48 protein-coding genes, 1 pseudogene and 1 other annotated feature (1 of these 50 running past the window's edge) are annotated in these 52,789 nt (G+C 27.3%); of the genes and pseudogenes, 16 read left to right on the top strand and 33 right to left on the bottom strand.

All coding sequences use genetic code 11. The features are described 5' to 3' along the window. Positions 1 to 356 precede the first annotated feature (356 nt). The 5 genes from ACYUEW_RS12275 to ACYUEW_RS12255 form a co-directional block, all read right to left on the bottom strand. Positions 357 to 1,421: a hypothetical protein gene (locus ACYUEW_RS12275; RefSeq protein WP_003487036.1), complete on the bottom strand. Its 1,065-nt coding sequence runs from the start codon at positions 1,419 to 1,421 to the stop codon at positions 357 to 359. A gap of 16 nt (positions 1,422 to 1,437) precedes the next feature. Next, positions 1,438 to 2,457, bottom strand: a complete 1,020-nt coding sequence (locus tag ACYUEW_RS12270; protein ID WP_003487039.1) for a phosphodiester glycosidase family protein — start codon at positions 2,455 to 2,457, stop codon at positions 1,438 to 1,440. A 225-nt stretch (positions 2,458 to 2,682) separates the two neighbouring features. Continuing rightward, positions 2,683 to 3,255 carry a manganese catalase family protein gene (locus tag ACYUEW_RS12265; RefSeq protein WP_003487040.1) on the bottom strand — a complete coding sequence of 191 codons (573 nt, stop codon included), beginning with the start codon at positions 3,253 to 3,255 and terminating at the stop codon, positions 2,683 to 2,685. Positions 3,256 to 3,285: 30 nt separating this feature from the next. Next, positions 3,286 to 3,558 carry a spore coat protein CotJB gene (locus ACYUEW_RS12260; RefSeq protein ID WP_003487041.1) on the bottom strand — a complete coding sequence of 91 codons (273 nt, stop codon included), beginning with the start codon at positions 3,556 to 3,558 and terminating at the stop codon, positions 3,286 to 3,288. 33 nt (positions 3,559 to 3,591) lie between these two features. Next, entirely contained in the window at positions 3,592 to 3,753 is a 162-nt protein-coding gene (locus ACYUEW_RS12255; protein WP_003487042.1) for a spore coat associated protein CotJA, read from the bottom strand. Between the two features lie 290 nt (positions 3,754 to 4,043). Between ACYUEW_RS12255 and ACYUEW_RS12250 the strand changes: the two genes are divergently transcribed. The 8 genes from ACYUEW_RS12250 to ACYUEW_RS12215 all read left to right on the top strand — a co-directional run bounded on the left by ACYUEW_RS12250 (position 4,044) and on the right by ACYUEW_RS12215 (position 12,784). Continuing rightward, positions 4,044 to 5,627 (top strand): ABC transporter substrate-binding protein, encoded by a 1,584-nt coding sequence (locus tag ACYUEW_RS12250; RefSeq protein ID WP_003487043.1) that lies wholly within the window; start codon positions 4,044 to 4,046, stop codon positions 5,625 to 5,627. 198 nt (positions 5,628 to 5,825) lie between these two features. Continuing rightward, positions 5,826 to 6,779, top strand: coding sequence for an ABC transporter permease (locus ACYUEW_RS12245; RefSeq protein ID WP_042385301.1), 954 nt, complete (start codon positions 5,826 to 5,828; stop codon positions 6,777 to 6,779). Positions 6,780 to 6,784: 5 nt separating this feature from the next. After that, positions 6,785 to 7,633, top strand: coding sequence for an ABC transporter permease (locus ACYUEW_RS12240; protein ID WP_042385584.1), 849 nt, complete (start codon positions 6,785 to 6,787; stop codon positions 7,631 to 7,633). A gap of 172 nt (positions 7,634 to 7,805) precedes the next feature. Continuing rightward, complete coding sequence (locus ACYUEW_RS12235; RefSeq protein WP_460276863.1) at positions 7,806 to 8,480, top strand: ABC transporter ATP-binding protein; 675 nt, start codon at positions 7,806 to 7,808, stop codon at positions 8,478 to 8,480. A gap of 36 nt (positions 8,481 to 8,516) precedes the next feature. After that, a complete protein-coding gene (locus ACYUEW_RS12230; protein ID WP_003487048.1) occupies positions 8,517 to 9,332 on the top strand; it encodes a COG1361 S-layer family protein in 816 nt (271 codons plus the stop codon). A 1-nt stretch (position 9,333) separates the two neighbouring features. Continuing rightward, entirely contained in the window at positions 9,334 to 10,617 is a 1,284-nt protein-coding gene (locus ACYUEW_RS12225) for an ABC transporter permease (RefSeq protein WP_042385304.1), read from the top strand. A 106-nt stretch (positions 10,618 to 10,723) separates the two neighbouring features. Beyond that, the gene (locus ACYUEW_RS12220; RefSeq protein WP_003487051.1) at positions 10,724 to 11,416 is read left to right on the top strand and encodes a Yip1 family protein; all 693 of its coding nucleotides are present in this window, start codon (positions 10,724 to 10,726) and stop codon (positions 11,414 to 11,416) included. Between the two features lie 399 nt (positions 11,417 to 11,815). Next, positions 11,816 to 12,784, top strand: coding sequence for a dipeptidase (locus tag ACYUEW_RS12215; protein WP_265204134.1), 969 nt, complete (start codon positions 11,816 to 11,818; stop codon positions 12,782 to 12,784). 21 nt (positions 12,785 to 12,805) lie between these two features. Here the strand turns inward: ACYUEW_RS12215 and ACYUEW_RS12210 are convergent, their stop codons facing one another. After that, positions 12,806 to 13,390 carry a 5' nucleotidase, NT5C type gene (locus tag ACYUEW_RS12210; protein ID WP_043031762.1) on the bottom strand — a complete coding sequence of 195 codons (585 nt, stop codon included), beginning with the start codon at positions 13,388 to 13,390 and terminating at the stop codon, positions 12,806 to 12,808. 269 nt (positions 13,391 to 13,659) lie between these two features. Between ACYUEW_RS12210 and ACYUEW_RS12205 the strand changes: the two genes are divergently transcribed. Continuing rightward, positions 13,660 to 13,803, top strand: coding sequence for a hypothetical protein (locus tag ACYUEW_RS12205; protein WP_003490388.1), 144 nt, complete (start codon positions 13,660 to 13,662; stop codon positions 13,801 to 13,803). Positions 13,804 to 13,955: 152 nt separating this feature from the next. Here ACYUEW_RS12205 and ACYUEW_RS12200 read toward each other — a convergent pair whose 3' ends face one another. After that, positions 13,956 to 14,165 (bottom strand): hypothetical protein, encoded by a 210-nt coding sequence (locus ACYUEW_RS12200; RefSeq protein WP_003487059.1) that lies wholly within the window; start codon positions 14,163 to 14,165, stop codon positions 13,956 to 13,958. Positions 14,166 to 14,392: 227 nt separating this feature from the next. Between ACYUEW_RS12200 and ACYUEW_RS12195 the strand changes: the two genes are divergently transcribed. Further along, positions 14,393 to 15,229, top strand: a complete 837-nt coding sequence (locus tag ACYUEW_RS12195) for a methyl-accepting chemotaxis protein (protein WP_043031761.1) — start codon at positions 14,393 to 14,395, stop codon at positions 15,227 to 15,229. A gap of 264 nt (positions 15,230 to 15,493) precedes the next feature. Here ACYUEW_RS12195 and sdaAA read toward each other — a convergent pair whose 3' ends face one another. The 6 genes from sdaAA to csxC all read right to left on the bottom strand — a co-directional run bounded on the left by sdaAA (position 15,494) and on the right by csxC (position 23,498). Beyond that, a complete protein-coding gene (sdaAA, locus tag ACYUEW_RS12190; RefSeq protein ID WP_003487063.1) occupies positions 15,494 to 16,384 on the bottom strand; it encodes an L-serine ammonia-lyase, iron-sulfur-dependent, subunit alpha in 891 nt (296 codons plus the stop codon). A gap of 12 nt (positions 16,385 to 16,396) precedes the next feature. Beyond that, positions 16,397 to 17,068 carry an L-serine ammonia-lyase, iron-sulfur-dependent subunit beta gene (gene sdaAB / locus ACYUEW_RS12185; RefSeq protein ID WP_003487065.1) on the bottom strand — a complete coding sequence of 224 codons (672 nt, stop codon included), beginning with the start codon at positions 17,066 to 17,068 and terminating at the stop codon, positions 16,397 to 16,399. A gap of 403 nt (positions 17,069 to 17,471) precedes the next feature. After that, on the bottom strand, positions 17,472 to 18,731 hold the full coding sequence (locus tag ACYUEW_RS12180) for a sensor domain-containing protein (RefSeq protein WP_003487067.1): 1,260 nt from the start codon (positions 18,729 to 18,731) through the stop codon (positions 17,472 to 17,474). Between the two features lie 169 nt (positions 18,732 to 18,900). Next, a complete protein-coding gene (locus tag ACYUEW_RS12175) occupies positions 18,901 to 20,415 on the bottom strand; it encodes a LysM peptidoglycan-binding domain-containing protein (protein ID WP_085333225.1) in 1,515 nt (504 codons plus the stop codon). 77 nt (positions 20,416 to 20,492) lie between these two features. Continuing rightward, positions 20,493 to 22,475, bottom strand: a complete 1,983-nt coding sequence (locus tag ACYUEW_RS12170) for a hypothetical protein (RefSeq protein WP_460276862.1) — start codon at positions 22,473 to 22,475, stop codon at positions 20,493 to 20,495. Between the two features lie 201 nt (positions 22,476 to 22,676). Beyond that, positions 22,677 to 23,498: an exosporium protein CsxC gene (gene csxC, locus ACYUEW_RS12165; RefSeq protein ID WP_003487073.1), complete on the bottom strand. Its 822-nt coding sequence runs from the start codon at positions 23,496 to 23,498 to the stop codon at positions 22,677 to 22,679. A gap of 350 nt (positions 23,499 to 23,848) precedes the next feature. Here csxC and ACYUEW_RS12160 point away from each other — a divergent pair, with 350 nt between their 5' ends. Next, positions 23,849 to 24,217: a hypothetical protein gene (locus ACYUEW_RS12160; protein ID WP_042385307.1), complete on the top strand. Its 369-nt coding sequence runs from the start codon at positions 23,849 to 23,851 to the stop codon at positions 24,215 to 24,217. Between the two features lie 246 nt (positions 24,218 to 24,463). Here the strand turns inward: ACYUEW_RS12160 and ACYUEW_RS12155 are convergent, their stop codons facing one another. From ACYUEW_RS12155 to ACYUEW_RS12095, 13 genes and pseudogenes are all read right to left on the bottom strand, one after another. Continuing rightward, complete coding sequence (locus ACYUEW_RS12155; protein WP_003487076.1) at positions 24,464 to 24,919, bottom strand: GNAT family N-acetyltransferase; 456 nt, start codon at positions 24,917 to 24,919, stop codon at positions 24,464 to 24,466. Between the two features lie 257 nt (positions 24,920 to 25,176). After that, complete coding sequence (locus ACYUEW_RS12150) at positions 25,177 to 25,926, bottom strand: hypothetical protein (RefSeq protein ID WP_003487079.1); 750 nt, start codon at positions 25,924 to 25,926, stop codon at positions 25,177 to 25,179. A gap of 3 nt (positions 25,927 to 25,929) precedes the next feature. After that, entirely contained in the window at positions 25,930 to 26,799 is an 870-nt protein-coding gene (locus tag ACYUEW_RS12145; RefSeq protein ID WP_460276861.1) for an ATP-binding cassette domain-containing protein, read from the bottom strand. Further along, positions 26,792 to 27,163, bottom strand: coding sequence for a GntR family transcriptional regulator (locus ACYUEW_RS12140; RefSeq protein ID WP_043031758.1), 372 nt, complete (start codon positions 27,161 to 27,163; stop codon positions 26,792 to 26,794). The genes ACYUEW_RS12145 and ACYUEW_RS12140 overlap by 8 nt, the downstream gene beginning before the upstream one ends. Before the next feature lie 274 nt (positions 27,164 to 27,437). Next, positions 27,438 to 28,451: a sensor histidine kinase gene (locus tag ACYUEW_RS12135; RefSeq protein ID WP_265202620.1), complete on the bottom strand. Its 1,014-nt coding sequence runs from the start codon at positions 28,449 to 28,451 to the stop codon at positions 27,438 to 27,440. Next, on the bottom strand, positions 28,451 to 29,128 hold the full coding sequence (locus tag ACYUEW_RS12130) for a response regulator transcription factor (protein ID WP_043031756.1): 678 nt from the start codon (positions 29,126 to 29,128) through the stop codon (positions 28,451 to 28,453). The genes ACYUEW_RS12135 and ACYUEW_RS12130 overlap by 1 nt, the downstream gene beginning before the upstream one ends. Before the next feature lie 167 nt (positions 29,129 to 29,295). Beyond that, the gene (locus ACYUEW_RS12125; RefSeq protein WP_460276860.1) at positions 29,296 to 31,767 is read right to left on the bottom strand and encodes an ABC transporter permease; all 2,472 of its coding nucleotides are present in this window, start codon (positions 31,765 to 31,767) and stop codon (positions 29,296 to 29,298) included. Beyond that, complete coding sequence (locus tag ACYUEW_RS12120; protein ID WP_042385311.1) at positions 31,751 to 32,440, bottom strand: ABC transporter ATP-binding protein; 690 nt, start codon at positions 32,438 to 32,440, stop codon at positions 31,751 to 31,753. Before ACYUEW_RS12120 ends, ACYUEW_RS12125 begins: the two co-directional genes overlap by 17 nt. 288 nt (positions 32,441 to 32,728) lie before the next feature. After that, positions 32,729 to 33,931 (bottom strand): tyrosine--tRNA ligase, encoded by a 1,203-nt coding sequence (gene tyrS / locus ACYUEW_RS12115; protein WP_265203968.1) that lies wholly within the window; start codon positions 33,929 to 33,931, stop codon positions 32,729 to 32,731. A 237-nt stretch (positions 33,932 to 34,168) separates the two neighbouring features. Continuing rightward, positions 34,169 to 34,440: a binding site (T-box leader), on the bottom strand. 128 nt (positions 34,441 to 34,568) lie between these two features. Further along, positions 34,569 to 36,197, bottom strand: coding sequence for a family 14 glycosylhydrolase (locus tag ACYUEW_RS12110; RefSeq protein ID WP_460276859.1), 1,629 nt, complete (start codon positions 36,195 to 36,197; stop codon positions 34,569 to 34,571). A gap of 487 nt (positions 36,198 to 36,684) precedes the next feature. Beyond that, entirely contained in the window at positions 36,685 to 37,524 is an 840-nt protein-coding gene (locus ACYUEW_RS12105) for a hypothetical protein (protein WP_460276858.1), read from the bottom strand. Positions 37,525 to 37,537: 13 nt separating this feature from the next. Then, positions 37,538 to 38,237 (bottom strand): annotated as a pseudogene (locus ACYUEW_RS12100) (ABC transporter ATP-binding protein). 282 nt (positions 38,238 to 38,519) lie between these two features. After that, positions 38,520 to 39,110: a TetR/AcrR family transcriptional regulator gene (locus ACYUEW_RS12095; RefSeq protein ID WP_460276857.1), complete on the bottom strand. Its 591-nt coding sequence runs from the start codon at positions 39,108 to 39,110 to the stop codon at positions 38,520 to 38,522. Positions 39,111 to 39,436: 326 nt separating this feature from the next. Here ACYUEW_RS12095 and ACYUEW_RS12090 point away from each other — a divergent pair, with 326 nt between their 5' ends. The 3 genes from ACYUEW_RS12090 to ACYUEW_RS12080 are packed head-to-tail and all read left to right on the top strand — an operon-like array spanning position 39,437 to position 42,177. Then, a complete protein-coding gene (locus tag ACYUEW_RS12090) occupies positions 39,437 to 40,144 on the top strand; it encodes a LytR/AlgR family response regulator transcription factor (RefSeq protein ID WP_043031752.1) in 708 nt (235 codons plus the stop codon). Position 40,145: 1 nt separating this feature from the next. After that, positions 40,146 to 41,522, top strand: a complete 1,377-nt coding sequence (locus ACYUEW_RS12085) for a sensor histidine kinase (RefSeq protein WP_257413107.1) — start codon at positions 40,146 to 40,148, stop codon at positions 41,520 to 41,522. Positions 41,523 to 41,562: 40 nt separating this feature from the next. Continuing rightward, on the top strand, positions 41,563 to 42,177 hold the full coding sequence (locus ACYUEW_RS12080) for a FlxA-like family protein (protein ID WP_460276856.1): 615 nt from the start codon (positions 41,563 to 41,565) through the stop codon (positions 42,175 to 42,177). Positions 42,178 to 42,349: 172 nt separating this feature from the next. On the opposite strand, the gene ACYUEW_RS12075 is transcribed toward ACYUEW_RS12080, so the two are convergent. Further along, on the bottom strand, positions 42,350 to 42,937 hold the full coding sequence (locus tag ACYUEW_RS12075; RefSeq protein WP_257413105.1) for a hydrolase: 588 nt from the start codon (positions 42,935 to 42,937) through the stop codon (positions 42,350 to 42,352). 236 nt (positions 42,938 to 43,173) lie between these two features. Between ACYUEW_RS12075 and ACYUEW_RS12070 the strand changes: the two genes are divergently transcribed. Next, a complete protein-coding gene (locus ACYUEW_RS12070) occupies positions 43,174 to 43,725 on the top strand; it encodes a helix-turn-helix domain-containing protein (RefSeq protein WP_003487117.1) in 552 nt (183 codons plus the stop codon). Between the two features lie 91 nt (positions 43,726 to 43,816). Here ACYUEW_RS12070 and ACYUEW_RS12065 read toward each other — a convergent pair whose 3' ends face one another. From ACYUEW_RS12065 to ACYUEW_RS12050, 4 genes are all read right to left on the bottom strand, one after another. After that, a complete protein-coding gene (locus ACYUEW_RS12065) occupies positions 43,817 to 45,262 on the bottom strand; it encodes a glycoside hydrolase family 1 protein (RefSeq protein WP_257413104.1) in 1,446 nt (481 codons plus the stop codon). 2 nt (positions 45,263 to 45,264) lie between these two features. Next, complete coding sequence (locus ACYUEW_RS12060) at positions 45,265 to 46,206, bottom strand: ROK family protein (protein WP_076177790.1); 942 nt, start codon at positions 46,204 to 46,206, stop codon at positions 45,265 to 45,267. 63 nt (positions 46,207 to 46,269) lie between these two features. Further along, positions 46,270 to 47,598 carry a glycoside hydrolase family 30 protein gene (locus tag ACYUEW_RS12055; RefSeq protein ID WP_460276855.1) on the bottom strand — a complete coding sequence of 443 codons (1,329 nt, stop codon included), beginning with the start codon at positions 47,596 to 47,598 and terminating at the stop codon, positions 46,270 to 46,272. Positions 47,599 to 47,611: 13 nt separating this feature from the next. Continuing rightward, positions 47,612 to 48,988: an MFS transporter gene (locus ACYUEW_RS12050; protein ID WP_460276854.1), complete on the bottom strand. Its 1,377-nt coding sequence runs from the start codon at positions 48,986 to 48,988 to the stop codon at positions 47,612 to 47,614. Positions 48,989 to 49,187: 199 nt separating this feature from the next. Here ACYUEW_RS12050 and ACYUEW_RS12045 point away from each other — a divergent pair, with 199 nt between their 5' ends. Beyond that, entirely contained in the window at positions 49,188 to 50,078 is an 891-nt protein-coding gene (locus ACYUEW_RS12045) for a helix-turn-helix domain-containing protein (RefSeq protein ID WP_257413101.1), read from the top strand. Positions 50,079 to 50,121: 43 nt separating this feature from the next. On the opposite strand, the gene ACYUEW_RS12040 is transcribed toward ACYUEW_RS12045, so the two are convergent. Continuing rightward, entirely contained in the window at positions 50,122 to 51,861 is a 1,740-nt protein-coding gene (locus tag ACYUEW_RS12040) for a flavin monoamine oxidase family protein (RefSeq protein WP_460276853.1), read from the bottom strand. Between the two features lie 361 nt (positions 51,862 to 52,222). After that, positions 52,223 to 52,789, bottom strand: partial view of a protein adenylyltransferase SelO gene (locus ACYUEW_RS12035; RefSeq protein ID WP_460276852.1) — the final stretch only. Its footprint extends 909 nt past the window's final position; only the last 567 of its 1,476 coding nucleotides appear in the window; its start codon lies beyond the right edge, outside the window; it ends in the stop codon at positions 52,223 to 52,225.

The raw sequence follows: 52,789 nt of genomic DNA, 5'->3' as shown, positions 1-52,789 counted from the left end.
ATTAAATATATAACTTATAAGAAAACATTAAGAATTTAAAATAATTTTATTATTAAATATATTCTACTAAAATAAATCTAACTCTTCTACATAAAAATAACAATTAAATTTATTTTTTTAACATTACTTAATTATTTGAATTATAAAAAAACAGCCCTTTTACTATGAAAATCTCAATAATAAAAGGAACTGCTACAATAAATTAATAAGAAATAAATTTATTATATATTTATAATAATTAGTGTCTACATTAAATATTTATAATATTTTTAATTTACTTTTGATTACATTTATTCTTATATCATTATTTATTTATAATATTTAAAACAAAGTTTAATTATAAAATTATATAAATACTACTTTAAATTAATAGGCTTTACAATAACTTTATTACCTTCTTTAGATACAATTGCGTCCATTGAAATATCTTGAAAAACTCCATTATATTTAAATTCTTCTTTTGATATAAGTTCTTTAACTTTATTTTCATTACTATTAATAAAAAATATTTTACCATTAGGAAGAATTTTTATATCTTTTTTGTTAATTGGACTTTCTAACTCTATGTCTTTTTTATTAATAGTTTTATCATCTAAGCTCCAATAATAAATTTTTTCTATAGTTCCTTCTTCCCTATCACCTTTTAGTTTACCTATATACATTACATCCTTATCATCTACACCTAAAAGACAATGATTAGCCCCATCTCTTATAGTTATTGGATAGTCTTTTCCTTCTACATGAATATTTCCATCATTTTTATTTTCATAAACTACCCTATCTTCGCTATTCATAAGAGCTATTTCTCCTAAGTTATTTCCTAAACTTCTTATCCTCTCTAACTGAGCCATAGTATTTACTCTATAAATTCTACTTCTTCCTTGTTCATTTTTCACCTTTAAATATATAGTATTAGTAGCTGTGGATAAGGTCATATTTTTTATATCATAATTATTATTTGGCAAATTAATTATAGTTTTTTTCCCATTTTCATCTTCCAACTGAAACTTTTCATTTTTTTCACTATCATAAGAAAACAAAGCTAAGAAACTACTATTATTTTCTGCAGATTTTTCTCCTATAAATAATATATTTCTATCTGGAAGCCATGCTGTATAATTAACTGTTCCATTTTTAAACTCTACATATTTTTCCTCTTTTTTAGCTACATTTATTATGACTATTTTATTTTCAGTGTGATAAGATATATATTCTCCATTGTAAGATATTTTTATATTTTCTGCATAATCTGGCACATCTATAGAAACAGTTTTTTTAATTTTTTTATCTTCTTCTTCTACCTTATTTATTTTAAAAGTTTTAGCAGAAGACAAATAAACTTTATCCACGAAAAGCAGAGCTGCAAAGGATAAACCAATAGCGATTAGTGTCCAAACAAATATAATTTTAATTTTTTTCATAAGTAAGTCTTCTCCTTTAAGGTTCTACATATATGGAAGTGGCTACTGTTCTTTCTCCATCCCAATTACAAGGTCTATTTATAACTTTTCCTTTATAATACATAGTTGAAGAGGATCCTCCATCTAAATTACTAGCATTAACTACTCCTCTTTGCAGCAGTATATTTTCTACCTCTTCTAGAGTAGCTCCTTGTTTTATTCCCCTTCTCCCATCTATAACTAATAAGACTATAGTTCCATCTTGCTTTTGTCCTATAGCAGTTCTAGGATTTATACCTTCATTATAAGGTATAGGCTTTCCATTAATTATTAATGTATTTCTAAAAGACAAGGCCTCTACTACTCCCATTTTTAAAAGTTCATCTACAGTATGATCTCCTACAACTAATAATCCTTCTTTTGTAAATGCTGTAATATTAGCCTTTTGGCCAGGTTTAAAATCATTGTAAATAACTTTACCATTAGATATTACAAGTCCTTCTGGATAAGCTCCGGTACCTGTCCAAAGTTTACCTGTGGATGATACGTCCCTAAATCCACCACCATTTACAGCAGCTACAGCTCCATGCCTCTCAGCCATTTTACTAGTTCTTTCACCCATTTTTCCCATATACTTTGTATATCCTATTTTTACTTTTTGGGGGTTTTTGATTTCTAATATATAACCATCAAATTTAGCTGTATTTATATCATATCTTTCTACTGAATTACCATATTTGTTCTTTATTTTTATATCACCATAATTTTCCTTTAAATTTGAATTTCTTATTCCTTTATCCTTATTTAAAATTTTATTTATTTCATCCTTCGATAAAAAAGTAGTGGCAATATACTGATGCTTATATGTAGCCATAGCTGTTCCCACTAATGTACTTTTTACATTATCAAAAGGTCCATAAAAGGCAATCAATAAAGAAAAAATTCCACCTACTATAACTTCATAAACTAAAAACAAAAATAGTCTTCCTATAAATGATTTTTTTTTCTTTTTTCTATTTTTTCTTCTTTTTATTTCCTTTTGTCTCTTTTTAGACATAAATACTCCTTTTTTTACTTAAAAATTATTTATGATTAACATATAAATTATATTGTAATTATACATTATATTTGTAACAAATGAGTTACAAATATAAAAACAATCCAAATTATACCATTCAATTTGGATTGTTACTTTATAATTATGATTTATATTTTTTATTATAACTCAATTCTTAATAAATTCACACAATTTTATTATTAATAAATTTATTTTTACAATTTATTAATAACAAGTCTTACTATTTAATTTATCTTCCACACTCATTAATGCTTCTCCAAATCTTTGGAAATGTACTACCTCTCTTTGTCTTAAAAATGCTAAAACATCTTTAATGTCGTGATCATCTGTTAAATTCATAAGATGCTCATAAACAGTTCTAGCCTTTTGTTCCGCTGCCATATTCTCATGAAGATTTGTTATAGGATCTGATGTAGATTGTACATATGCTGCTGTCCAAGGTACCCCATTAGCATCCGCCGGATATATAGCATTGCCATGTTGTGTATAATAAGATCCTAGCCCAGCTTCTCTCATTTCCTTAGGTGTTGCATTCTCCATGATTTGGTATGCCATAGTAGCAATTATCTCTACATGAGCTAATTCTTCTGTTCCTATATCTGTTAAAAGCCCCTTAGATTTAGAAGTTGGCATTGTATATCTTTGAGATAAGTATCTTAAAGCTGCACTCAATTCGCCATCTGGTCCACCATACTGCGCCAGAAGGAATTTCGCCATTCCCAAATCTTTGCTCTTCAAATTAACTGGATATTCTAATTTTTTTTCATAAATCCACATATATTATTCACTCCTATTTAAATGTTTCAACTACATTTTTGAATATTCTCTTTCCCAAGGCCAAGGTTGTGTTGTCCACTGCCATGGAAATTTACTTTTACTGTAACCAAAATTGAATAAAGGTCCAAACCTTTCTTCATATGTTTCTTTTAATTCCATTAGCTTACATGAAATTTCATTAAAATATTCTAAAGCTCTTTTATTTTCAGGATAATTGTCTAAATATAAGTTTAATTCTACAGCCGTAAACTGATATTGTTGTAGCATTAATAATAACTCTTCTCTTGAACATTTATCTAACATACTATCTCCTCCAAATATAAATATAACCTTTTGTTAATAGCGAGATTTATATGGTCTATATAAATCTGGAAACAAGGTCCCTCTTCGCAAAGCCTTTTCAACCTTATAAATTCTTTTAAATTTTTGTGGACATATAAAAGCTCTTGCTAATTCACATTCCTCCATGCTGCCCCAAAAATCTTTTCCACATTTCATATTATTCACTCCTTGAAATCTTATTTTGCACAATAAAAAAGGATTTCAGCTAAATCCCTGAGCTTTAATAACATACTATGTAACTTATATATATATTGTCACAATTCATTTTTAATAACTAATAAAAATATATCTATAAATTTTCATGTATTTCTCAAACAATATAACTAAAACAAATACCTACTTTACCCATGATTTGCTTTTATTATTTAACAATTTTTTATTAAAATGGTATCATTTATTAATAGAATCAGTATATTAATTTTTACTATTAGGAAAGGGGTTTTTTTATGAAAATGAAGAAACTATTAACCATGGTATTAGTAGCCTCAACCACTTTAGTGGCTGCTGCTTGTGGAAATAGTAATACAGCCAAAGAAACATCTACAAAAGAAAATATTAAGGATGGAGGTAATCTAGTATTTTCCATACGTGGTGAACCAGAAATACTTAATCCAATCTACGCTTACGATAGAGATACTATGACTATGGACAATGCTTTATTTGCACCTTTATTTTATATGAATGGAGATAAAATTGATTACACTCTAGCTGAAGAAGTAAAACATTCAGATGACTTTTTAACTTACACAGTAAAACTAAAAAAAGATTTAAAATGGCATGATGGTAAACCTTTAACTGCTGAGGATCTAATATTTACTATGAAACAAATAATGGATGAAAAACAGAATTCACCTTTTAGAAGTGCCTTTGTTATTAATGATAAACCTGTAGGGGTAAAAAAGGTAGATAACTTAACTGTAGAATTTAAACTACCAACAGTTCAAATGCCTTTTATGAATTCTTTGGCTCAGGTATCTCCTATTCCTAAGCATGTATTTGAAGGAGAAAAAGATATTAAAAAAAGTGCTAAAAATGAAAAACCTATAGGTTCTGGTGCCTTTAAATTTAAAGAATCTAAAAAAGGTGAAAGTATAACTTTAGAAAAATTTGATAACTATGTTGGTGGAAAACCTCATCTTGATACCATAACCTATAGAATAATTGCAGATCCAAATTCTTCCCGTGTAGCTCTTGAAAATGGTGAAGTTTCTGCTAATTATATAGATATTAGTGGTATAAGTAAATTTGAAAAAAATGAAAAATTGAAAGTAATTGCCTACGATGAAGGTATGGTAGATAATTTAGTCTTAAATTGTAAAACAACAGGTCTAGATAAAAAAGAAGTTAGACAAGCTATAGCCTATGCTTTAAATAAAGATGATTTAATAAAGGCTGCTTATGAAAGTGAGAAATATGCTCCTAAAGCCTATTCTCCACTTCCTAAAAATGCCCTATATTATACAGAAGATGTTACTAAATATGACTTAAATAAAGATAAAGCAAAGGAATTACTAAAAAAATCCGGTGCTGAAAATTTAAAACTTAAACTGGTTTATAGAAATGATAAAAAGACTTTAGAAAATCAAGCTTTAGTAGTTAAAGAAAATTTAAAAGATATAGGAATAGATGTTGAATTAAAAGGCTTAGAAGCAAATGCCTTCTTCCAGCAAATTGATGATCCAGCTAAAGCTGATTTTGATTTAATATTTAATGGCTATGTAATGGGTAGTGAGCCTGATGCTTATAAAGAAGTATTTATGACAGGTGGTGCTTTCAATGCTTCTAGATATAATAATAAAAAATTAGATGATCTATGGAATAAAGCCGCTGTAGAAACTGATAAAACAAAGAGAGAAGAAATTTATAAAACTATTCAAAAGGAACTTATAGAAGATATGCCTGTATACCCAATTTGCTATTCTAATGCCACAATAGCAGTAAATAAAAATGTGGGGGGTATAAAAGAAGCTAAAACAGCTCCTGTATACATGTTCCAAGACTTATCAAAACTTTATATCATAGAAGAATAAAAATTTAATAACTAAAAGGACGGTATTAATTGGATCTCCCCTTTTAATACCGTTTATTTTTAAATAAACCTGGCATTTTAAACTTTTATAATAATTATTTATTCTTATTTAGTACATTAAAACAATAAAATTTAGCTAACAATTATTATTTTATTTTTACATTATATGATAAAAACAATTAAGAAAGGTAGGATATATTTGAGTAAATACATAAGAAAAAGAATTATAGAAGCAATTCCTATACTTATTTTCATCTCTATAATTTCTTTTTTACTAATAAAATTAGCACCTGGAGATCCTATTAGAGCCTTTATAAATCCGAAAATGAAGCCTTCTGATATAGCTAGAATCAGACATAATTTAGGTCTTGATAAACCTATATATATCCAATATATCTTATGGTTAAAAAATGTATTAAAAGGTGATTTAGGTTATTCTCTAATAAACTCTAGACCAATTTCTACACAAATAATAGAGAGACTTCCTGCAACCTTACTTCTTATGGGTTCCTCTTTATTAATCTCTTTAGTTTTAGGTATAATTTTTGGAGTAATTTCTGCGGTTAATAAAAATAAACTTATAGACAACATTCTTTCAATAATCTCTTATATCGGTATATCTATACCTAGTTTTTGGTTTGCTATGATACTAATATACATTTTTTCTGTTAACCTTAAATTGCTACCTAGTGTTGGTATGCATACCATAGGTGTAGATTCTAGATTAGATGTATTAAAGCATCTTATTTTACCTTGCACAGTATTAAGTTTTGGAAACATATCAGTTATTACTAGATATATAAGATCCAATGTAATCTCTGAACTGTCTGAAGATTATGTTATGATCGCCTATGCTAAAGGGTTATCTAAAAAAAGAATATTATATAAACACGTTTTAAAGAATGCTCTCTTGCCTATTATCACTATATTAGGCATGTCCTTGCCTAATTTAGTAGCTGGTGCTTTTATAACTGAAACTATTTTTGGATGGCCTGGTATGGGTAGACTAGGTATAAAAGCTATATTTGGTTTTGACTATCCTCTTATTATGGCTATAACTATGTTAACTTCTGTTTTACTTATAATAGGTAACCTTTTAGCAGACATATGTTATAGCTTAATAGATCCTAGAATTAAAGAGTTAGGTAGGTGATAAATTTGTTTTTGAATGAAAGACTTAAAATAAATTTAAAAATACAATTTAAAGAAAATAAATTAGGATATATATCTCTATCTATAATTTTGATATTAGTTCTTTCCTCAACCTTTTCTTTTTTATCCCCTTATGACCCTAACAAAATAGATTTATCTAACAAATTAGCTAATCCTAGTTTAAAACATTTATTTGGCACGGATGAAATGGGTAGAGATTATTTTACTCGATCTTTATATGGTGGAAAAGCTTCTTTAATGGTAGGTTTTATATCTATGATTATATCCACAACTCTAGGAACTATTGTAGGAACCTTTAGTGGTTATATAGGTGGAAAAATAGATAATATAATAATGAGAACCATAGATATATTAATGTGTATCCCAACCTTTTTTCTTATACTTATAATTAATGCCTACTTAAAACCTGGTATAGAAAATATAATTATTATTATTGGATTGTTTGGTTGGATGGACATAGCTAGAATAGTTAGAGCTCAAACCCTTTCGTTAAGAGAAAGAGAATATGTACTATGTTCAAAGGCTTTAGGTGCTCCTAACAATAGAATTATTTTTAAACATATAATTCCAAATGTTATCCCCTCTGTAATGGTAGCCTCTACTATAAATATTGCATCTGCTATTCTTACAGAGTCATCCCTTAGTTTTCTAGGCTTAGGAGTTAGAGCACCTAATTCCTCTTGGGGTAGTATGCTACAAAATGCTCAAGGTTTTATTTCCTCATCACCCTACTTAGCTATATTTCCTGGACTTTTTATACTTTTTACAGTTTTAAACTTTAATATATTAGGAGATATTTTTGCCACTGCATTTGATCCTAAAGCTAATAAATAATGCTCCTTTAAAAATAAACCATTATATACGATAAAAGTACTGTATATATTTAATGGTTTATTTTCATTTATATTAACTATACAGTAAATCGTTGACAAAATGTTCACAAGGTTATATACTAATACTGTGTATAGTGTATATATACAGTATTAGTGATAAAGGAGGTGTTCTATTGAGCATAATTAAAGCTACTGATGTAAAAAAAACTTTCACTATAGGTAAAATGAATGTAGACATACTTAAGGGGGTTTCTGTAGAAATTGAAAAAGGTGAATTTGTTGCTATTATTGGTGAATCTGGTTCTGGTAAATCTACCTTTTTAAATATATTAGGTGGTTTAATGCCCCCTTCCTCTGGCGATATTTTTATAGAAAATGAAAAAATCAATGGTCTTTCTGAAAATAATTTAGCATTATTTAGAAGACATAATATAGGCTTCGTTTTTCAGTCCTATAATTTAATCCCTCAACTTACAGCTTTAGAAAATGTGGAAATGCCTCTTATTTTTTCAGGAATTTCTAAAGAAGAGAGAAAAAATAGGGCCTTTGAAATGCTTAAAAAAGTTGGACTTGAAGAAAGAGCTCATCATAAGCCTTCTGAACTATCCGGCGGGCAACAGCAAAGAGTTTCTATTGCTAGAGCTCTAGTAAACTATCCTAAAATAGTACTTGCAGATGAACCTACTGGAAATTTAGATAGCAAAAATAGTATAGAAATTCTAAATATATTAAAAGAATTAAATGAAACTACTGGACAAACCTTTGTGATTGTTACTCACTCTTCTCAAGTTTGTGATTATGCAAATAAAATAATAAAGGTGGTAGACGGAAAAGTATTTAATAACTAATTATCTTACATAAAATTATTTAGGAGGTGCTCAATAATGAAAAAAAGTTTTTTCCCTTTAATATTTTTATTAGTTCTATGTCTTTCCCCTATTTCATTAGCTCATGCTGAATCAGGAAGAATAACCTTAAACAAAGTAACCTCTTCTCCTGAAATAATAGAACCTGGAAGTAAATTTAAGATTAATTTTTCTATAACTAATAATAAAGAAGCTAATCTAAAAGATGTAGTTATAACCTTAGTTGGCTCAGAAGATAAAAAAGTCTTAACAGGTTTTTCTCCTGTTGGAAGTACCAATGAAATCTATGTAGGTCATATAGATGGTGAAACTTCTAAAGATGCAACTATAGAAATGGCCTGTGATCCTAATTTAAAAGCTGGGAATTATAATATTTTAGTTAAAATAGGCTATAAATTATATGGAGAATATGTAGAAGAAACTAGAATAATAGGTTTAATTTTAGGAAATAAACCTAACCTACTTATAACCTCTTTAGATTCCTCTAATAAGAATGGAGAAGGCAAAAAATTATCATTAAACTTTGTTAATAGTGGTAAATCCACTTTAAAAGATGTAATGGTAAATGTTAAAGCTAAGGATAAAACCTTCACTAAATATTTTGGCACTATGGAATCAGAAGATGAAAATGAATTTAAACAAGATTTAAACTTATCTGGTGATATAAAAGGTACTGTAGAAATAAGCTTTAAAGACGAATTAAACAAACCTTCTAAAGTTTCACAAGAATTCTCTATTAAGGGAAAGATTGATGACACTAATACTACTAAAAAAGAAAAAAATAGTTCTGGTATACTAGGTTTTTTTAAAGGCCTATTAGGAATAGGTGATTAATATGAAACTTACTGACCTTGCAGAAATTATATGGAGAAACCTTTTAAAAAGAAAAGGAAGAACATTCTTAACTATGCTAGGAGTAATTATAGGTAGTATAGCTATATATGTAATAATATCCCTAGGAAATGGCTTTGAAAAATATATGTCCTCACAGTTAAATTCCTTTGGAGATGTAAACATAATAAATATTTTCCCCTATTCAGATTCTACTGCAACCTATCAAGGAGGCAATATAAAAAATAGGAAAAAAATATTAAATGATAAAACTTTAAAGGAATTAAATAAATTAGAATTTGTAAACTATTCAATACCCAAACTTAATACTAATGCAGATATAGCTTATAAAAAATCAGAAATGAAGTCTAGTAATTTAACAGGTATGTCATTTAAAAATTATAGTAAAGATCATGAACTTTTATTTGGCAAATATCCTAATGATTCTAAAAATGAAGTGATTTTAGGTTATAAATTGGCTGCTTATCTTTTAAATAAAAAAGACGTAGATAAAGTAAAAGAAGAAGAAATAAAGAAAATTCTAAGGAAAAAATTAAAAGTAAAAGTTTCTAGACCAAATGAAAAAGGTGAAGAAGAATGGATAACCTATACCGTAAAAGTAAGTGGAATCTGTAAACAAAATTTCTCAGATGATTATCAAATTAAAACTCCTTTATCCTTTACTAAAAATATATTAATCTATAAAAACAATGATGAAAAATTTCTAAAAAATAAAGGTTATGAAAGTATAGATTTAGTGCTTAAAAGCCAAGAAAAAAGCAGTGAAGCAGAAAAATATCTAAAGGATAATGGATATTTATATCAATCCCTTAAAGAAATGCAAAGCAGCATAGGTAAAACCTTGAGTGGAATAAAACTAATATTAGGTGCCATAGGGGGTATTTCTTTATTGGTAGCAGCCTTTGGTATAGCCAATACAATGAACATGTCCATACTGGAGAGAAAAAAAGAGATTGGAGTTATGAAGGTAGTAGGTGCCTCTGTAGGAGATATAAAAAAGATATTTATAGGAGAAGCCACAGCCATAGGTTTTTCAGGAGGAGTTGTAGGATTACTTATAGGAAGCTTTATAAGCTTTGTAATAAATACAATGCTAAAATCTAAACTTTCTACTTCTTCTAGTGGTGATGTAAAAATAGCTGTATCTAGTATAGGCCTTGTAGCTTTTGTATTATTATTCTCATCCTGTGTAGGATTTTTATCTGGTTTATACCCAGCCTCTAAAGCAGCTAAGCTAGATGTAATAAGCTCTATAAAAGATGAATAACTTATTTTTATAAGGATAATTAAAATTCCCATAAAGATTTAATAATGCAATTATTTTTCTTTATATATTTAAACAAATTTATTATATTATATAGGAGGTTTCATTTATGGAACAACAAGAAAATGTAAATACTAATTTAAACTTAACTTTAAAAGAAAAATTTAAATTTTTCTTTACATCCCCTTCCAAATTATTTGAACATTATAGAGAAAACCCTAAATTTGGAATATTATTTTTAATAACAACTATTTGTGCAATCATTTATCAACTAATACGCTCTAATCTTACAAAGGAAATTGTAAAAAAACAAATGGAAAAACAATTTGAAGGATTAGATCCTCAAGCATTAGAAATGACAAAAAAAACTATGGATACTATGAATAGTCCTGCTCTAAAAATAGGTTCCGGCCTAATAGGTGTATTAATAGCTGTATTTGGTGCGGCTCTTTTAATATTTATAATTTTTAAGATTTCAAAAGTTGCTCTAAGCTATCAACAAACCGTAACATTATATTTAGTGGCTGGTTTATCCACTTGTATAGGTAGTATGTTTAAAGCTATATATATGCTTATAAGTAAAAAAGCTGTAGGTATTAATGCTATCTTAAATCCTTCTGTAAAAAATACTTTAATAGCTAATATTGATATTTTTAATATATGGTACTATGTACTTTTAGGTATTGGTATTTATACTATGGGAAAAACATCTAAGAAAAAAGCTACTATATTAACTATAATATTAGCAATTTTAAGCATTGGATTTATTGTTTTAACTGCTTCGCTTACAATGAACAAATAAAGTAAATAATATTATTATGAAAACTGTTTCGAAAATATGTTTATAAACAAACTAAAGCGTGGAAACTCTCCACGCTTTTTATGTTATATTTAATAAATAATACAATACATACCTTTAATTAATATTTTAAGCTTTTACTTTTTACTCATTCAACTAATATATAACAAAATAAATAAATATGACATATAATTTAATATATACATTATAATATAAACAAGCAAAATAATAATGCTATTAATAATGTTTAGATGAAGCTATTCCATTATTTCAAATAAACTATAACTAAAAATTACTTAATAATACATATTTCTATAGTTATAATCTAACCTTAAACTTAATCATACATACTAATTATTTTACAATATAATAATTTCTATATAAACAAACTGGAGGTACAAAATGAATTTTATAGATATGCATTGTGACACTGTATATGCTCTTATAAATAAAAAACCTTGTTCTAATAAAAATATTACAGTAAGTGAGAATGAAACTTTATATAAAAACTCATTAAGTGTAGATATCAAAAAGCTGAAAGCTTCCAATTCTTTAGCTCAATTTTTTGCTTTATTTATAGATGTAACTGAAACTAACTCTCCTTTAAAGACTGCACTCAATATGTTAGATTTCTTTCATAATGAATTGGAAAAGTACTCAAAATATATTGCACTTACTAAAAACTATGAAGATATAAATAAAAACCTATCAAATAATAAAATATCTGCTTTTTTAACTATAGAAGAAGGAGCTGCTTTAGAGGGCAATTTATATAATCTTAGAAATTTTTATAGATTAGGTGTTAGACTTATAACCCTAACCTGGAATTTTCCTAATGAAATAGGATTTCCAAACTGCAGCAAAGAATTTATGAATAATGGCTTAACTCCCTTTGGATTAGAAGTAATAGAAGAAATGAACAAATTAAAAATGATAATAGATGTGTCTCATCTATCTGATGGAGGATTTTATGATGTAGTAAAATACTCAAAATCACCCTTTGTAGCCTCTCACTCAAATGCTAGAGCTATAACAAATCACTCTAGAAACTTAACAGATGATATGATAAAAATTTTATCTAATAAAGGTGGCGTTATGGGAATAAATTTTGAAAAAACTTTTTTAGGTCAAAGTGAAGAAGGAAAAATATCAGAAATGATAGCTCATATAAGACATATAAAAAATGTAGGTGGAATTGATTCAATGTGCATAGGCTCAGATTTTGATGGCATCGAAACTCCTAGTGAAATAAAATCTAGTAATGAAATAGAAAAACTAATAAATGCACTAAAAAAGGAAGGATTCCATGAAAGTGAAATAGAAAGGATAATATACAAAAATGCTCTTAGAGTTATAAAAGAAATTTTATAAGGAAAGTGCTATGCACTTTCCTTATATAGCCTTTTCTTCTGTAGAGGAAATTTCTTTAACTATGTTATATACTTCATCCCAATGGCTTATTCTTATAATATTTTCATTTTCTTTAATATGTTTATTATAATTTGTATCTAATAAAATCACTTTAAACCCAGCCTCTGAAAGTTCTACTGCATTGCTAGGATTGTCCTCTATAAATATATCACAATTTAAATCCTTAGCCTTATCTACCTTATAATGACTTCCTAAAACATATAAATCTCTAAATTTTATGGAATGATTTATTAAATAAGATTTTGTTAGAACCTCTAAGGATTTTTCTCTTGCTGTTACAAAATATATATTATGATATTTATTTAATTCATTTAATACTTCTTTAGCTCCCTTTCTTAATTTTTCTTCTGTATGAATTCTTACCTTATATTTTTCATAAAATTTCATATATTCTTCTTCTGTTATTCCTAAGACATCTTCAATATTATAAGCAATTATATCTTCTGGTTTTACATTTTTATTAAAATATTTATTACTTATGTCTAACCAATAATAAGGTTCTGTAATTGTACCATCTATATCTATACATATGTTTAGATTATTCATTATTCCATCCCCCTGTCTTTTGTTTTTAATTATATATTTTATATTTCAATATTATCCTTTTTAATGTCCAACCTTTATATTAACATAAAAATTTAAAAAATAAATTAAATTAAAGTTAATAACAAAAATATTAACTAAATACATTTTATTATATTCTAGTAAAAAAGCTTACAGTATACATTATATATATGCTGGTTAAATTATAAATGTACAGTTCTATATCTAAAAATAAAATAATAATCCTTTTTCTTTTTAAGGAGGTATTTTTAATGAAATCTGATGAAAAATCAAGAAAAATTAATAATAAAACAAATAATGATAGAATGTATGAAAAAAAGCCTGATTGGGATTTAGACAAAGACTATGAAAAAAGGCAACAAATGATATTAGATAGTGTAAGAGGTGTAAAATAAATATATTACAACTTAATAAAATAAAAATTTAGTTTTAAGGTTAAAAGCTATGAATTTAAAAGATTATTTTTTAATTCATAGCTTTTATTTAATTATTGAGGGTTCTAAAAAATCATAAAAAATATTCTATTAAAACTTTATTTTAAATATATTTAATAATCTCTTTGATCACCCTTTAAAAGATTTTCTATTTCTGTTCCTAATTCATGACCAGCAATATAAGAAGCCATTTTATCCTGTTCTATAGCATTTTTATGTTTATCCTTTCCTGATAAACTATCAATTATTCCAATCTTTGCAGAAGGTAAATCACCTACTTGTATATTTTTTATATCATTTATATCAAATTCATATTTACTCATTTTTTTCTCCTCCTTTTAATCATTATATTATTATTTTGTCCCTTCCTATAAAAAAAATTATAGGAAATAAATTAAAGTTATATCTAAACTATTATAAACTTGACTTTTAATAATTAAAATGATTTATTTAAAAATTTTCCACTTAAACTATTATTTATAAATAAAAGGATAAAATAATGTTTTGTTGAATTTTATAATGTAATATAGTTTAGATTGGAGGATAAACAATGATAAGTAACTCATTTGATAATCAAGTATTTGATTACTTTAAAAATATTGTGCCTTATTTACATCACTTTTTTTCTGAAGATATATTAGTATCTGTATGTGATAGAGAAAAATATATAAAAATAGATGGAGCTGAAAAATTTGGGTTAAGCGTTAAGGCAGGAGACTTCATAAGCAACCAAGGTGGAGATTTTGAAGCAATAAAAACAGGAAAAATTATAGAAAAAAATATAAGTAAAGATGTTTTTGGAAAAGAAGTTAAAAATATATCTGTCCCCTTTAAAGATGAAAATGGAAATATAGTTGGTTGTATAGCTATAGTAAAAAATCTAGCTAAAAATATTGAAATGTCTACACTTTCTCAAAATCTTTCAATTGCTTTATCTCAAATCACCAAATCTAGTAATGAAGTTTTAAAGACAATTCAAAATGTAGCTCTAACAAATTCAGATATATTAGAAAATGTAGAAAAAACAAATAATGAAGCTAAAAATACAGATGAAATATTAGAATTTGTAAAAAATATAGCTAATAAAACAAACCTTTTAGGTCTAAATGCAGCCATTGAGGCTGCTAGAGCCGGAGAATCTGGAAAAGGCTTCAACGTAGTTGCTACAGAAATAAGAAAGTTATCTAAATCCAGTGCAGAATCTATAAATAAAATTGAAGATATAATTAAAAATATTCAACTTTCCGTGTCCAATATTACTAAAAACATAAATCAAATAAATGTGTCTTTTCAGGAACAAGCATCTGAAGTTGGAGAAATAAATGCTGCCATTGAAAATTTAACTTCCACAGCTAAAGCCTTAGAAAATATTTCTAAAAATTATTAAATTTTATATATTATTTCAAAACATAAATCCTATAAAAAATTTTTGTGTAACCTAAATATTGAAAATTATTTATTTGTATTCAATCAATTAAATATAAATAATACGAACAAATAAAAGCTACGAAATTAAGGTGTTAATCCTATATTTCATAGCTTTTTCATTTAAAATAAAATTAATAGTTTATAAACTAGATTTTTCGGACAACGCTGTTTATTAGTTTAAATTATTAGTTCATTAACAATTTTTATATAATGCTACTTATATCTATTTTTTACAACCTGTACATCCGAATACTTTTTCTTTAAGCTTTAATCCTGCCTCAGTAACAGCCACCCCACCTAAAGCCGTTTCTCTAAGACAAGATGGAAGTTGTTTTCCAACTCTATACATTGCCTCAACTGAATCATCAAAAGGAATATGACTTGTAACTCCTGCCATTACCATATCTGCTGTAGTTAAAGCACTTACTGTTCCTGCAATATTTCTTTTCGCACAAGGTATTTCTACAAGTCCTGCCACTGGATCACAAACAAGCCCTAGTATGTTTTTTATAACTATAGCTCCTGCATCTAAAGCTTGCTCTACGCTTCCTCCCATCATTTCTACTACTGCTGCAGATGCCATAGCTGCAGCTGAACCGCATTCTGCTTGGCATCCACCTTCTGCTCCTGCTGTTGTAGCATTTTTAGAAATAAGTATTCCTAACCCAGAGGCTGTAAATAGAGCCTTAACTAAATCATCTTCACTTTTGTTTAATTTTTCTCCTGCCGCTATAACTACCGCTGGCAATATTCCTGCTGAACCTGCTGTTGGTGATGCTACAATCCTTCCCATAGCTGCATTAACCTCAGAGGTTGAAATAGCCATAGCCATAGCTCTTACCATAAAGCTTCCTGTTAGTGTATTTTCGCATTTAGAATATTCTTCTAACTTTAAAGCATCTCCACCTATTAATCCACTTACAGATTTAACTTCTTCTTTTCTTCCTATTTTTGCTGAATGTCGCATAACCTTAAGAGCTTTTTTCATAGTCTCAAATACTTCTTTTTCACTTATATTCTTACTTTCTGCTTCTATTTTTAAAGTATATTCCCATATTTTTAATTTTTTTTCATTACATACTTTTATAAGTTCTTTTCCTGTGTTTACGAACATTAATTTTTCCTCCTATTTTATTGGATTTATAATTTTTACATTCTCTATATCCTTAATAGCTTTTATTTCGTCTATTACTTTCTTTGGTATTTCTCCATCTGTTTCAAAAGTCATAGTTGCAGTTGTACCTTTACTTTCTCTAAAAACCTTCATAGCTCCAATATTTATGCCTTCTGAATACATCATTGTGCTAATTCTTGATATTATCCCTGGCACATCTTTATGATGTGTTACAATAGTAGGATTACCCCCAGTAAATTCCATAGATTGACCATCTATAGATGTTATAACTATATTTCCACCGCCTATAGAAGAACCTATGATTTCTGATACAGTGCCATCGGTTTTCTTAATAACAAATTTAACAGTATTAGGATGAGCATCCCCTAAATCTGTTTCTATAAATTCATATTTTAAACCTTTTTCCTTAGCTATTTCAAAGGATTTTCCAAGATTTTCATCCCAGGGATCCATATTTAATATACCTGCTATTAAAGCCTTATCTGTTCCATGTCCCTTGTAAGTCTTAGCAAAAGATCCATGTAAATAAAACTTAACCTCTTCTATATTGTCTCCTGATATAGAACAAGCTACTTTAGCAAGTCTAGCTGCTCCTGCAGTATGTGAACTAGAAGGTCCTATCATAATTGGCCCTATTACATCAAACACACTATAATCCTTCATTAATTTTTCCTCCTTAAAACGTATGTAAACCTTTATATTTAAAATAAAATCATGTATAATTAACTATATGTACTTACTTCAATTAGATTAAAATATTCATTCTATAAAATGAATCTATATGAATATGAGGTTTAATATCTGGTATTAACCTTAATAAATATTTTTTCATATTTTTGATTTGTTTTTCACTTTTTTGAAATCCTCTATATCTAGTATACTTTATTTAATGATTTTTTCAATATTTTTTTAAAACTTTCTATAAATCTTTCAAATTTACAAAATATTGCTCTAAAATTAAATAGGATATATTTTTATAGATAACATACTTATCATCTATAAAAATACATCCCTAATTTTTATTAAAAATATTAAATTATTATATTTAAAGTCTACACAACATTTTTCAATATTTATATATTTGAAATTTATTACTCCCTCTTTTTTTGGCATCATACATAGCTTTATCTGCTTTTTTTATTAGTTCCTGTGATGTATCCCCATCTTTTGGGAAAAAACTTATACCTATGCTAGTCTTTATATTTACATATATTCCTTCTATATATATCGGTTCTCTAAAAACTTCTATTATATCCCTAGCTAAATCTTCAACTTGTTTTTCATAAGCTATATCTCTTATTAATATAGTAAACTCGTCTCCTCCAAATCTAGCTATTAAATCTTTAGAACTAATAGTATTTTTTACCCTTTTAGCTACTTGCCATAAAAGTTTATCCCCAGTACAATGGCCAAAGTTATCATTTACTTCTTTAAATTTGTCAAGATCTAAAAACATTATAGCTAATATGGTTTGTTTTTTCCTGCTTAATTTTATTTCATGCTCTAATTGTTTTAAAAAAGAGTTCCTATTAGGTAACTCTGTAAGAGAGTCAAAATAGGCCATTTGCTTCGTTTTATCATTGTATATTTTCCGTTCTGTTATATCTCTTATATATGTTGCAATCCCCAATTCCCCTTCTATATTTATTAATTTTGTTGTTTCCTCCCCATAAAAATGCGTTCCATCTTTTCTTTTATGTACTCTCTCAACAGGCTTATCTCCTATAGACATATTAAACCCTATATCTTTTATGGATGATTTAGGTATTAAGTCTATCATATTAAGCTTTTTCATTTCTTCTAAGGAATATCCAAACAAATTAAGAGCAGACTTGTTGCAATATATTATATCTCCATTTAAATTTCTAATTATTATTGAGTCCGCAGATAACTCTATAAGATATTTATATTTTTTAATTGTATTTTTCAATTCTATTTCTTTTACTTTATATTTGGTTATATCATAAAGTGTAATAAAAAAAGCCTGTTTTTTTTCTGTATACAATAATACTTTAACCCACTTTTTAGTAATATCAAAATAATCTTCAAATTCCATTTTTTCTTCTTTATATAATAAAAGTTTTTCTAAGGCTTTCATTATATTTATTCTATGACTTTCAAAAGACCTTATATCTTTAGCTTTTTTATTTTTTATATATCCTTTTGTAAAACCCGTTAAATCTTTAAAATAATCATTAGATTCCATAAAAATAAAATCCTCTAACTGACCATATGAGTCCAAACTTATTTTGCAGTAACAATAAGCTATACCCATTTTTTCTATGACAGATAACTCTATTTGTTTTATTAAATTTTTCTCTTTCATAGTTTCACCTCTTATGTTCAGTTATATTATACTATTAATATATTCCCTATAATTTCAAATAAGTATTTATAATTAAGGAATTTTGCTAAATAATTATTTTTTTACTTTAATTATATAAAATTGCTAGGAACCCAGCACCATGTGCTGGGTTACTAGTTAAATTATACCATTAAGCCATTTTAACTACTATATCTTTTTTCATGGAATCCCAGATTTTCTCATCTTCCATTCCTAATCTCCATAAAGCTATCCCTTTTATACCTTTATTGAAGGCTAATTCTGCCTTTGCGTATATACTTTCAGCATTTTCGAACCAAACTTCATGATTATTACCATTTTCATCTATATAACTAAACATAGGCGTTTTTGTTTCTTCATCAAATATTATATCTTTTCCATATCTATTAGCTATTTCTACAGCTCCTGCATAAGTAACATAAGTATTTCTTCCTGTAGTTAAATTAAAATCAAATCCAAACACTGAAACTGCAGCTACTACTTTATTTCTCGGAACTCTAGTTATAGTATAATTTAATACTCTATTCATCCATCCTATTGAAACTACTGGTCCCGGTCCACTACCTGGCCATCCATGTTCGTTATATAACATAACAATAAATTCATCTACAGCACTTCCTATGATTCTATAGTCAAAAGGATCTGAAAAAGGATTAAAGGGCTCATCGCTGACTCTTGCTGGCACAGAAGCTGACAAATAATATCCTCTTTTCCTTAATTCTCTTCCCATTTCTAAATATAAAGAAGATAATCTGTCTCTATCTTCTATATAAACATCTTCTATATCTATATTTACACCATCAAAATTATACTTTTCTATTAAATTTATCAAATTGTTTATAAAGATTTGTCTATTTTCTTTAGTAGATACTAATTCTTTAACTAAATCTTTAGCCTTTGTAGTACCACCAGGTCTATACAATAGATTATGAACTACGGCTAATATTCTAACATTATTTCTATGAGCAATATTCACCAATTCTTCTACATACTCATCTGTAAACTGTCCAAAATTTTCTATTGCTGTAGCATCATTAGGATCTATCCTAAACATAAATAAACATATTTCAGATATTAAATTTCTATTAGTAACAAAAGATTCGTAAGAGCTTGGTAAAGTTTCTCCTTCTTCTAATGTATAAAATCCATCTACAGCTACTACAGGCTTCATATTACCATAAGTTTTAAAATCTACTATAGTTTTTGATACAAAACCTTCATTTCCATTAAATAATTTTATTCCATAAAAATCCTTATGCACATTTATGATCGGAAGCTTAGCACCTTTATCCATTTTGTATAATACTTGTGAGTTTATATCAGGTCTGCTTCTTATATTTCCATCCTCTACTTTCATTATAGCTTCAGTATAAATGGGTATATAAAGTATTTGTCCAATACTTAGGTTTATACTATCTAAATTATTCAATACCATCAAACTTTCTACAGTAGTATTAAATTTTTTAGCAATAGAATATAAACTATCCCCTCTTTTTACTTCATAGATAGATATAGGTATAAAAATTTGTTGTCCCACATACAACTCATCAGAAACAAGTCCATTATATTCTTTTAATTGTTCAACAGTTATACCATAGGATCTAGCAATTTTGAATAAACTATCTCCTGGTTTAACTATATAACTTATATTAGGTTGTCTCCACATATATATTCCTTTCTAATATTAATTACACTCTTATAATATTCATTATAATTTTTTTTGATTATATAATTATAATACCTTTACAAAAGAACTACATTGTTTTGTAAAACATTAATCTTTGCCCTTATTAATAAATTTTGCTGTAATGTTAAATAGCATTTTTCTCTTTCAAAAGGAGAACTCTCTACATCTTTATAAATATTACTAGATTTTATATCTAATTTTTCTATTTTGCCTAACAAAATTTTTTTATCTTTTATATAATTATTAAAATCTACAAAAAAAGCTTCTCCTTCTTTCATATTATTAAAAAATAATAAATTTATGTTTATAGCTTTACTAAAATCCTTATGTGAAATTATTCCTTGATTTTTAGTTGTAATAGAATTTTCATTTATTTTATCTAATGTTATATATTCTATATAACTTCTAATATAACCACTAATAAACAATTCAGCCTTATTAAAATTTAATTTTATTAAATTAGCCTCTTCTATAAAAATGTTATTTTTAACTTCTTTTATATCTATAAATGTATCTTCTATTTTGGTAAAAACTATTTCTGTTATTTCTGTTCCAAAACTTGCTATTACTATAGGTACTTTAGAAAACGTATTTTTTCTTATATTGTTATTTTCTTTATTTAATTCAGTATTTATTTTAGAAACCTGTTGACTCTTTTCATTCTTTAATTGAGTATTTCTATTGGCAATCTCTTCATTTTTCTCTTCTTTTAATTCAGCTTTTACTTTAGGAAACTGTTTCTCTTTCTCTAACCCATTCTGTTCCTTAAGAATCTGCTTGCTTTTCTGATTCTTTAATTCAATATTTACCTTAGGAAGCTTTTTTTGTTTGTCTTCCTTATGTTCCTTAATAATCTTATTACTATTCTCATTTTTTAGTTCAATATTTGTCTTTTGAACTTGCTTACTTTTTTCTTTATTCAATTCATTATTTATCTTAGAGAGCTGTTGATCCTTCTCATTCTTTAATTGAGTATTTCTATTAGCAATCTCTTCTTTTAACTCAGCTTTTACTTTAGGAAGCTGGTTCTCTTTTTCTTCCTTATGTTTATTCACATTCTGCTTACTCTTATCATTTCTTAGTTTAATATTTTCCTTGGAAATTTGTTTATTTTTTTCTTTTTCTAATTCAGTATTTATCTTGGAAGCCTGTTGACTTTCTTCATTCTTTGATTCATTATCTCCCTTAACAATATGTTTACTATCTTCTTTCTTTAATTCAACATTTGTCTTAGGAGTCTTTTTACTTTTTTCTTTCCTTAATTCAATATTTACATTGGAACCCTGTTTCCCTCTTTCATTCTTTGGCTCATTGTGCCTCTTTATAATCTGTTTACTGTTCTCTTTCTTTAATTCAACATTTACCTTAGGAAGCTTTTTTTGTTTTTCTTCCTTATGTTCCTTAATAATCTTATTACTATTCTCATTTTTTAGTTCAATATTTGTCTTTTGAACTTGCTTACTTTTTTCTTTATTCAATTCATTATTTATCTTAGAGAGTTGTTGATTCTTCTCATTCTTTAATTGAGTATTTCTATTGGCAATCTCTTTATTTTTCTCTTCTTTTAACTCAGCTTTTACTTTAGGAAGCTGTTTCTCTTTCTCTTTCTTTAACTCATTCTGTTCCTTAAGAATCTGCTTGCTTTTCTGATTCTTTAATTCAACATTTGTCTTAGGAGTCTTTTTACTTTTTTCTTTCTTTAATTCAATATTTACATTGGAAGCCTGTTTCCCTTTTTTATTCTTTGACTCATTGAGCCCCTTTATAATCTGTTTACTGTTCTCTTTCTTTAACTTAACGTTTCCCCTAGAAATTTGTTTATCATTGTCTTCATTGAAGCTCCATTTACTTTTTGTATTTTTAAATTTAATGCTTCCATTGGAAAGCTGTTTATCTTTTTCTTCCATAATTAATCTTTCCATTTTATTTAGATTGGATAGATTAATTAGATTATATATATTGTTTTCTTTTTCTTCTTCTTGCAGTAATTGAAATATAAGTATAAGTATAATAAAATTTTTAAAATTATTATTTTTCACACTAGAAATTCCCCTTAAATATAATTACTATAAGAATATTTATTTGATTTATACATATATTATTAATAAACCCTATCCACTCCAAATAAAAATCCACATATAAAATTAGATAATTTAGGAGAAATCCTTTCTCCTAAATTATCTTAAAGTTGTTTATTTAGCATTATTTATTAGTACTCTTATCATTAGCGACTTTTCTTATTATTTTCTACACATACTTCCTGTACCAGCGTCTGTGTCATTTACAGCTACTTGTTGTAATTGTAAAACTTTTACTCTAATGTGAACTACCATTTTCTCTAGTAATTCATCAAAAACCTTTTCTCCGTGTTCATAACAAGGTTTTCTTTGTATATCTGCTTCAAATATTCTAGCTCCTAGCAATTCGCAGAATGGTTTCTCTACAAGTGTTATTGAATCTTCTAAAAATTCTTCACAAGTTAACTTTCCTAATCTTTCTTCTTCACATTCACACTCACAATCACATCTACCACAGAATAAATCTGTTTTTTGTTGAATTCCTCTATTGCCTAATATTGGAGGAGTTATATAGGTTACTTCTGTTACGCAAGTGAATGGTATTTTTTCTGTAGTGTGTTTTATTTCACCACTTACTACATCGTGTTTTACACAGTCTGCAGTAGCAAATTCTATATTCTTTCTAACAAATCCACTTAAGAATAATTTTCCTGTTATTGGAACACCATTTTCTATAACGCCTGCTCTTGGTAACAATTCACATTGAGTTAAAAATACATCTTTTTTAATTCTTTTTATTTCAAAGAATTTTTCTTTTAACTTCATTCTAGCTTCTACATCTATTTGAACTTCTTTTTCTGCAAGAACTACTGGTATCTTAGCTACTACTGGTGTTGTTACAGCAGTTGGTGTTATATTAGTTCCTTCACATAATGGTAAAGTTTGACTTTCTATTACCCTACCACAATCCTTATGGCAGTCATGATCAGCTGATTTATATGAATTTGAATCGTAATTACCTCTCATTTCATCCATTGACATCATTTATTCCTCCCATGTTATAAAAATATTTTATTTAAAGCTTATTTTATTAATTATTATTACTTGTAATTTAATTTTTTAGCTTATACTATATATTATGATGGACAAGCATTTCTGTTACTAAAATCAACTTTTTTAATTTTATTGTTTCTATAAATATTTCTAATTTTTTACCCCTCTATATACTATTCTTTCAAATACATATTAGTGAATACTAAACTTATTATATTATGCCTTTATTAAAATATATACTTTTCACTTTTATGTTAGTTTTTAATTTTAAAGTATCTGTTAGCATTTTTTTTAATTTAGAATACATTAATATTGTAAATAATTTTATAGGAGTTAATATGATGTATCCTTATTTTTATTACTTTTATTATGATAATTACATGAGAGGGCCAGCTCCTCCTCCAATGCCACCTTTTATGACACCGCCAGGTGGTTTTTCTCCTCAAGGAGGACCTCCATCTACACCACCTCCAAACATTCCTCCAACTAAGCCTAGTAAAAGTGGGCCTAATGTTAAAGCTGTTGATCCTGGTTCTATAAGATTCTGTAGATATAAATTTACTTATATTTGGCCTTCTAGAGGAAAACCTTTCTGGATGTGGATTGTATATGTAGGGAACAAATCTATATCTGGATGGAAGTGGACTGGATATAATTGGGCTTATGCTGGAATTGACTTAAATAGAATAGATAGTTTTCAATGTTATTAATTAAAATTTAATTTTATTAATATAATTCTAATTTTTCACAAAAAAAATTTAAGCTTCTACAAGAGTTTTAACTCTTTTGAAGCTTAATTTTTTATATCACAATATTCAGCTTAACACTCTCACATTAGCAAATTTAGATTCATTGTTTTCTTTATCCTCCAATAGATTGCTATAAAAATTACATAAAAAAGAATTCCTTATAAAAAACTTACTCTACAACTCTTGATATAAAAATAATTTTAATAATTATATAGATATATCCTTTTTATATAACATCTCTATATGTGGAATATTATCCTCCAAATAAACCTCTGATACCGGTTTAAATCCAAAGCTTTTATAAAAATCCATTAAATAATGTTGTGCTGAGATTCTTATAGAGTTTTCTTTTAAATTATTCTGTATAAAATCTATGGCTTGTAAAATAGACTTTCTTGCCAAACCTTTACCACGATAATCCTTATCCACTAAAACCCTTCCTATAGATATTTCATCATAAGATAAGCCTTTTTCTAATATTCTTAAATAAGAAATAACCTTTCCTTCTTCCATATAAAACAAATGATATGCATTTTTATCTTTACCATCACAATCTTCATAAGGGCATTCCTGTTCTACAATAAAAACTTCATTTCTTATTTTTAGTATTTCATATATTTCTTCTACGCTCAATTCATTAAACTTTTTTATTTTGAAACTCATAAATTAATCTCCTTATACAAAAATTAGTTCTGTTAAGTTATATTAACATTGATTTTTTAACATATTAAAATATAATGTTTTTACTACAACTATTTTATCACCTAGAGTTCCTTTATGTCTAATATTTTGTTTTCCTATAAAATTCCTAGTCACCTTTGCTAGAAAACTATTTTTCAAACTTGCTATTTCTTTAAACTTTTAGGAAACTTTAATTAAAAAATGGCCATAAATGGGAATCTCCATTTTTATTTTTATGATTAAATTTTATCCGTAACTGCTTTTTTAATTAATAAATATTGTACTCCCATTACTAAAATGCTTAGTATACTAAATGTTAGAATTGTTATATATGGATTTGGATTTTCACTAATTCCAAAAGCATTTTCAATAAATATGCACACTTTGTTATAAATATCATAAGGAAAATTATTTACAAATATAATTAATATTATTGGAATACAAGATATTATTATTTGACCTAATTTATTTAATCTAAAATAAATCATAGTTATTAATAGACCCATCATAAATACAAATACATATAATACAAAAGTCCATACACAAGTTCCCAATAAATTTGAAACACTATGATCTAATGTCAATTCCCAAGAAGCATTTACACAATATGTTATTTGTCCATAAATCATATCAAAAATAGTAGGACACCTCATAAAAATATTGTATACTCTATTTATAATTACATCAACGAAAACCAAAACTGCTGATATTATTATACCGTACTTTATATTTCCCCAATAAAAACTCTTTCTTGAAATATTATTCCCTTGTGAAAAATAAAAAGAAGATTTAAATGAATTTAATGCCACTATAAATATAAAAATTACTGTTGCTGAATCTATACCATTTACCTGAGTATTATAATCTGTAAACATAAATTTTTGTATTAATGTTAATATTAATAACCCTATTAATATACTATAATAAGTAACTATAGATTTTATAGAAGTCTTTAATTGAATTTTACATATCTTATTACTCTTTTCCATTTATTACTCCCCCATATTTGTTAAATATATAAACAATTTTTGAAGTTCTACTGTGCTAATTTCTAATTCCAGTTTCTTTATATTATCTAAATCTTCTTTAGTTCTTTCTTGTAAAATTGTGGCTTTTTTATATGAACCTAAAGTTTCTATATCTATTGTATTTTTAGATGTTATATATTTATCTACAGCATCATTACTACCTGAAACTGCATAAGCTAAATTAAGTATATTTTCAACAGAATCATTTTCTATTATTTTACCTTCTTTTAATATAATTACTTTTTCTAAAAGGTGAGAAATTTCTTCTATTATATGAGTTGATATTATGATTGTTTTTTCCCCGTCATCATAAACCTTTAATAACTCTTTATAAAAAAGTTCTCTATGATTAGCATCTAGTCCTAAAATAGGTTCATCAAAAATTAAAATTTCTGCACCTGAAGCTAATGTGGCAATAATTTTACTTATTGATTTATATCCTGTTGATAAATTTTTTACTTTTTTCTTTATATTTAAATTAAACATTCTACTTAGTTTAATAGCATATTCCATATCAAAGTCTTCATAAAATTCTTTTGTCCACTTAAAAACATCTACTATTTTCATTGTTTCAGGGAAAAGATTTTTTTCTTCCATAAAATAAATTTTAGAAAGTGCCTTATCATTTTCACAAATGCTTTCTTCATCTATTAAAATCTCTCCACTATCTAATATCCCTCTATTAGTCATAAGATGTAAAAGAGTCGTTTTTCCTGCTCCATTTCTTCCAAGAAGTCCATATATTTTACCAATTTCTATATTAATAGAGATATCTGAGAGGACTTCTTTTCCTTGATATGATTTAGTAACATTCTTTATTAATATATTACTCATTTTTATAACCCCCTTTTATCATATCCATTATTTCATCTATAGTTATTCCTAACCTTTTAGCCTCATCTACAAGGCTCAATATATAACTTTCAAAAAAATTATTTTTTCTTTTTTCTTTTAACTTTTCCTTTGCGCCACTACAAACAAACATTCCTAACCCTCTTTTCTTATAAATTATTTCTTCACTTACTAACAAATTGAATCCTTTCCTTACTGTAGCTGGATTTATTTTGTAAGTTACTGAAATTTCTGTTGTGGAGGGAATTTGGCTTTCTTCTTCATAAATTCCTTTTAATATTCCATCCTCAATGGCATTAGCTATTTGCTGGTATATCGTAATATGCTCATTAAAATTTAAATTCATTATTATCACCTCGCTACATAACTAGTTAGTTACCTATGTAACTAACTATATAACCTTCTTTATAAAATGTCAACACCTACCTAAATAGTTATATTGCTTTAAAATAAAAAAATCCCTTTCTATTGAGGATTTTTTTAATAATTTTCTAATACATTATCAAATTCTTCTAAAACTATGATCTCATAACCATAGGAATTTAAATCTTCTTGTATACAATTTTTTAATTTTAAATCATAATTCCTTTTTAAACAATTTATGCGTTATATTCAAATCCTTAACATGGTATGAATATTGAAAAAATAGATCCCTTTTGAAGTTTGGATTTTACTTTAATATATCCATTTTGTTTTTCTATAATTTGTCTTGATAAATATAATCCTATACCTACCCCTTCCTCATTTTCACTGCCTTGTCCCCTATAAAATCTTTTAAAAATGCTATTTATTTCTTTCTCATCTATGCCTATCCCATTATCTTTTATATCTATTCTTGCAAATATTTCATATTTTATACTATCAACTACAATAGTTCCATTATTGTTTGTATATTTCACAGCATTGTCTATAATGTTAAAAATAGCTTCTGTAGTCCAATTTTTATCGATATTTAAAACAATATCTTCTGCAACATTAAACCTAATTTCTATATTTTTATCTTTTGCTTTTTTATATACTTGCTTTATTGCAATTAAACAAACATTATTTATGCTTGCTTTATTAGGGGTTAGTTTAATTATACCACTTTCAAGCCGTGACATTTTGATCATACTTTCAAGCAAAAAACTTAGCTTTTCAATCTGACTTTTCATATTAAAATTAAACTCATCATATTCCTCTTTAGAAATTGAAGTATCTTGTAAAATCTCATAATACAGTTTTAAATTTGACAAAGGAGTTTTTAGTTGATGTGAAATATCTGAAATTAAGGATTTTATCTCATCTCTCTCATATTTTATTCTTCTATTTTGCGCTTTCAGTATATTAGTCAATTTAATAACCTGAGATTGAAGTTTTGATAACATATCATCATTTAAAACAGAAAAAACTTCATTCTCATTCATGTCTGTAATAGATTCAATAACCTCTGAAAGTTGTATTAGAATATGTTCCATGTATTTCTTTAAAACATATATAAGTATTATAGATAACATTATCATTAGAATTGAGAATATTGTAATCAACATCATAAAATTTATATTTTTATATTTAAACCATGCATATAAATCAAACAAAATACAGCAAAACACTATCATAAAAAAATACAAAGCTATTTTAAAATTAAATTTCATTAAATCTCACCCCATGTATATCCAGTTCCAAATATAGTAATTATATACTTAGGTTTTTTAGGGTTGTCCTCTATCTTTTGTCTGAGTCTACGAATATTTACACTTAATGCATTTTCATCTACAAAATTACCATTAGCATCCCATAATTTTTCTAATATTATTTTTCGAGGCATAACCTGATTTTTATTTTTAGTGAGTAATTCTATGATCTTATATTCTGTTGTAGTTAACTTTATTATTTTTTCACCTTTTTTTAAAATCATCATGTTATAATCAATAGTTATGTCTTTATACTTAAACGTATTTTTATCTTGTATATTAGTTCTTTTTAATACTGCCTTAATTCTTTGCCTTAAAATTTCCATAGAAAATGGCTTTGCTATATAGTCATCACATCCTTTTTTAAAACCCTCTACCATATCTTGATCCGTATCATTAGCTGTTATAAAAATTATAGGCACCTCTGAAATCTTACGAATTTCTCCGCAAAGCTTTAGCCCACTTTTATGCATCAGTTTTATATCAAGTAATATTAGATCGATATTATTATTCAAAAATTCATTATATCCCTCATCATAACTATAAGAGCTAATAACATTATATTTATCTTTCATCAGTACATATTTTATACCTCTATTTAAAAGTCTGTCATCTTCTATTATTAATATATTAGTCACAAAATCACCCCTATAGTAAACAAATTAAACTTATAAAAACTTAATCTATCTCATTTTAATCATTTAATTTTTCTATTTACTAATTTTATTTATCCATATTATACCATGAAATTAAGAGAGTGTCTGAAAATATGATCTATTTTGAGGCACTCTCTTAATATTAATACTTATTCTGATTCTCTTAATCTTTCAACAATAGTTTGATTATTTACATTTACATATATAACAAAAGGAACTAATATTGATATTAAAACTAAGATTGGTGATGAAATTAAAATTGGAGTTAATATAAATTTATATTTAAAAAACCATAAACTTCTTCCAATTGTTTTGACAATTGTTAAAGATGCTATACTACCTAATATTATAGATGTAACTATTGATCCTAAAGCATAGAAAACTCCCTCTAATATTAGCATCTTATTTAGTTGTTTATTAGTCATACCTATACTTTGTAACATTGCAAATTCTCTTCTTCTTGATATTATACTTGTAAGTATAGCGTTTATAAAATTTAATATTCCAATTGCTCCAATTATTAAACTAGTAACACCACCTACTAATAAAAACATATTTTCTAATTTTTTAAACTCATTTTCATATTTTTGTTTTGATTCATAATTCATTTGTGGTTCAATAGTTTTAGTATAGTCATTTAAAAATTTTTCTGTTTTGTCTACATATTTATCATCTACATCAAACACATAAGACATTGTTAATGGTTTTTTTATTTCTTTTTTTAATTCTGATGATGGAATACATATTTCTGCCTCATCTTTACCTGAATATCTAACAGACATTTTGTATTTAAGTTCTGCTTTTGCCATAACTTCATATTGTTTAGTTACATTATTTTCTAGTTTTACAGTAACCTTATCCCCTATTTTGCATTTACTTTCTTCAGTCCTGACTCTCCCATTATCATCTGAACCTAGATTTTCAATAATATACTTACCTGTTTTAAATTTTTCTAAATCTATTTTACCTTCAACTACATTTAATTTAGATAAAGGGAAATCATCCATACCATACAATTGTAAAGGTGATTTTTTGCCATTAAAAATTATGCTACTAGGTTCTACATTATAATAAATTTTTCCTCCCCCTTTAATTCCGTCAAGTTTATTTATATTACTAATCATTTCTTCAGATATAACATCATTTTCCGTTGTAAAATGCTTATTCATACTAAAATAATTAGCATTAGCTACTATAAAATCAGCTGCTATCTCATGTTCTATAAATTTATCCATACTAAAACCTTTTACAAAAGTAACTACTGAGTTAAGAATTATTAAACTTAAGGATATTGAAATAACTACCAAAATAGTTTTCTTCTTATTTCTTAGCATATTGTATTTAGCCATATTATAAATCTTGCCACCATTTGAAGACCTTTTCTCTTTTTTAAATTTAACAGTAGCATCTACATATCTTGTTGCTTCTACTGGAGAAACCTTTGCTGCAATTTTACCAGGTTTTCTACAACTTATTAGTACTGTAATAATTGCAAATACTGCAGATCCAATAAAAATAATAGGACTAAAGGATATATAACTTGTTTTAATATTACTTGTGCTTATAATAATAGGTAAAAGCACATTTCCAATTATATAACCCAAGATAAGACCAATTGGAATTCCTATAACAGATAGCAACAGTGCTTGATTTTTTATAAGTTTTTTTATTTGTTTTGAAGAGGTACCAACTGTTTTAAGCAATCCATAAAAACGAATATCCTTGATTACAGATATCTGAAAAATATTATATATTATCAAATATCCTGTAAAAATAATTAATAAAAGCGCTCCAACACCTGCAATTATAATGGATGAATCTTTATCATTGTTTGTACTTAAATAAGCCCAATTTACTCCAAAAGCAATGGAATTAGGTGATTTATCGAAGCTAAAACCACTGTCAGCTATAACCTTTTTCATTTTTTCCTCAATATTTTTACTATTTTTAAACATAACATCTGCATTTATAGTTCCCACATATTCTCCTGGCTTATGAAGTTTATTAATTCTATCTCCAATATTTTTATCAATAAATTGTTTAGATACAAACATCATGCTGGCAGGCATAACCTCATCATGTTGCCAAAAACCTGATAAAATGAATTCTTTAGAAAATTTTTCTTTATCAATATAATATTCTACTCTAACCTTTTCTCCTATTTTATGCTGCACTCCTAGCAAGTCAAGAACAGCTGTGTCTGTTGCTATTTCATTTTCCTTTTCAGGCATCTTTCCTTTTGTTGGACTAGAAAAAAACATTTTTGCTTGGGTATCTGTAGCATATCTAATTTCAGTATAATGCTTCAACAATTCTATATTTTCCGCTGAATTTAACATAACAGAATATCCAAGTTCTTTTATGGAAGGATGTTTTTTAATTTTATCAAGTTGATCTTGTGTTATATATTTATAAGTTCCATGAGCACATCCTCCTACTTGTCTCATGGTTTGCTGTTCAATTGAATTTTTCATTCCCATGCCTATAGTAAACAAAGACGTAAATAATATAGTTGTTATAGCTATTGCAATAATTGCAAATATATTTCTGATTTTATTAGCTTTTATACTATTTTTAGTAAGCTTTTTTATAATAGCTTTATTATTATTTTGAAATTTCATAGGAGACACCCCCAACAATCTTACCATCCTCAATATGAATTGTTCTGTCAGCAAGTTGTGCAATTTCTTCATTATGAGTTATCATAACTATTGTTTGATTAAACTTTTTGCTTGTCATTTTCAAAAGTCCCATAACCTCCATACTGGTTTTGCTATCAAGGTTTCCCGTAGGTTCATCCGCCAGTATTATAGATGGCTTTGTGGCTAATGCTCTTGATATTGCAACACGTTGCTGCTGACCTCCTGAAAGATTATTAGGCATATTATTAATCTTACTACTTAAACCTAAAACTTTTATAATATTATCTATATATTCTTTATCAATTTTTCCTCCATCAAGCTCTATTGGGAGTATAATATTTTCGTATACATTTAATATGGGTACAAGATTATAATTTTGAAATACAAAACCTATATTTCTGCGTCTAAATACTGTAAGTTCATCATCACTCATTGCAAATATATTTTTATTACTTATAATTACATTTCCACCAGTTGACCTATCAAGTCCACCTAACATATGCAAAAGAGTACTTTTACCACTTCCAGATGTGCCTACAATGGCTACAAACTCACCTTCATTCGCTTCAATATTAACCCCATCTAACGCTTTTACTCTATTAGCCCCTTCTCCATAGTATTTTTTAAGATCTATAGCTTTTAATATACTCATTAAAATCATCCCCTTAACAAATTAAAATTCTAATTTTATCCCATGACTACCCGCTCTAGTACTCCCATCTTCTGAAAGTTAAGAGTAAAGAGCAGCTACATCTCTGGATAATGATTTCTAAGTTTTAGTGGGAGTAAAAGCTCCCCCTAAATCCGAGAACTCTGTTTATACTATAATGTAAATTATAAATTACACATCTTACAATTTAGTGACAAGATTAAAATAAAAAATCTGCGTACATTCCATTGTTATTGGAAATTACACAGATTTTTTATAAATTTTATTAAATTACTTTTGATTTAATATTTTTATGAATTTCTTCTTTCCTACTTGAAGTATATCTTCATTTTTTACTTTACATTCTTCATCTACTTTTTCTCCATTTACTTTTACTGCTCCTTGTTTTACTAATCTTCTAGCTTCGTTTTTACTAGGAGCAAATTCTGCTTTAACTATTAAATCTACTATATTTGTTTCATCTAAATTTGCTTCTAACGTATCTATATCTTCTGGCATATTTCCTTGTTGGAATATATTTTTGAAATTTTCTTCTGCTTTTATAGATGCTTCTTCTCCATGGTATAGTCTTACTATTTCTTTAGCTAATTCCATTTTAACATCTCTTGGATTAACATTTTCCTTTTCTAATTTTGTTTTTATTTTCGCTACTTCATCTGGATGTATGTCTGTAGCTAATTCATAGTATTTAACTATCATTTCGTCTGGTATAGACATAACTTTTCCATATATATCATTAGCATCTTCATTTATTCCTATATAGTTTCCTAAACTTTTGCTCATTTTATCTTTTCCATCTGTTCCTTCTAATAATGGCATAAGAATAGCTACTTGGCTTTCTTGATCAAAATCCTTTTGTATAGTTCTTCCCATAAGAAGGTTAAATCTTTGGTCTGTTCCCCCTAACTCTATATCTGCCTTTAGAGTAACAGAATCAAAAGCTTGTAATAATGGGTAAAAGAATTCGTGTATTCCTATACTAGAGTGACTTTCAAATCTCTTTTTAAAATCTTCTCTTTCAAGCATTCTAGCCACTGTATATTTTGAAGTTAACTCTATAGTATCTCTTAAAGATAGTTTACCTAACCATTCGCTATTAAATTTTAAATCAGTCTTATCTTTATCTATTATTTTAAATATTTGTTCTTCGTAGGTTTTAGCATTAAACATAACTTCTTCTTGTGTCAATGGTTTTCTAGTTTTAGACTTTCCTGTTGGATCTCCTATTCTTCCTGTAAAATCTCCTATTATTATAACTGCTCTATGTCCTAAGTCTTGCAGTTGTCTTATTTTTCTTAAAACCACTGAATGACCTATATGAATATCAGGTGCTGTAGGATCTAATCCTAATTTAACTGTCAGAGGTTTTCCTGTCTTTTGTGATTTTTCTAATTTACTTTTTAAATCCTCTACATTTATAATCTCATCTACACCTTTAGATATTATTTTTATTTGTTCTTCTATACTTTTCATTTTTATAGCCTCCCTAAAATTATAATATTTTTTTGTAAGGCCATATGCATATGGTAATTATTTTATTATTTTTAGATTTAAATCATAATTTTCTAAGCGCTTATTTATATAAATTATTTTTTAACTTTTTATTTATTAAAATTAATATTTTAAAAATACATGAAAATTCAATTAGTGTTGTTATTTTCAACTAATTAAATTTTATTTTAAATGCAAAAAATCCCGTCTCTAGCTTAACTAGAGGACGGGAGTTATACTCACGTGGTACCACCTCGTTTTATTAGATATGTCACCATATCTAACCTTTTCAAGTACTAAACTAAACATAGTTTCTATACTCTAGCACTATAACGGGTGCAGGGATTCCGAAAACAATCTACTACCTTAAATAAGGATTCGGTGCTCCGCTCAGAGATGTATTCAAAATATCTTTCTTTTCTTCTTTTCACCAACCAGAAGCTCTCTTTAAAAGAATTTATATTTTTACTTCTTCTCATCACAGCTTTTAATTTAATATTTTGAGTGAATTATATCATGATTTAAATTTACTGTCAACACTAGAATTGAAATTATTTTACAATAATTAAATTGTTTTATCTATTTTGTACATATTTCAATTAAATAATACATTTATATTTTACCAACTCCAAGTATGGGAATCTCCACCTTTTGGAACATTATAAAACTGATTGTAACCACCTTGCCATATTACATTTCCATTATTATTTTTCTTTATCGCTTTAAATTCGTAATTATGACCTTCAGCAAGATATGTGGTAATTGTATAACTTCCATTATTATTTTTAAATTGTAAAGGATAAAATTCCGTACTCCAATTAGCCATCTCCCATCTACTTCCAGTTAAATATAAATTCTCGTCGCTTTCTAAATTAACATTATTTACTGTAAATGTTACAGGAACTGGCTTAATGGCTAAAATATCCGCAAAAGGAGACATTTCAGCGGTAGGTGTTCCATCATAATTAACTATATTTTTAAGTCTTAAAAGTGTAAACCCTGAAAAATCATAATTAAATAACATTTCAGCACAATTTTCATATGCTTTTTTATTATTATAAATATCTGATGCGTTCTCTCCAAAATATTTTATACCTTTTTCTCTAGCCAAGTTTGCAATGTTTATAACAAGACTTTTTGGTGCTGAATAAGGATAATTATATGGATTTGAATCCTCCCTTTCAAGACATGTAAATGTTAAATCTAAATTTGATTTTTTAAACTGATCAAGCAAAGTACTATAATTATAATAGCCTGTACAATACTCTGCAGCATGTGGCATATTTGGACTGTTCATTAACCAGTGAACACCTGATACTTTTGCTCCTATTGTAACACCAAAAACTGAATCAAAACGATTATGCGCTTTAGTTGCTATATTTGATAAATGTTTTATAAGCACACTTTGATACCAAGTTAAGAAATCATTGCCATATGTTGTTTTATAACCATTTATAAAAAAATTGTCTCCGTCTGTTGGAGGATTGATTTCTTCGAAATTCTTTAAGCTTGTTCCCCATTTACTATTAAGTCTAGATATAGTATTATATTTATTTTTCATAGCATTTTGGAAATCTAATTTAGCTGCTTTAGTATAACATTGTAAAAATCCACGAGACCACCCTGTTGATGGATTATAAGATGGAAATCTTAATTCACCTGCTGGTCCAGATGAAAGATATATTTTTGCTATAATATCTTTATATGAACTAAAATTTGAAGCAAATGATTCATAAAGCTCATCATACTGTTTAGCTGTATCAGACCACCATGGACTAAGAGTCTCTTTGTTATAAACTCCATTTTCATCCTTAAATTGCATGTTATCAGCAGTATCTTTTGCCCATAACCATGAAGGCAAAGGTATATTTACAGAATCACCTACATTACTACCACATTCATGAGTTGATATAATAGGTATCCACTTTAATCCTGCGGCACGAACAGTATCTCCATAAGTTTTATAGTAACTCCAGTCAAACTTATTATCACCTGCACTTTCAACATATCCCCACCACACATCTGTAGTAATAGCGTAAACCCCATTATTTTTAAGAGTTATTAGTTGCTTCTTAAAATCATTCCAATTATCTACTTTCTCTAATGGTCCCATTACACAACATTTATAATCAGGTCTCATATTTGCTGCAAAAGCTTTAAATGTAAAACACAGACTTAAAGTAAAAGCTAATACTAAAGATAAAATAAAACTTCCATATTTTTTTAAAATTTTATTACCATAATACATGAAAATTCCTCCTTTAATTTTTATATAAATGGTTTAAGCATTATTTGTTAGAAGAAAGTTCATTATATTGTGAGGTCTAAATTATATAATTGTATCTCTATTAATAAAAAAATATAATAACTAATACATATAGTGAAATCGTTTGCGCAAAAAGACAAAAAAAACTTTCTTTAACAGTATTTAAAATCCCCCTATATTCTCCTTTCTTAATTAAGATAAGTTATTTTGATTCTTCTTAATATAAATTCTAAAAATTCAGAAAATTACTTATATAATAATAAATTCACATTTTGTTGTTATATTTAAATATAACAACAAATATGGATATATATAACATTTAAATCTTTAAGTTAATAATATATTAAAATTTAATAGTTTGCAAGATGCATTTAAAAATATTCTAAATTATAGAATACAATATATTTATCATATTCTTTTCCTATTTAATATCAATAATATTCTTTGACATAATAAAAAGTGCTTTTTATTATGGATAATATATTCCTCCTTCTAAAGATTCACTTCCCCTTTTTAGGGATGCTGTACCTGATTTTATATCATCGATTCCTGATCTTAACTCTCCCATAGATCCAGATAAGACGCCTGCTCCATCACTGAGATTTTCTAATCCATCCCTTAGCTTTATAGCTCCACCTTCTAATTTATTGGCTCCATCTTTTAATTCTTTATCTGTCATTTCACCTTTTAAAATATAACTATAACAATATTCTTCGCTGGATTTAAACCTACCACTAGATTTTAAAGTATTATATGCTTTTTCACTTACAAAAGAAATACTAAACTTCTCTATATTGGAAGATATATCTGAAGGATTGGCCATAACTAAATTATAATCTGGAGCCGTGCCAATACCTGTTACAATATATTTTTTATCTGCTATTCTAATAATATCATTCACACTATAATTATACTTTTTTGCATAATGTTTTTCTAAAACTATTTCATTATCCTTTACTGCTAGTTTACCCTCATTTAACTGAACTAAATTTATTCCCCTTCTATTTTTAAATACTCTAAGAGTAGAACTATTATCTAAATCAAAATCCATATAAAAATTTTCTTCTATTTGAACTCCTTTTCTCTTAAGATATTCCTTATCTTTTCCTGATAATGGTACAAATACTGAAAATTCCCCATTTTCAATATTATTATTTTTGTTACATTCTTTTATAGTATTAATTACTGAGTCTGTAGCCGCTGACGTACCAATAACCATAGATATTCCTAATATGAGCATAAAAAACAAAGCCCCATATCTAAAAATATTATTTTTTAATTCCCTCTTTATTCTTTTATTTAAAATCATATTTTTAACTCCTCTACCACTGTAATTCTATTGCTGGTATTAGATTTTCATTTACATATTCATTACTAATTTGTCCATCTTTAATCTTTATAACTTTATGAACCATATCTTTAATAACTGTATTATGTGTAACAATAAGTATTGTGGTACCGTATTTTTTATTAATCTTCTCTAGTAATATTAAGATTTCTTTGGAGGTCTTATAATCTAGAGCACCTGTAGGTTCATCACATAATAATAACTTGGGGTTTTTTATTAAGGCTCTTGCTATAGCACAACGTTGTTGTTGTCCACCGGATAATTGGGATGGAAACTTATTTTTATGTTCTTTTATACCTAATACTTCTAATAATTCATCTAAATCTAGTGATTCCTTTGACAAATATTCACATACCTGTATATTTTCCCTTAGTGTTAAATTAGGTACAAGATTATAAAACTGAAAAATAAACCCTAAGTAATTTCTTCTGTAAAGTGATAATTCTTTACTTTTTAACTTACTAATATCTAACCCATCTACAACAATTTGGCCCTCATCTACTCTGTCTAACCCTCCGATTGTATTAAGTAACGTTGATTTTCCTGAACCGCTAGGACCTAAAATAACGCACATTTGTCCCCTCTCTACCCCTAGACTAATTCCATTTAAATATCTGAGTTGAATTTTCTACTCCACCATAACTTTTCTTAATATCTCTTACATCTAAAAACATTATTATACCTCCTTTGAACAAATATATTTATGTACTTAAACTAAATTAAATATTTATAAATGAATATATTATAAATATTTAATGCATTAAAATGATTTTCATTATCAACACAACATTAGAATTATCCCTCATTATTAATAAATGCATACTTCCATATAAGTTTTTAAACTAATTCTATACAATCAATTATACTATTTAACCTAAATTTTTTATTTTCCCTATTACAATGATTAGGAGCAATTTATTTTTCTTTTTTAAAATTGCCCCTCATCTTTCACTGCTTTATCCTTCTAATAGCTGCTGACAAGCCCCTTTAACTAGTAACTTTAGTACACCATCATAATATTCTTCCCCAATATTTTTTTGATGAGAAAGTGTTAGCATAATAGCCTTGGTAACTGCACAAACAAATTCAGGACTTTTATTTATAGTAATTCCTGATTTTCTAACGAGTTCTTTTATGTGTACATCATCGCTATGAAAGTGATCTTCTAATACTTCAGGTGGTATCTTTCTCAATAAATATTGCAGTTCATTTTCCACAATATACATAATGGAAGATTCTTTCATAAGTTTGCAAGCTTTAAGAAGAGCCTCTTCTATACGCTCTCTTTCACTTAAATCTGTACGTGTAATTAAAATATTAAGTGCAGCTCCATATATTTCACTATGATAATCCTCAAATACCTCAAAGAAAAGCAATTCTTTAGAATCATAAAATTTATAGAAAGCTCCTTTAGAAATACCAACCTCTTTAACTAATTCATCAACAGTAGTTTTTTTTATACCATACTTACTCATACAACTACTTGCACAAGCCTTTAATTTAGTTTTTATTATATTTTTTTCATTATCTGTAAAAGCTGTACCCATAAGCCTGCCTCTTCTCTGTGACTATTTTATTTTTACAGTCATAGAATATCATATATTTACCCATTTGTAAATATATCTGTAAATTTAATTTATAAATATTTCCATGTCTATTTTTTCTACTCCTATATTAGTATTAAATCCACTTATTACATTTTCAAGTTATATTATTACAATCTACATGAACTTAGAAAAATAGCTTTCGATATAATGACTGTATAAAAAACACACTGCTCCAAATAGTAAATTTACTGATTAGAACTTAGGTAACCTGTTGTATTTTCTGGAGAGGAGGTAGTATATGCTATAATTATTTCCGAGGTGATCTTATGCTAAAAATAGCAATTTGCGATGATGAAGTTCATCAAAGAATTCCACTTATAAATATGATAGAAAAAGCCTTAAAACTTAAAAATATAAACTACTTCATATATCAATATGAAAGTGGTGAAGAATTACTACAGTCAAAGTTAGAAATGGATTTGTACTTTTTAGATATATATATGGATAAACTTAGTGGTATAGAAACAGCAAAGAAAATTAGGGAAACAAATGGAAAAGCAATCATTATATTTATAACTGTTCTTAAGGAATATGTATTTGAAGCTTTTGATGTAAGAGCTTTTCATTACATTTTAAAACCTGTAAAAGAAAAAAAATTAAGAGAAGTTCTATATTCTGCTTTATTACAATTTCAAGGAACAGATAAATTTATTCTTGCAAAAACTATTAGTAAATCCACTAAAATTTTTATTAAAGATATACTGTATATAGAATCTCAACTGAGAAAAATAAAGGTTCATACCACTTATGACGTCATTGAATATTATCAAAAATTATCTGATGTTGAAAATGAATTAAAAGACTGTAGCTTTTTCAGATGTCATAAAAGCTATATTGTAAATTTAAAGTATGTACGAAGCTATGATGCTGTATTTATAACTTTAAAAAATGGTGAAAAAATATATATTTCTAAACACAAGTTCTCTGATTTTTCAAAGACCTTTATGTACTATTTAAAAAGCGAGGGATTATAATATGGGTAATATTGAACTAATTGATAAAATAGGTTTCTTATCTGCAACCCTTGCTCTACCTTTTCACTATTGGATTCAATACCATTTCTTAAATAAATTTTTAGGCTTTAAAGGAAAAATTTATAAGTTTGTTTTTTTCGTAGTTCTTCTTATTATTTTTAATTTTTTAACTTTGAAAATACAATATCCTTTTAGAATTATAGTAAATGATCTGCTTTGGTTTATACTTTTATGTTATTTGTGTTATGGAAATATTCTTATAAAACTTTATGCTGCTATTGTTCCAGACGCAATTTTATTGCTTATTTATATTACTTTTTTAAGCTTTGATTTTCATATTTCTTCCTACATAAATAGTTTAAATATAGGTTCTGGAAGAGACCTTTTTCTTCTTTGCCTAATAAACCTTGGTCGTGAACTTATAAATTTAGCTCTATTTTTTATGGTTTTGAAAAATATTTGCAAATTTTTAAATTTCAAAGATAGAACTGTAAATACCTATCAAAGCTTATATTTACTTATTCCATGCTTGGCAACTTATAGTTTAATATTGATTTTCTATTTTGTTCAAGCTATTCATGTTGACAATAAAGACTACTATTTATTTTCCATTTTTCCTGGAATTTATTCTGCTGTGCCTCTGGTAAGTATTTCTTTATTAGTTTCTATACTTATCACCGCCTACACCTTTAAGAAAATGCTTGAAGGAGAAGAAATTCAGCAAAAAAACTTATTAATGGAACAACAATTTAAATTGCAAATTGATCACAGTAAAAATCTTGAGGGTGTTTATAGTGGTATTCGCAGAATAATGCATGATATGAACAACCATCTTATTTGCTTAAAAAATCTAGCTAAAAGTAAAAACATTGAAGAGATAAATAACTATCTAGATACTCTTGGTCAAACAATAAATAAGCTGGATTGTAAGATAAAAACAGGCAATGCTGTTTCCGATGCAGTTATAAACGAAAAATATAATATTGCTAAACTGGAAGGTATTGAATTCAGCTGTGATTTTCTAATACCTGAGGGTCTGACACTAAGTTCTGTAGATTTATGTATCATTTTGGGCAATGCTTTAGATAATGCACTGGAAGCTTGTATGAGGATTAAAAATGGAAATATTCACAAAGAAATTTCTGTTAATTCTTATATTAGAGATCTATACCTAATTATTGAGGTTTCAAACAGTGCTACAGATAAAATTCAGTATAATAAGAATAAAATTGTGACTAAAAAAAATGATAAGATCAACCATGGTATAGGAATTTCTAATATAGAAATGATAGTAGAAAAATATAATGGAATTTTAGATATTATAGAAGGAAAAAATAAATTCGTTTTAAATCTTATGCTTAAAGTAAAAGAAACTTAATAATTCCTTATATACCGACTGTAAAAAGGAGATGTTTTAAATGAAAATTAATTCAACTTCTTCTGCTCCAATGTTAAAACAAGTTATGAAAAATACCGGTAAAGATTGCACAAAAAACATGGAAGCAGAGCAAAAAGAAATTGATAAAGAAATCCAAAGTCTTCAGCAAAAGAAGGCTGCTTTAAACAAAGAAATTGATAATATAAAAAATGACTTTGCACCACCCAAACCTAAGGAGGAATTGATCAGACCCCTAAAAGATCAAATTCAGATTTTAGATGCTCAAATTCAGCAAAAGCAAATAGAAAAAATAAAAAAACAAAGTGAAAATATACAGGAAGCTTCAAACGACTCTGATAATGTGAAATCAAATTTTACTCTAGAAGATACTGAAGATAAGATTAACCCTACTTCTAATAATGGAAAAAATAAATCTTCTCTTAAACTATTAAAAAACTTCACTACTCAAACTGGAGTTATAAATGAGGAGAGGATAAAAAATATTTCAAAAAATCCTGATGACCCTAATACTTCTGACTCTACGAAATCCATTACTGAAAAAAAGAGACAGAAATATTTAAAAAATGCTATTGATGCATATAATACAATAGAAAATAGTAATTCAGTTAATTTAGGAACAAATGTGTTATCCTAAATAAAATACAGTTGCCATACACAAACTCCATACTCCAAAATATAAGGTTATATATAGATTTTAATTTAAGCAAATCTATATATAACCTCTTTTTAGCTTTATATAAATATATATTTAAAATTTAATTTAGACTGTATTTTTTAGCTAAACTTCTTTAGTATGAATATATACACTAATTATTATATACTTCCATTTCATTATTAACATATGCTTCACAAGAACGCATAGCTAAAATTGTTTCTTCAAACAATTTATTTAACTCCCATCCAAGCATCTCTGCACCTTGCTTAATTACATCCCGTGAACATCCCGCTGCAAATTTCTTATCCTTAAATTTTTTCTTAAGGCTTGAAAGTTCCATATCCATGACACTCTTAGATGGACGCATTCTTGCAGCTGCACCAATAAGTCCTGTAAGTTCATCTACTGCAAATAATACTTTTTCCATCTGATGCTCTGGTTTAGGAAGTTCTCCTAAGCAAAGTCCATATCCATGACTAGCTGCTGCCCTTATTAATTTTTCATCAAGACCTCGCTGTCTCATAATTTCTTGAGTTTTGATGCAATGCTGTTCTGGATAGATTTCAAAATCTAAATCATGAAGCAACCCAACCATAGACCAAAATTCTGCTTCATCTTCATATCCCAATTTTTCTGCAAAATATTTCATAGTTCCTTCAACTGTTAAAGCATGTTGAATATGAAATGCCTCTTTATTGTATTCATTAAGTAAATTCCACGCTTCTTCCCTTGTTATCATAATAATATCCTCCTTTAAAAATTACAAAATATGAATAAAAATGAATCTTCACTAAAATACTTAAGTTCCCTATCCTTAGATGCAAAAACAAAACTTTTCTATTTATTCTCATTTCTCTTGTTTCATTTAAGTAATTATTATATAATAGTTTACGAACGTTAAATATATTTAGCGTTAGTTTTATTTTACTTTTGTTAGTTATAATTGTCAATACCATTATAGGAGGTTATACCCTAATGAATATAAATTCTATTATTGCTGAAAACCTGAAAACACTTCGTACTGAAAGAAATTTAAGTCTAGGTCAACTTGCTGAATTATCTGGTATTAGTAAAGTCATGCTATCTCAAATTGAAAAAGGTGACACTAATCCTACTATAAATACTTTATGGAAAATAGCTAAAGGATTGAAAGTGCCTTATACATCATTACTTGAGCAAAAAGAACATGATACCTATGTTATAAAGAAAAGGGATATTGAAGCTCAATTTACTGAAGAAGGGCATTATCGAGTATATTGTTACTATACTAGTACACCCTATCGTAATTTTGAACTTTTTCAAATTGAAATTGATGAAGGTTGTTCATATAAGTCTATAGGTCATTCTAAAAAATGCCAAGAATATATTATGGTGTTAGAAGGTGAATTAACATTAGAAGTAAACAATGAAACTTATAAACTAACTCCTGATGATTCAATAAGTTTTTCTGCATCTAATCAACATGTATATATCAATAGTGGAAATGGAACATTAAAAGCTACAATAACAAATTTTTATCCTGCCTAATTATTAGGCAGGATATTTTATGTAGGTCATATAAATTTAATGAAACACTAAAGTAATAATAAAAACTAAAAATTATTTATACTATCTCAAATTATATTTTATCTTTTTCAATACTAATATTTGAACATAGTGCTTCAATATCTCCATTACTTGAAATTACTTCTTTATACCAGTAAAAGCTTTTTTTCTTATAACGTTTTAATGTCCCTGTTCCATCATCATTACGATCTACATAAATAAATCCATAACGTTTCTTTAACTCAGAAGTAGTAAAACTAACTAAATCAATGCACCCCCAAGAAGTATATCCCATTAAGTCTACTCCATCTTCAATTGCTTCTGCTACCTGAATTAAATGATCTCTTAAATATGAAATTCTATAATCATCTAATACTATTTTTGTCCCATCTTCTAGCTCAACTAATTCATCTACAGCTCCTAATCCATTTTCAACTATAAATAATGGTTTTTGATAACGATCATATAATATATTAAGATAGTATCTTAATCCTTTAGGATCAATTTGCCATCCCCATTCGCTTGCTTCTAAATAAGGGTTAGGTATTCCTCCAATAATATTTCCTTCACCTGGTTTTATAGATTTATCACTAGACTCACAAATGCTCATATAATAACTAAATGAAATAAAATCTACAGTATTTTTTAATATTTCTATATCTTCATGTGTAATATCTAACTTAACATTATTTTCTTTAAAAAATCTTTTTGAATACGATGGATAATAACCACGTACTTGAACATCTGAAAAGAAAAAATTTTCTCTTTCTTTATTAAGAGTCTCCCACATATCTTCTGATGATGGTGTCATTGGATATACAGGCATACCTAAAATCATGCATCCTATTTTAGCATCAGGAATAATTTCATGACATGCTTTTACTGCTGTTGCACTAGCTACTAATTCATGATGAATAGCTTGATATATTTCTTGTTTGCTTAATTCTTCTAGTGGTGTATAAATTCCACCACTTAAAAATGGCGCATGAGTAATTGAATTAATTTCATTAAATGTTAACCAGTATTTTACTTTATTTTTATATCTTTTAAAAACTGTACGAGCATACTTATCAAAAAATCCAATCATTTTACGACTTTTCCACCCGTCGTAAGTTTTAGATAAATGTAATGGGGTTTCATAATGAGATATTGTTACTAGTGGTTGTATGCCATACTTCAAGCATTCATCAAAAACATCATCATAAAATTGTAGTCCCTTCTCGTTTGCTTCTTTTTCATCCCCCATTGGAAATATTCTTGACCAAGCAATTGATAACCTAAAAACCTTAAACCCCATTTCTGCAAAAAGCTTAATATCTTCTTTATATCTATGATAAAAATCTATACCTATAAGTTTCATATTATCTTGTGTAGGCTCTAATGTAGGACCAGCTTTTATTCCCTTTGGCGCTACATCTTGCACGCTTAATCCTTTACCATCAATATTATAAGCTCCTTCACATTGGTTAGCTGCAACTGCACCACCCCACAAAAAATTTTCTGGAAAATTTGTTTTCATAATTAATCCCCCATATTTTCATTATTTTTTATTATATCAATAGTTTCTTCATCTAATAATAGATTATACAAAGCTCCATAAAGGTTAGCATCATTATTAAATTTTGTAGCTTGAATAATTGGACTGTGTATTGATTTTTGCAATAATGGCTCTCTCATTCTCAATCTATTAAATGAATTTTCAATTCCTTCAATTAATATTTTATTTGTGCTAATTCCTCCACCTATTACGTACTTCTCTAATTCCAAAGTACATTGAATATTATTAATAAGTTCAGCAATACTATCGCAATAATTTATAAATACTTGATTTGCAAAATCATTGCCTGAAATAATAGATTTAAACACTGCTTCTCCATCTAAAGGATCTGATAAGCCTAAATATTCTCCAATTGTCTTTACCATTCTTACCGCTGAAGCATTAAATCCATGAAACTTTAAATCACTTTTTTCTTCTGATTTATTTATCATAAAACTAATCTCCCCTGCGGAATAATGCTTTCCTTTCCTTAGCTTTTTATTTAGTACTATTCCACCTCCAATTCCCGTACCAAGTATAATTGCAGCACCATCATCAACATCTTGTAAATTCCCTAACCACATCTCTGCAAGAGCTGCTGACTTGCCATCATTTTCTACTGCTACAGGAATTTTATATTTATCCTGTAGAATTGATACTATGGGACAATTATCTAGAAAAGTTAAATTACCTCCTCCATAAATTACTCCTTCCCTTGTATCTACTTTCCCTGGAGCGCTAATACCAATACCACTTATATGTTCAGATTGCTTTTCTACTATTTCTGATAAATCGAATAGCAAATCATCTATATTTCTTGAAGTTCTTTTTTTATTTTTAGAAATAATATTACCTGAATGATCTAAAACTCCGTATTTAATAAAAGTTCCTCCAATATCTATACTTAAATAATGCTTATTATCCATATTATTTTCCCTCTTTTAGCTTATTTGAAAAAGGAAGCCCTTACCCGGGCATCCTCTTAATAATTATTCTAAAACAATAGTGTTAAATGAATGTTCTTCTAATTCAACTTCAAATATTTCACCTGCAAATTCAATATTAGCAATTCTCGAATTATCATTTTTATTTGAAATTACAATAATTATAGATTCATCTGGATTCTTAAAAGCTACTGTATCGACAGAATCTACACCTAAAGTAGTTAATCTTTTTGCCCCTTTTTGAACAAAATGAGAAAAATGTTTCATTACATAGAACTCTGGATTATATATAACTTCTTTAGTTTCTGGATTTACAGTTATCATAGAATTCTGTTCCCATCCCCAAGTACTCATTCCTTTTGGTCCTAAAACAGCATTCCAATACATATATCCATTTACGCCATTTACAATATAATGTCTGAATAAATTAAAAACATATTCTGCATATATCCATGTATTTTTGCCATTACCGCACTCATTTTCAGTTTGGATAAATCTTTTTTCTGGGAATGCTTCAACTGAACGCTGAATAGCATTTTTTCCTGCCCATTGATATCCTACCCCTTTAACATACTTATATGCTTTTGGATCTCTCAATACTAAGCCAGCATAAACATCGAAATCTTGTGTATAATCTTCTAACCATTCAACATAGGGCTCTGGCGCATTAATTGTCCCTAACCAAATTTCACTCTTAATATTATGCTTTTCAAAGGCTGGTCCTAAATAATTTTTAATAAAATCCCTTAATTGCTCTCCTGTCCATCTACAAGATGGAAATTTTTGATCTGCAACAACTTCATTCTGAACATGAACTTGATGAATTGTTATTCCTTCTTCCTTATATGCTTGTACAAATTTAACAAAATAAAGAGCATATGCTTTTAAAACTTTCTCTTCAAAGCGTAGAGTTCCAAAATTGTAAGCCTTCTGTGTTTTCATCCAAGTTGGAGGACTCCATGGAGAAGCTGTTAGAATTATATTAGGATTTCTTTTTAATGCTTCCTTTATATAGGGCATAAGAAGTCTTTTATCCTTTTCAATACTAAATTTCTCCATATCAAAATCGTTTTCATTTTCATTATAGCTATACCATTCTGTTGCATAATCACTTGCTCCAATAGGCATTCTACAAAGATTAAAACGACAATCACCTTTAGTAGAAAATAGTTGATCAAGTACTTTATTTCTTTCATCTTTGTTTAAGTGATTTAATGCTTTCATCCCTAACTCGTTAAAACAACTTCCAAATCCCTCTATGACCCTATTTTCAATTTGTGAAACGTGCAATGTTGGTCTTCCATTCGTAATATTATTAATTTCATTCTTTAAAAATTTATATTTTTTATTAGTTTTATAATGTATAAATTTCATATTCTTCCCCCTTCTATATCTTTCTCTTTTTTAAATCGCTAATAATATTTGGATATATTTTATCTAACTTATAAAATTTAAGTAAAATAATTTGTACGCCTGATAAAATCATTGGTAACCATATAAATAAAATGTTAATAGCATTTATAGCTGTATCGGTTTGAACTTTAGATGATCCATTATAATTACTAAATGCTAATAACCATCCAACAATGGCTGTACCTAATCCAATTCCAATTTTTAATCCAAAGTTTCCTGCACTATAAACTAGTCCCTCCGTTCTAACATTTGTTTTCCATTCGCCATATTCAATTGTATCTGCTAATAAAGCAAAAATAGTAGCAGAAATTAACGCGGTTCCAGTTCCTTTTACAATGATAGAAATATAAATTAACTTAACGCTTGTTAAATCTATTAGAGCAAACAATGAACCTAAAATAAAAATAATAGAACCCAAAATTGCAGTATTCCTTTTACCATACTTTTTTATTAATGGCATCGCAATAGTCAGCATAACAATCAGTGTAGGAATATTTTGTGCTATTGACAATCCTCCAACTAACTTCTTATCATTCAGTATATACTGGGCGTAATAAATCATACTTCCACCCATAATTCCCATATTCATAAAAAGTACAACTAATAATAAGACTATAATTATCCAATATTTATTTTGAATTAAAGCTCTCATTCCATCTTTAAAGGAAATATTTTGCGATTTTTCTTCATTCACTGCTGTAACTCTTTCTTTTGTTGTCTTAAATGTAAGAAAGAACATAAATGTCGCAACTATACCAAATATAGCAAAGGTTATGATCCATGCACTTTGTTCTCCTCCAAATAAAGATACAAGAGGTAAAGCTAAAACACTGACACAAAGTGATCCAGCAGTTGAGCAAAACATTCTATAAATATTAATTTCTGACCTTTCATTTTGATCTTGGGTCATTAAAGAATTTAATACACCATATGGAATATTTATTGCTGTGTAAATTACATTTAATAATACATAGGTTATAACAACATAAGCTAACTTACCATTTTCCCCTATATTAGGAATAGAAAAAAGTAATATTGTACTTATTCCAAAAGGAATTGCCATCCATAAAATCCATGGTCTAGCTTTACCATACTTTGTTTTTGTTTTATCAACTACAATTCCTGAAGCAATATCCATAAACCCTGCAATTATACGAACAACTAACATAAGTGTACTTATTATCGCTGCTCTCATTCCCATAACGTCAGTATAGAAGTATAATATAAACATACTAAGAGAATTCCAAACCAAATTACATGCAAAATCTCCTAATCCATATCCAAGTTTCTCAGAAAAATTAATCATTTCTTTATTTGGATCATTATTAACTTTATAATTTACTGTGTTCACCTATATTCTCCCTCCTTTGATCTATAAATCATCTGATTCTGCACAAAGATATACACTAAATTTATTTTTAAAATACTATATTAACGTTAACAGTAAGCGTTATCTTTATTGCACTTTAATTTTATAATCAACTTATGATAAAATCTATATCATAAATCAATGGATTTATACCATTTTTAAATGTATTGGAGTGAGAATTATGGACAAGAACTGGCTAGATAAAGTAAAAAAATTACCCTCTGTGGATTCAAATATTAGGTTTTTTGGCGGACATAAGCATAATGTTGAAAAAGGTTGGTCAGCTTTAGAGGAGTATCATCATGCATTTGAAATTTTAATAGTTTTAGATGGTAAACAGCTAACAGAAGCTAATAAACATGAATATATAATCAATAAAAATGAAATTCTCTTAATACCACCAGGATATAGACATACAAATACCTGTATTTCCAAAGACGGTATGACATATTTCTGTGCTCATTTTGATATCGATGAACCACAAATTCATCATGATTTTATATGTTATTGTGATTTTATATTTACAGAGAAAAATATAATACATTCATGTTTAAAGGATATTTTAATTAAATGGATTGACTTATTGAATGCCGATACTTCACCTATGCTTATTAAATTACAGTCTGAAATTATACTAATTGAATTAATCATGGAACTCATTAAATATTGTGAAACAAAAAAAATATTAGAAGTTAAAAGTAATGATAGTAGACTTTATTATGCTCGTTGTATATCTGAAAAAATCAAACAAAACTTCCGTGAATTTTGTCTTAATCCATCTGAAGATAAATTAAAAACACTAACAATTAAGTATATAGCTAATCAACTAAATATAAGCACCGGGTATTTATTAGTTAACTTTAAATCTGTTTATAATATTTCACCTAAAACCTATCTTAATCAGCTAAAATTTAATGAATCTAAAATACTTTTAGGTCAACCTAACATTAGTCTATCAGAAATAAGTGAACGTATAGGCTATAGGAATGTTTCGCATTTCAGTCGTCAATTTAAATTATGGAGTGGAATAAGCCCCCATGAGTTTAGAAATATATTACAAATAAAAAAATAATAAGCTAATAGAGTATAGCTCCTTTAGCTTATTTATATCTTGCTTATAATAATTTATTTAAATTATATTTATAGTGTTCTGCTATTCTATTAGCTGCCTTCATACCAGTACTTAAAGCCCCTTGAATCCATGCATGTGTTTGTGATATATGCTCACCCGCAAAATATACTCTTCCATCATACTCTGACTGTTCTGATGCATATGCAAAAAGACTCTGTTGTTGTTCCTTATAATGACTAATTCCTCCATAGAAACCTTGTTCATGATCCCATTCTATTGTCTTATAAGACTCTACTATTGAATCAAGATATCCTCTACTTAGACCATGTACCTGCTCAACCTGTCGCTTTACTAATTCCACTCGTATCTTCTCATCCATGTTACCTAACCGTACAGCATCAAGATTTAGATTGTAGGATGCTAAAAGAACTCCTGGATTACTCCATGATTTATACTTCTTATGTTTTTTATATCTCTTTTTATTTTTACTAATCTCTATATTTTTGCTAAGGTGATTATTTGGATACCATATACTTGAGATTATTAAATCTGTACTCGAACTACCACCTATTATTCTCTCATTTTTATCTCCTTCTTCCCAAAAGCTATTATTACATAGAAGTAATGTTTTTTGAGCTGCTTCATAACCTACTTCTTTAATTGCTTGCATTTTTTCTGGAGTAAACTTAGGATATATTTCTACATTACGAAGACTTGAGAATGGTATTGCACAAATTATATAATCAAAATCTTCACAATGTGTTTCTAAAGATTTTTCTTCTCTATATTTAATTCTAATCTTCTTTTTTTCATCAATCTTATAAATCCCAGTTACTGTTCGTCCATTCTTCCAATTTACCTTTCCTAAATTAGAATTGGATATGTTTGTGTATTCTTTAGGATTTTTAGATATTAAAGAATTATAAAAAGATATAGGTAAATTAGATAGCCCTCCCTTTATATAATATCTATAATAATCATTTACAATATATTGGTCTTGTAAGTTTTCAATATAGCTACCATAGTAAAAATAACCTATAATTGGAGAAAGATATGATAACAATTCTATAGCCCCTTGACTTAACCCCTTATCTTCCATAACTTCTCTTGTACTTAGCGCTCCTAATTCCTTTACCTTTGGCGAATACTCTTTCTTTATCTGTAATATTTCTTTTTTTGTACTAGTATCTAGCTTATTCAATTCGCTTTCTAATGCATAACTCAAAATTTCTTGCCATGATTCATTTTTTTCAAAGGTAGACAAATTAAATTCTGGATATATGTTCTTCATTACACTTCTGCCCTCTGGATCGTTCCTTGCACGTTTGTTTCTGATATATATAATTCCATTTTCATTTTCCTGAACAAAGGGTCTAGTTTCTAACCCAAAAATATCTATATAATGCCAAGTTGTTTCATGACTTACGGGTATACGCATAGCACCAAGTTCACCATAAATTTTTTTATCTTTATCAAAATAATACGTATATATCCTTCCTCCAACACGTTCTTTTTGCGCTTCAAAAATTGTTATATTAAAACCAAGTTTTCTAAGTTCAAAGGCAGAAGATAATCCTGCAACTCCTCCACCTATTATCCCAATCTTAGTCCCCTTACCTTTACCCGGAGAAATAATCTTTGTAATATCTGCTTGAGGCCCAAGTAATTCTTTTATATTATTGTAGTCTTCTATTCTCCCCACTTCTTCTAATGCTGACTTTAGCATATTATCTCTTTCCTCATAAGTTGGATTGTTAGGCTGTATAAATTCATTTATATTCAAATAATTCAACCCCTTAAGTTAGTCTTAACATCAATAATATTGTTAATATTATTCTTATATGAAATATGAAGTTAAGCCTTTTATACTAAGAATATATATGTCTTTCTATTTCAGCATTTATAATCTATGAAAAGTTAAAATTAGTATTCATTATTTAATAGTATTCTAAATATCATTTTTTTATGTTATTATTTTTATTTATTTTGCTTGTCCACAGATACAGTTCATCACACTTTAAGTAAAAAAGTTTGGACTTTCCCATATACAATATAATTAATATATTTTCAAGTTCAGGGTTCTATTATATTTTTATACAAAAGGAGCTAGTAAAACTTAATATATTTTACTAGCTCCTTTTGTATTAGGTCCCACAATAGGTTTGATACGGACAAGTTGATGGTTCAGGCAATTTAGAGTAATAATCCTGTTCTTTAGAGTGATCATATGGTTTTGAAAGAGCATCTAAAAGTTTCTCCATCACATTATAGTCTCCTTCTTTCACCGCAGCCTCTAGTGCTTCTTCTACCCTGTGATTACGTGGGATTACTGATGGATTACTACTTTTCATAAGCTGTTTTGAAGAGGGCTTTGATTCTTCTTGTCTTGTTAGCCTCTCCTGCCATAGCTTATACCACTTATCAAATTCCACTTTACCAAACAGTACCGTATCCTCTATATTATCAAAAGTCAATGCGCGGAATGTATTGGTATAATCTGCACCATACTTATGCATTATACTTAGAAGATCTTCAATTAGGTATTCATCCTGAAACTCTTCGTTAAATATCCCAAGTTTTGCCCTCATTCCAGAAAGCCAATTATTCTTATACAACTTAGTAAAATCTGAAACCGCATTTTCTGCTATCTTGATAGCCTCATTTGGATTAATATGCAACAATGGTAACAGAGTTTCAGCAAGCCTTGCAAG

It is taken from the genome of Clostridium sp. CTA-1 (assembly GCF_054768215.1).
Note: the sequence above shows the minus strand (reverse complement) of the source record. Positions and strands in the feature narration are given on the sequence as shown.

What these genes read in the sequence shown, in the direction of transcription:
- ACYUEW_RS12180 (WP_003487067.1), bottom strand. Translation starts at nt 18,731, where the DNA reads ATGAAAGAGAAAAATTTAATAAAACAAATAGAGTTATCTGTCATAGAA.
- ACYUEW_RS12070 (WP_003487117.1), top strand. Translation starts at nt 43,174, where the DNA reads ATGAATATAAATTCTATTATTGCTGAAAACCTGAAAACACTTCGTACT.
- ACYUEW_RS12140 (WP_043031758.1), bottom strand. Translation starts at nt 27,163, where the DNA reads ATGAATTTAAATTTTAATGAGCATATTACGATATACCAGCAAATAGCT.
- ACYUEW_RS12095 (WP_460276857.1), bottom strand. Translation starts at nt 39,110, where the DNA reads ATGGGTACAGCTTTTACAGATAATGAAAAAAATATAATAAAAACTAAA.
- ACYUEW_RS12120 (WP_042385311.1), bottom strand. Translation starts at nt 32,440, where the DNA reads ATGAGTATATTAAAAGCTATAGATCTTAAAAAATACTATGGAGAAGGG.
- ACYUEW_RS12075 (WP_257413105.1), bottom strand. Translation starts at nt 42,937, where the DNA reads ATGATAACAAGGGAAGAAGCGTGGAATTTACTTAATGAATACAATAAA.
- ACYUEW_RS12275 (WP_003487036.1), bottom strand. Translation starts at nt 1,421, where the DNA reads ATGAAAAAAATTAAAATTATATTTGTTTGGACACTAATCGCTATTGGT.
- ACYUEW_RS12125 (WP_460276860.1), bottom strand. Translation starts at nt 31,767, where the DNA reads ATGAAATTTCAAAATAATAATAAAGCTATTATAAAAAAGCTTACTAAA.
- ACYUEW_RS12145 (WP_460276861.1), bottom strand. Translation starts at nt 26,799, where the DNA reads ATGAGTAATATATTAATAAAGAATGTTACTAAATCATATCAAGGAAAA.
- ACYUEW_RS12135 (WP_265202620.1), bottom strand. Translation starts at nt 28,451, where the DNA reads ATGAAATTTAATTTTAAAATAGCTTTGTATTTTTTTATGATAGTGTTT.
- ACYUEW_RS12215 (WP_265204134.1), top strand. Translation starts at nt 11,816, where the DNA reads ATGAATTTTATAGATATGCATTGTGACACTGTATATGCTCTTATAAAT.
- ACYUEW_RS12110 (WP_460276859.1), bottom strand. Translation starts at nt 36,197, where the DNA reads ATGTATTATGGTAATAAAATTTTAAAAAAATATGGAAGTTTTATTTTA.
- ACYUEW_RS12230 (WP_003487048.1), top strand. Translation starts at nt 8,517, where the DNA reads ATGAAAAAAAGTTTTTTCCCTTTAATATTTTTATTAGTTCTATGTCTT.
- ACYUEW_RS12060 (WP_076177790.1), bottom strand. Translation starts at nt 46,206, where the DNA reads ATGGATAATAAGCATTATTTAAGTATAGATATTGGAGGAACTTTTATT.
- ACYUEW_RS12090 (WP_043031752.1), top strand. Translation starts at nt 39,437, where the DNA reads ATGCTAAAAATAGCAATTTGCGATGATGAAGTTCATCAAAGAATTCCA.
- ACYUEW_RS12210 (WP_043031762.1), bottom strand. Translation starts at nt 13,390, where the DNA reads ATGAATAATCTAAACATATGTATAGATATAGATGGTACAATTACAGAA.
- ACYUEW_RS12260 (WP_003487041.1), bottom strand. Translation starts at nt 3,558, where the DNA reads ATGTTAGATAAATGTTCAAGAGAAGAGTTATTATTAATGCTACAACAA.
- csxC (WP_003487073.1), bottom strand. Translation starts at nt 23,498, where the DNA reads ATGATGTCAATGGATGAAATGAGAGGTAATTACGATTCAAATTCATAT.
- tyrS (WP_265203968.1), bottom strand. Translation starts at nt 33,931, where the DNA reads ATGAAAAGTATAGAAGAACAAATAAAAATAATATCTAAAGGTGTAGAT.
- ACYUEW_RS12270 (WP_003487039.1), bottom strand. Translation starts at nt 2,457, where the DNA reads ATGTCTAAAAAGAGACAAAAGGAAATAAAAAGAAGAAAAAATAGAAAA.
- ACYUEW_RS12175 (WP_085333225.1), bottom strand. Translation starts at nt 20,415, where the DNA reads ATGTGGAGACAACCTAATATAAGTTATATAGTTAAACCAGGAGATAGT.
- ACYUEW_RS12080 (WP_460276856.1), top strand. Translation starts at nt 41,563, where the DNA reads ATGAAAATTAATTCAACTTCTTCTGCTCCAATGTTAAAACAAGTTATG.
- ACYUEW_RS12065 (WP_257413104.1), bottom strand. Translation starts at nt 45,262, where the DNA reads ATGAAAACAAATTTTCCAGAAAATTTTTTGTGGGGTGGTGCAGTTGCA.
- ACYUEW_RS12225 (WP_042385304.1), top strand. Translation starts at nt 9,334, where the DNA reads ATGAAACTTACTGACCTTGCAGAAATTATATGGAGAAACCTTTTAAAA.
- ACYUEW_RS12220 (WP_003487051.1), top strand. Translation starts at nt 10,724, where the DNA reads ATGGAACAACAAGAAAATGTAAATACTAATTTAAACTTAACTTTAAAA.
- sdaAB (WP_003487065.1), bottom strand. Translation starts at nt 17,068, where the DNA reads ATGAAGGATTATAGTGTGTTTGATGTAATAGGGCCAATTATGATAGGA.
- ACYUEW_RS12250 (WP_003487043.1), top strand. Translation starts at nt 4,044, where the DNA reads ATGAAAATGAAGAAACTATTAACCATGGTATTAGTAGCCTCAACCACT.
- ACYUEW_RS12085 (WP_257413107.1), top strand. Translation starts at nt 40,146, where the DNA reads ATGGGTAATATTGAACTAATTGATAAAATAGGTTTCTTATCTGCAACC.
- ACYUEW_RS12045 (WP_257413101.1), top strand. Translation starts at nt 49,188, where the DNA reads ATGGACAAGAACTGGCTAGATAAAGTAAAAAAATTACCCTCTGTGGAT.
- ACYUEW_RS12265 (WP_003487040.1), bottom strand. Translation starts at nt 3,255, where the DNA reads ATGTGGATTTATGAAAAAAAATTAGAATATCCAGTTAATTTGAAGAGC.
- ACYUEW_RS12150 (WP_003487079.1), bottom strand. Translation starts at nt 25,926, where the DNA reads ATGGAAAAGAGTAATAAGATATGTAAAATTCAATTAAAGACTTCTATA.
- ACYUEW_RS12200 (WP_003487059.1), bottom strand. Translation starts at nt 14,165, where the DNA reads ATGAGTAAATATGAATTTGATATAAATGATATAAAAAATATACAAGTA.
- sdaAA (WP_003487063.1), bottom strand. Translation starts at nt 16,384, where the DNA reads ATGTTCGTAAACACAGGAAAAGAACTTATAAAAGTATGTAATGAAAAA.
- ACYUEW_RS12205 (WP_003490388.1), top strand. Translation starts at nt 13,660, where the DNA reads ATGAAATCTGATGAAAAATCAAGAAAAATTAATAATAAAACAAATAAT.
- ACYUEW_RS12255 (WP_003487042.1), bottom strand. Translation starts at nt 3,753, where the DNA reads ATGAAATGTGGAAAAGATTTTTGGGGCAGCATGGAGGAATGTGAATTA.
- ACYUEW_RS12155 (WP_003487076.1), bottom strand. Translation starts at nt 24,919, where the DNA reads ATGAGTTTCAAAATAAAAAAGTTTAATGAATTGAGCGTAGAAGAAATA.
- ACYUEW_RS12160 (WP_042385307.1), top strand. Translation starts at nt 23,849, where the DNA reads ATGTATCCTTATTTTTATTACTTTTATTATGATAATTACATGAGAGGG.
- ACYUEW_RS12195 (WP_043031761.1), top strand. Translation starts at nt 14,393, where the DNA reads ATGATAAGTAACTCATTTGATAATCAAGTATTTGATTACTTTAAAAAT.
- ACYUEW_RS12105 (WP_460276858.1), bottom strand. Translation starts at nt 37,524, where the DNA reads ATGATTTTAAATAAAAGAATAAAGAGGGAATTAAAAAATAATATTTTT.
- ACYUEW_RS12055 (WP_460276855.1), bottom strand. Translation starts at nt 47,598, where the DNA reads ATGAAATTTATACATTATAAAACTAATAAAAAATATAAATTTTTAAAG.